Origin of the sequence: Variovorax paradoxus, from assembly GCF_000834655.1 — a bacterium.
In the GTDB taxonomy this organism is placed as follows: domain Bacteria; phylum Pseudomonadota; class Gammaproteobacteria; order Burkholderiales; family Burkholderiaceae_C; genus Variovorax; species Variovorax paradoxus_F.
This window is the reverse complement of record NZ_JXQQ01000012.1, coordinates 1-55911: the sequence shown is the minus strand read 5'-3', so window position 1 is coordinate 55911 and position 55911 is coordinate 1. Positions and strand designations below refer to the sequence as shown.

General features: G+C 66.8%; 52 protein-coding genes (1 of these 52 only partly in view). 24 read left to right on the top strand and 28 right to left on the bottom strand.

All coding sequences use genetic code 11. The features are described from left to right. On the bottom strand, positions 1-913 hold the 5' portion of the coding sequence (locus tag RT97_RS06665; protein ID WP_042578003.1) for an aromatic ring-hydroxylating dioxygenase subunit alpha. It extends 215 nt beyond the left edge of the window; 913 of the gene's 1128 nt are visible here — the first part of the coding sequence; it begins with the start codon at positions 911-913; the stop codon falls past the left edge of the window. A 349-nt stretch (positions 914-1262) separates the two neighbouring features. Between RT97_RS06665 and RT97_RS06660 the strand changes: the two genes are divergently transcribed. From RT97_RS06660 to RT97_RS06650, 3 genes are all read left to right on the top strand, one after another. After that, entirely contained in the window at positions 1263-2297 is a 1035-nt protein-coding gene (locus RT97_RS06660; protein WP_042578002.1) for an ABC transporter substrate-binding protein, read from the top strand. Further along, complete coding sequence (locus tag RT97_RS06655) at positions 2294-2824, top strand: nucleoside deaminase (RefSeq protein WP_042578001.1); 531 nt, start codon at positions 2294-2296, stop codon at positions 2822-2824. Before RT97_RS06660 ends, RT97_RS06655 begins: the two co-directional genes overlap by 4 nt. Positions 2825-2946: 122 nt before the next feature. Next, positions 2947-3777: an urease accessory protein UreD gene (locus tag RT97_RS06650; RefSeq protein WP_042578000.1), complete on the top strand. Its 831-nt coding sequence runs from the start codon at positions 2947-2949 to the stop codon at positions 3775-3777. 10 nt (positions 3778-3787) lie between these two features. On the opposite strand, the gene RT97_RS33080 is transcribed toward RT97_RS06650, so the two are convergent. From RT97_RS33080 to RT97_RS06635, 4 genes are all read right to left on the bottom strand, one after another. Beyond that, on the bottom strand, positions 3788-4306 hold the full coding sequence (locus RT97_RS33080; RefSeq protein WP_155403757.1) for a hypothetical protein: 519 nt from the start codon (positions 4304-4306) through the stop codon (positions 3788-3790). Next, the gene (locus tag RT97_RS06645) at positions 4303-6729 is read right to left on the bottom strand and encodes a M23 family metallopeptidase (RefSeq protein ID WP_042577999.1); all 2427 of its coding nucleotides are present in this window, start codon (positions 6727-6729) and stop codon (positions 4303-4305) included. The genes RT97_RS33080 and RT97_RS06645 overlap by 4 nt, the downstream gene beginning before the upstream one ends. 8 nt (positions 6730-6737) lie before the next feature. After that, positions 6738-9233 (bottom strand): type VI secretion system Vgr family protein, encoded by a 2496-nt coding sequence (locus tag RT97_RS06640; protein WP_080898212.1) that lies wholly within the window; start codon positions 9231-9233, stop codon positions 6738-6740. 107 nt (positions 9234-9340) lie between these two features. Beyond that, positions 9341-10219, bottom strand: coding sequence for a LysR substrate-binding domain-containing protein (locus RT97_RS06635; RefSeq protein ID WP_042577998.1), 879 nt, complete (start codon positions 10217-10219; stop codon positions 9341-9343). A gap of 106 nt (positions 10220-10325) precedes the next feature. Here RT97_RS06635 and RT97_RS06630 point away from each other — a divergent pair, with 106 nt between their 5' ends. The 4 genes from RT97_RS06630 to metC all read left to right on the top strand — a co-directional run bounded on the left by RT97_RS06630 (position 10326) and on the right by metC (position 14894). Beyond that, on the top strand, positions 10326-10916 hold the full coding sequence (locus RT97_RS06630; protein WP_042577997.1) for a cysteine dioxygenase family protein: 591 nt from the start codon (positions 10326-10328) through the stop codon (positions 10914-10916). 83 nt (positions 10917-10999) lie between these two features. Further along, positions 11000-12580: a rhodanese-like domain-containing protein gene (locus tag RT97_RS06625; protein WP_042577996.1), complete on the top strand. Its 1581-nt coding sequence runs from the start codon at positions 11000-11002 to the stop codon at positions 12578-12580. A 53-nt stretch (positions 12581-12633) separates the two neighbouring features. Beyond that, positions 12634-13644: a Bug family tripartite tricarboxylate transporter substrate binding protein gene (locus RT97_RS06620; RefSeq protein WP_042577995.1), complete on the top strand. Its 1011-nt coding sequence runs from the start codon at positions 12634-12636 to the stop codon at positions 13642-13644. A 41-nt stretch (positions 13645-13685) separates the two neighbouring features. After that, complete coding sequence (gene metC / locus RT97_RS06615; protein WP_042577994.1) at positions 13686-14894, top strand: cystathionine beta-lyase; 1209 nt, start codon at positions 13686-13688, stop codon at positions 14892-14894. Between the two features lie 146 nt (positions 14895-15040). Here the strand turns inward: metC and RT97_RS06610 are convergent, their stop codons facing one another. The 4 genes from RT97_RS06610 to RT97_RS06595 form a co-directional block, all read right to left on the bottom strand. Further along, positions 15041-15460, bottom strand: coding sequence for a sel1 repeat family protein (locus RT97_RS06610; RefSeq protein ID WP_042577993.1), 420 nt, complete (start codon positions 15458-15460; stop codon positions 15041-15043). Positions 15461-15580: 120 nt separating this feature from the next. Next, positions 15581-16852: a glutamate carboxypeptidase gene (locus tag RT97_RS06605; protein ID WP_042577992.1), complete on the bottom strand. Its 1272-nt coding sequence runs from the start codon at positions 16850-16852 to the stop codon at positions 15581-15583. A gap of 113 nt (positions 16853-16965) precedes the next feature. Further along, the gene (locus RT97_RS06600; RefSeq protein ID WP_013542989.1) at positions 16966-17172 is read right to left on the bottom strand and encodes a YbdD/YjiX family protein; all 207 of its coding nucleotides are present in this window, start codon (positions 17170-17172) and stop codon (positions 16966-16968) included. An 8-nt stretch (positions 17173-17180) separates the two neighbouring features. Beyond that, a complete protein-coding gene (locus RT97_RS06595) occupies positions 17181-19253 on the bottom strand; it encodes a carbon starvation CstA family protein (protein ID WP_042577991.1) in 2073 nt (690 codons plus the stop codon). Between the two features lie 185 nt (positions 19254-19438). On the opposite strand from RT97_RS06595, the gene kdsA reads away from it, so the two are divergent. Further along, positions 19439-20284: a 3-deoxy-8-phosphooctulonate synthase gene (gene kdsA, locus RT97_RS06590; protein ID WP_042578058.1), complete on the top strand. Its 846-nt coding sequence runs from the start codon at positions 19439-19441 to the stop codon at positions 20282-20284. Between the two features lie 16 nt (positions 20285-20300). Here kdsA and RT97_RS06585 read toward each other — a convergent pair whose 3' ends face one another. Further along, positions 20301-20822, bottom strand: coding sequence for a C40 family peptidase (locus tag RT97_RS06585; protein WP_080898211.1), 522 nt, complete (start codon positions 20820-20822; stop codon positions 20301-20303). Between the two features lie 79 nt (positions 20823-20901). After that, positions 20902-21336: a DUF3806 domain-containing protein gene (locus tag RT97_RS06580; protein WP_052810591.1), complete on the bottom strand. Its 435-nt coding sequence runs from the start codon at positions 21334-21336 to the stop codon at positions 20902-20904. Positions 21337-21392: 56 nt separating this feature from the next. Between RT97_RS06580 and RT97_RS06575 the strand changes: the two genes are divergently transcribed. From RT97_RS06575 to RT97_RS06560, 4 genes are all read left to right on the top strand, one after another. Further along, the gene (locus RT97_RS06575; RefSeq protein WP_042577990.1) at positions 21393-21953 is read left to right on the top strand and encodes a hypothetical protein; all 561 of its coding nucleotides are present in this window, start codon (positions 21393-21395) and stop codon (positions 21951-21953) included. Continuing rightward, a complete protein-coding gene (locus RT97_RS06570) occupies positions 21950-23152 on the top strand; it encodes a PrsW family intramembrane metalloprotease (protein WP_042577989.1) in 1203 nt (400 codons plus the stop codon). The genes RT97_RS06575 and RT97_RS06570 overlap by 4 nt, the downstream gene beginning before the upstream one ends. Positions 23153-23245: 93 nt before the next feature. Continuing rightward, a complete protein-coding gene (locus tag RT97_RS06565) occupies positions 23246-23857 on the top strand; it encodes a DUF4329 domain-containing protein (protein WP_042577988.1) in 612 nt (203 codons plus the stop codon). A 256-nt stretch (positions 23858-24113) separates the two neighbouring features. Next, entirely contained in the window at positions 24114-25400 is a 1287-nt protein-coding gene (locus RT97_RS06560) for a hypothetical protein (protein ID WP_155403756.1), read from the top strand. Between the two features lie 16 nt (positions 25401-25416). Here the strand turns inward: RT97_RS06560 and RT97_RS06555 are convergent, their stop codons facing one another. Beyond that, a complete protein-coding gene (locus tag RT97_RS06555) occupies positions 25417-26337 on the bottom strand; it encodes an AraC family transcriptional regulator (RefSeq protein ID WP_042577986.1) in 921 nt (306 codons plus the stop codon). A gap of 102 nt (positions 26338-26439) precedes the next feature. On the opposite strand from RT97_RS06555, the gene RT97_RS06550 reads away from it, so the two are divergent. The 4 genes from RT97_RS06550 (at position 26440) to RT97_RS06535 (ending at position 30158) form a co-directional block, all read left to right on the top strand. Further along, complete coding sequence (locus tag RT97_RS06550) at positions 26440-27183, top strand: SDR family oxidoreductase (RefSeq protein ID WP_042577985.1); 744 nt, start codon at positions 26440-26442, stop codon at positions 27181-27183. 173 nt (positions 27184-27356) lie between these two features. Then, on the top strand, positions 27357-28358 hold the full coding sequence (locus tag RT97_RS06545; protein ID WP_042577984.1) for a phosphotransferase enzyme family protein: 1002 nt from the start codon (positions 27357-27359) through the stop codon (positions 28356-28358). A 214-nt stretch (positions 28359-28572) separates the two neighbouring features. Beyond that, the gene (locus tag RT97_RS06540) at positions 28573-29580 is read left to right on the top strand and encodes a L,D-transpeptidase family protein (protein ID WP_172672168.1); all 1008 of its coding nucleotides are present in this window, start codon (positions 28573-28575) and stop codon (positions 29578-29580) included. A 2-nt stretch (positions 29581-29582) separates the two neighbouring features. After that, positions 29583-30158 (top strand): M23 family metallopeptidase, encoded by a 576-nt coding sequence (locus RT97_RS06535; RefSeq protein WP_052810590.1) that lies wholly within the window; start codon positions 29583-29585, stop codon positions 30156-30158. A gap of 16 nt (positions 30159-30174) precedes the next feature. Here RT97_RS06535 and RT97_RS06530 read toward each other — a convergent pair whose 3' ends face one another. Continuing rightward, on the bottom strand, positions 30175-31086 hold the full coding sequence (locus tag RT97_RS06530) for a LysR family transcriptional regulator (RefSeq protein WP_042577982.1): 912 nt from the start codon (positions 31084-31086) through the stop codon (positions 30175-30177). 107 nt (positions 31087-31193) lie between these two features. Here RT97_RS06530 and RT97_RS06525 point away from each other — a divergent pair, with 107 nt between their 5' ends. From RT97_RS06525 to map, 3 genes are all read left to right on the top strand, one after another. Then, positions 31194-31589, top strand: a complete 396-nt coding sequence (locus RT97_RS06525; protein ID WP_042577981.1) for a RidA family protein — start codon at positions 31194-31196, stop codon at positions 31587-31589. A 105-nt stretch (positions 31590-31694) separates the two neighbouring features. Continuing rightward, positions 31695-31952, top strand: coding sequence for a ParD-like family protein (locus RT97_RS06520; RefSeq protein WP_042577980.1), 258 nt, complete (start codon positions 31695-31697; stop codon positions 31950-31952). Continuing rightward, positions 31949-32743: a type I methionyl aminopeptidase gene (gene map, locus RT97_RS06515; protein WP_080898209.1), complete on the top strand. Its 795-nt coding sequence runs from the start codon at positions 31949-31951 to the stop codon at positions 32741-32743. The genes RT97_RS06520 and map overlap by 4 nt, the downstream gene beginning before the upstream one ends. Before the next feature lie 5 nt (positions 32744-32748). Here the strand turns inward: map and RT97_RS06510 are convergent, their stop codons facing one another. After that, positions 32749-33396: a hypothetical protein gene (locus RT97_RS06510; protein ID WP_042577979.1), complete on the bottom strand. Its 648-nt coding sequence runs from the start codon at positions 33394-33396 to the stop codon at positions 32749-32751. Between the two features lie 428 nt (positions 33397-33824). Between RT97_RS06510 and RT97_RS06505 the strand changes: the two genes are divergently transcribed. Next, positions 33825-35267: a serine hydrolase domain-containing protein gene (locus RT97_RS06505; RefSeq protein ID WP_301280750.1), complete on the top strand. Its 1443-nt coding sequence runs from the start codon at positions 33825-33827 to the stop codon at positions 35265-35267. Between the two features lie 100 nt (positions 35268-35367). Here RT97_RS06505 and RT97_RS06500 read toward each other — a convergent pair whose 3' ends face one another. Next, positions 35368-36471, bottom strand: coding sequence for an SMP-30/gluconolactonase/LRE family protein (locus tag RT97_RS06500; protein WP_042577977.1), 1104 nt, complete (start codon positions 36469-36471; stop codon positions 35368-35370). A gap of 103 nt (positions 36472-36574) precedes the next feature. On the opposite strand from RT97_RS06500, the gene RT97_RS06495 reads away from it, so the two are divergent. Further along, positions 36575-36865, top strand: coding sequence for an excalibur calcium-binding domain-containing protein (locus tag RT97_RS06495; RefSeq protein WP_042577976.1), 291 nt, complete (start codon positions 36575-36577; stop codon positions 36863-36865). A 12-nt stretch (positions 36866-36877) separates the two neighbouring features. Here RT97_RS06495 and RT97_RS06490 read toward each other — a convergent pair whose 3' ends face one another. Beyond that, positions 36878-37579, bottom strand: coding sequence for a helix-turn-helix transcriptional regulator (locus RT97_RS06490; RefSeq protein ID WP_042577975.1), 702 nt, complete (start codon positions 37577-37579; stop codon positions 36878-36880). A gap of 122 nt (positions 37580-37701) precedes the next feature. Here RT97_RS06490 and RT97_RS06485 point away from each other — a divergent pair, with 122 nt between their 5' ends. Further along, positions 37702-38127, top strand: coding sequence for a VOC family protein (locus RT97_RS06485; protein ID WP_042577974.1), 426 nt, complete (start codon positions 37702-37704; stop codon positions 38125-38127). A gap of 32 nt (positions 38128-38159) precedes the next feature. Here the strand turns inward: RT97_RS06485 and RT97_RS06480 are convergent, their stop codons facing one another. Continuing rightward, the gene (locus RT97_RS06480) at positions 38160-38813 is read right to left on the bottom strand and encodes a DUF938 domain-containing protein (RefSeq protein ID WP_042577973.1); all 654 of its coding nucleotides are present in this window, start codon (positions 38811-38813) and stop codon (positions 38160-38162) included. 570 nt (positions 38814-39383) lie between these two features. On the opposite strand from RT97_RS06480, the gene RT97_RS33075 reads away from it, so the two are divergent. Together RT97_RS33075 and RT97_RS06470 are read left to right on the top strand one after the other, a co-directional pair. Continuing rightward, positions 39384-39719, top strand: a complete 336-nt coding sequence (locus tag RT97_RS33075; protein WP_155403755.1) for a DUF6959 family protein — start codon at positions 39384-39386, stop codon at positions 39717-39719. Positions 39720-40266: 547 nt separating this feature from the next. After that, entirely contained in the window at positions 40267-40932 is a 666-nt protein-coding gene (locus RT97_RS06470) for a tRNA-uridine aminocarboxypropyltransferase (protein WP_042577971.1), read from the top strand. Between the two features lie 462 nt (positions 40933-41394). On the opposite strand, the gene RT97_RS06465 is transcribed toward RT97_RS06470, so the two are convergent. From RT97_RS06465 to RT97_RS06415, 11 genes are all read right to left on the bottom strand, one after another. Then, complete coding sequence (locus RT97_RS06465) at positions 41395-41640, bottom strand: hypothetical protein (protein WP_042577970.1); 246 nt, start codon at positions 41638-41640, stop codon at positions 41395-41397. Between the two features lie 440 nt (positions 41641-42080). Further along, the gene (locus tag RT97_RS06460) at positions 42081-42782 is read right to left on the bottom strand and encodes a response regulator transcription factor (RefSeq protein ID WP_042577969.1); all 702 of its coding nucleotides are present in this window, start codon (positions 42780-42782) and stop codon (positions 42081-42083) included. After that, a complete protein-coding gene (locus tag RT97_RS06455) occupies positions 42779-44149 on the bottom strand; it encodes a cache domain-containing protein (RefSeq protein WP_042577968.1) in 1371 nt (456 codons plus the stop codon). Before RT97_RS06455 ends, RT97_RS06460 begins: the two co-directional genes overlap by 4 nt. A 45-nt stretch (positions 44150-44194) precedes the next feature. Next, a complete protein-coding gene (locus RT97_RS06450; RefSeq protein WP_042577967.1) occupies positions 44195-45181 on the bottom strand; it encodes a hypothetical protein in 987 nt (328 codons plus the stop codon). Positions 45182-45203: 22 nt separating this feature from the next. Continuing rightward, the gene (locus RT97_RS06445; RefSeq protein WP_367379257.1) at positions 45204-46481 is read right to left on the bottom strand and encodes an MFS transporter; all 1278 of its coding nucleotides are present in this window, start codon (positions 46479-46481) and stop codon (positions 45204-45206) included. A gap of 128 nt (positions 46482-46609) precedes the next feature. Beyond that, entirely contained in the window at positions 46610-47548 is a 939-nt protein-coding gene (locus tag RT97_RS06440) for a VTT domain-containing protein (protein WP_042577966.1), read from the bottom strand. Between the two features lie 198 nt (positions 47549-47746). Next, a complete protein-coding gene (locus RT97_RS06435; RefSeq protein WP_080898208.1) occupies positions 47747-49132 on the bottom strand; it encodes a heavy metal sensor histidine kinase in 1386 nt (461 codons plus the stop codon). Further along, the gene (locus tag RT97_RS06430; RefSeq protein ID WP_042577965.1) at positions 49129-49848 is read right to left on the bottom strand and encodes a heavy metal response regulator transcription factor; all 720 of its coding nucleotides are present in this window, start codon (positions 49846-49848) and stop codon (positions 49129-49131) included. Before RT97_RS06430 ends, RT97_RS06435 begins: the two co-directional genes overlap by 4 nt. 29 nt (positions 49849-49877) lie before the next feature. Continuing rightward, complete coding sequence (locus tag RT97_RS06425; protein WP_042577964.1) at positions 49878-53054, bottom strand: multidrug efflux RND transporter permease subunit; 3177 nt, start codon at positions 53052-53054, stop codon at positions 49878-49880. Continuing rightward, complete coding sequence (locus RT97_RS06420; RefSeq protein ID WP_042577963.1) at positions 53051-54268, bottom strand: efflux RND transporter periplasmic adaptor subunit; 1218 nt, start codon at positions 54266-54268, stop codon at positions 53051-53053. Before RT97_RS06420 ends, RT97_RS06425 begins: the two co-directional genes overlap by 4 nt. A 4-nt stretch (positions 54269-54272) precedes the next feature. Continuing rightward, positions 54273-55763: an efflux transporter outer membrane subunit gene (locus tag RT97_RS06415; RefSeq protein WP_042577962.1), complete on the bottom strand. Its 1491-nt coding sequence runs from the start codon at positions 55761-55763 to the stop codon at positions 54273-54275. Positions 55764-55911: the final 148 nt, after the last annotated feature.

Sequence of the window (55911 nt, the reverse complement as noted above, 5' to 3'; positions counted from 1 at the left end):
GGTCGGTCGACTCGAGGATGTCCTTGTCCTCGCGCGTGATCTCCGCGTCGAAGTCGATCAGCATCTGCGCGGCGCAGTCGGCCTCGGTGTCGTTGCGGAACAGCCATTGGCACAGCTGCATGCGCCCGTCGTCGATCGGCGTGAAGCAATTGATGATGATGTGGCGCACGCCGCTCGGGTACTCGATGTCCAGGCGCCGCGAGAACGGCAGGAAGTAGGCGTTGCGCATGTGGCGCGTGGTGATCGCATCTGTCACGCCGCTGATCGCGTGGAATTTCACCGGATTGGTCGCCTCGATGACCGTCTCGGCGTAGAAGCCCGATTCGTTTTCCACCAGTTCGTATTTGCTCGGCTTCGGGCTCGCGGCCACGCCGAAGGTGGCGCGGTGCACGAAGCTGAAATGCGAGTTGTCGAACGAATTTTCGAGCGCGCGCATCGGGCTGGTCTGCCACTCTTCGTGGAACTGGAAGATCGTGCGGTAGGCCGCGTCGGTGAATTCAGGAATGTCGGGGATGTCGGCAATCGGCTCCTCCAGCGCCACCCACGCGTAGCCGTAACGCGCGGTGCAGCGGTAGGCGGTGGTGCGGTACTCGGGCGAGATCTTGCGGTCGGCCTCGTACTGCGGAATGCGGATCACCTGCCCGCTGCGGTCGTAGGTCCAGCCGTGGTAGCCGCACTGGATCGCTCCGGTGCCGCAGGCCTTGCCTTCGCCATCGACGCACCAGCCCTTGGAGAGCTTCGCGGTGCGGTGGCAGCAGCGATCGCGCAGCGCGGCGGGCTGGCCATCGGCGTCGATGAAGAGAACGATGTCTTCGCCCAGCAGCCTGAAGGGCTTCGGGCCATCGGCCAGATCTGTGAGCGGCATGACGGCATGCCAGAACTTGCGGAAGATGGGTTGTCGGGTAACGAGCATGCGTGGACTCCTTCTGTGTTGCGCGCGGGTACGTACGAACCTGAAAGAGCAATTTCCTGCCTGGATGCATGGGGCACCCTGCGGCTGAACGCTTCTACTCTGCGCAACCTGCCTTGCAAATTGCGCGCCCGGATTGTGGCGCGGCCCGTTGTCCGGTGCACGCCTTCCGCGCAAAGCCCGAGAAAAACGCCCAGGCGAAGCCCTTGGCATGCGTCGTGCATGGAATCCCGCAAGAGTAGAAGCGTTCAGCAGCGCACGCACCACGAAAGTGCGCCGCCCGGAAATTGCTCTTGAAGCGCCTTCTGCTCTTGTGCAGGGGATTCAAGACCACCGATTCCGAGGCCCCACCATGCAACGCCGATCCTTTCTCGCGGCCACCTCCGCCGCTGCAGCCGCCTTTGCCGCCCCCTCCGTCATGGCGCAGGGCGCCGGCAAGCTCACCCCGGTCAAGTTCACGCTCGACTTCCGCATCAACGGCCAGACCGCCCCCTTCTTCCTCGCGCACGCCAAGGGCTACTACCGGGACGAAGGCCTCGACGTGACCATCGACACCGGCGCCGGCTCGGTCGCGTCGATCACGCGCATTGCGAGCGGTGTCTACCAGATGGGCCTGGGCGACATCAGCTCCCTGGTCGAGTTCAATGCGCAGAACCCAGGCACGCCGATGGTGCAGGCCGTCTACCAGTACTACAACCGCGCGCCCTTCGTGATCATCGGCCGCAAGGATCGCGGCGTGACCGGCGACTTCAGGAGCCTGCAGGGCAAGAACGTCGCCGCGGCCGCCGTCGAATCGACCCGCCGCGCCTGGCCGATGGTCGCCCGCAAGCAGGGCATGCGCAACGACGCCTTCCTGTGGCAGACCACCGACTTCAGCGCGCGCGACAACGTGATGGTGCGCGGCGACGTCGATGCCGCCACCTACTTCCACGACTCGGCGATCTCGCTCTTCGCGCGCATGAAGCCCGAGGAGCTCTCGGTGCTGAAATACGCCGATGCGGGCGTCAACCTCTACGGCAACGCGATCCTCGCGAGCAGCAACCTCATCGCGCAGAACCCCAAGGTGGTCGCCGCCTTCCTGCGCGCGACCAACCGCGCCATCGTCGAGACCTTCGCCAACCCTGCGCCGAGCATCGCCGCCATGCGCCAGCGCGAGCCCATCCTGGACGAGAAGATCGAGCTTGAACGCTGGGGCGTCACGGCGCAATATGTGGGCGCGGCGGACACGCGAGCCCATGGCCTCGGCGACATCCGCAAGCTCACGCTCGAGCAGCAGGTCGACGAGGTGGCCGAGGTCTTCGCACTCAAGGTCAAGCCCCCGGCCGACGCCATCTTCAACACCTCGATGCTCCCATCGCGCAACGAACGCATGATTTCCAAGGCATGAACTTCAACAGCACCACCCACACCACCGCCTCGTTCCCCGAAGAAACCGCGCTCGACGAGCGCGACGGGCGGTATCTGCGCAAGGCCATCGGCTGGTCGCACCTCGCGCGCCGGCGCGGCAACCGGCCTTTCGGATCGATCATCGTCTCGGCCGACGGCGAGGTGCTGGCCGAGGCGTACAACAACACCGGCGAGACGGGCGACTGCACCGGTCACGCCGAGACGAACGCGATTCGCGCGCTGGCCGGCCGCGGCATCTCGCGCGAAGCCCTCGCGGGCGCCACGCTCTATGCCTCGGGCGAGCCCTGCGTGATGTGCGCGGGCGCGATCTTCTGGTCGAACATCGGGCGCGTGGTCTTCGGCATCGACGCCGAACGCCTGCGCCTGTTCCGCGGCGAGCGGCAGGACCAGCGCGATGCGGAGTTGTCGTGCCGCGACGTGTTCCGCGCGTCGCCGCATCCGATCGAATGCATCGGGCCGGCGTTGCTGGACGAATCCGCCGCGGCGCACGACGGGGCCTGGAAATAAAGCTCGCCCCCAGGCTGCGCGCACTTCGTGTCGCTTCGCCTTCCCCCTGCCGGGGGCGGCACCTGCGGCCGGCCGAGCCGGTTCCGCGGTACCCCCGAATGACCCACGACTAGACTTGCCGCATGCCCTGGCACGCCCGTCTCCACCTCGACTACCAACAAGAAGCCGACCGCACCGTCGCCCGTTTTCGTCACGACGGGCCGCTGCGCATCCTGCAGAGCCTGTACCCCGAGGGCGACGCGATCTGCCACAACGTGCTGGTGCATCCGCCGGGTGGTCTGGTCGGGGGAGACACGCTCGACATCGACATCGAGGCGGCGAATGGCAGCCACGGGCTGATCACCACCCCGGGTGCGTCGCGCTTCTACCGCTCCGAAGGTGAACTGGCCTTGCAGCGAACGCGCATCCGGCTTGCAAGGGGCGCGCGGCTCGAATGGCTGCCGCTGGAAGCGATCTGCTACAGCGGATGCCAGGCCGAGAACCGGCTGACGATCGAGGTCGAACCCGGTGCCGAGATGATCGGATGGGACGTGACGGCGCTCGGCCTGCCGAACGCGAACCAGCCGTTCGAGCGGGGCACCTACCTGCAGCACATCGAGGTGCCCGGGGTCTGGCTGGAACGGGGGCGCATCGATGCGGCGGACCGGCGGCTGCTGCAAAGTCCGCTGGGCTTCGGCGGACACAAGTGCATTGCGTCGCTGTTTTTCGTGTCGGGTTCGCCGGCCACGCGGGCGCGACGCGAAGCCTTGCTTGCGCAGGCGCGCGCGCTGCTCGAAGCGCACGGCCTGTTCGACAGCGCCGGTGCGACCAGCCCACATGCCGAAGTCGTCGTGTTGCGGGTGCTGGCGCCTGTGGTAGAGCCTGCGATGCAGTTGCTGCGGCAGGTTTGGCAGGCTTGGCGGGGAGAGTTGTGGGGATTGCCGGCAGCTGCGCCGCGGATCTGGTCGACCTGAGCGTGTCTCGCTAACGCATTGGCAACTTCAAGACCAAGTCGAGCAAGTTGTCAAAGACAGCGTTGCCGGCGCAAGGCCATTCCTCATGCTTTCTTCTGTCCACCTTCCACACCCCAATGAACTTGTTTCTTCCTTCGCGTACGGTGATTCCATAGGAAACCTCGCCGACGGTAAACAGCACCGAATCGACAACCGTGCTTTCTCCGTGTGGATTCAAATGCTCGCCTCGAAAGAAATCGACAGGACGCGTGCCTTCGAAGGATGGAAGCGTCAACTCAATAGAAGAAGGACGCCCATAGCGATATTCCAGTCCTGCTCCCGGATCGAACCCGCGAATGATCGACGGGCCACAAAGTGAGGCCACTTTTTTGCTGCCTTTGATTTGGCAAGAAAAATAGGTGACCTCGTCTGCTGCACAGTGAGATGGGCTGATGGCACCAGCCTCAGCGTTGCTCAAGAGGGGCATGCAGATCGCAATTGCGGCTGCATATCCTGCATAGCGACGGCGCGTTCGTTCCCGATAGGTCATGTACTTTCCTTTTGCCGCTCCAAGGCTTTGCTGTCGGCAGGAACTGGAGCGTCATTCAACAAGCTCCAGACATAGCCGAAGTATTCGACTCGATTCTCGAGGTGGGTCGTTCCGCCATTCACGGCACGCGTTACCAGCTCGATTGTTCCGGGAGCGGCGCCTGCGTCAGCGTGGCGACTGATGCTTGCGCCTCGGAAGGCTCCAGCATTGACCCAGTACTTCAACGCCACGTCGGCAGATATGAACGCATCCGCAGCCAACAATGCTGGGTTGGGGTCCGTGGTGTAGTTCCTCCCTCTATAGGCTTCATAGCCTGCATAGTTGACACGCCCCGTCAACTGGATGAGCCCTCGCCCCCTGAATCGCTGTCCGTCTCCGACCTGGATGTTGCCGAGTGACTGAGCTTTTGTTTGTACTTGAGCTGGCCTGAGAGCAGCATATTCGTTGCGGGTGTACGCAACACGCTGGCCGCCCACCCTGTGGTAGACCAATCCAAGCCGCCAGGCAACGCCACCACGGTCGTCGTGGTCGACGCCCGCTTCCGCCGGCGTGATGACTTCGTACATCGTGCGGAAATAGCGCTCGTTTCCTGTTTCTACGTTGTATTGCAGTGCGCCCGTTTCCTGAAAGCATTGACTCAAAAAGTGAGCTTTTCTTAACGCTGAATCCATCAGGCCGTACTTGCGAAAGGCCTTGTTGAGGGCGATATGCAAGCTGGGCGGCATCCCGTTTCCTTGTGTCGATCCATCGCGAAATCGCCGTATCGACTCCGCCCAACTCACACGGCTCGCAGCCGTTGATTTTCTTGGTAGCAGTTGCGCCATCTCTTTGAGCGCCAACCATCCACACCTGCGCATCGAACCCATGAACTCTCTCGGGTGAAATCGCCAGTCGGCTTGCTTGAATGCCTTGGGCAAGTCCTCAAAGGTGAGTCCATGCGCATGCTTAACGAAGCGATCCCATTTCTGGGCCCCAGTGGCATCGTCGTCGGTCGACTTGAAATCCTCGGTCTCCAGCCAGCCGTAGCGCGCCTCGACAGTTGCTCGATCCCATTCGCACGGGAACTTACAGATTGCGCGGCGCAATTTCTTCCGCACTTCAACCTCCCCCAGCCTCTTGGCCAACTCGACGCGTTCCATGCGCTGCTCGTTCTTCGGATCGGGATCGCGGATCAGCGTTTTCATATGCAGCGAGTCGCACCGCAGATCGGTGTTCGGGTCATCGTCGAAGCAGTTCCAGCCCATGACCGGCAGAAAGTCGGCATCGCTGAACTTGAAGGTGCCCTGTGCATTGAGATCTACCCAGACCTCTCCTGTGGGCGTTGCGATCTTGCGCCAATGGGCGGCGTTGGCGGGCAAAGGGTCAGGCCCCAGGTTGCGTCCGAAGCGCAGCAACTCGTACCAGCCGCTGGGGCTGCTTGCAGCCCGAGTTGACGCGTCCAGGGAACCGTGGCGGTCATTGCACACGGCATACAGGTCGTACTCAAAGCTCTGAGGCGCTGCATTCTTGACAGCGGCAGACGCATTGACGCCGCTGACGTAGTCGTACCGGCTGTCATTTCTGGATGCGCCAACAGGCGCACCGAATCTGTCGTAGCTGGTAAGCGTTGCTATGCCGTTCTCGCAAGCGAGTTGCACCCACTGCGGGTTCAACAGCGCGTGAGCAGCGGTGGCGCCAGCCGCGCCACCTGCACTATTCGCCATACGTAACTGGCCGATCGGTTGGCTCGCGCTTACTGGCGTACCTGCTGGCAAGTAGATGTAGACACTGCCGAACACGCTATCGGTACGCCCGTCGGCGACAGGCGCCGGCGGATCCAGCGGATCTACCCAGTTCGGCCCGCGCCGGGTCAGCTGCCGGAGATTCGCTTCGTCGCAGCAGATCTCGAAGTGGACCTGCCCCTCGTGCCCATAAATCTGGCCAGGCGTTCCCAGTTCATCCTTGCGATAAACAGCATCGCCGACTGCCCACGGGGCCTTCGTCTTCGGGCACTGCGCGATGCTGGCCAGGTGCATGCAGGCACTGTAGTAGACGACCTCGGTGACGGCGGTTCCTTCGGCACCGATCTCCGTCCTGTGTTCGACGACGACGAACCCGTCGCTGGTCCATGCTAGCGTGGGCGTATCGGCATGAAAAGGGTTGTAGTTGAGCGGGTGCTTGACGTCGTTGTTCGGCACCGTCGGTGCATGGACGAAGATCACTTTGCCGTCTGCGATTGCCCGAACGGGCAGATGGGTGCCACCGGAATGTGGCGCCTGGATGTGAATCCCGTTGTGCCACCCCAGCTTCAGGCTCAAGGGGAACGAGCCTTCCGGCGCGTTGGTGCTTGCCAGCCGCGATGCAGGCTGCGCCATCGCGGCGTCGAGCCATGCTTCTTCGGATTGCCCCGCGCGATCGGGCAGGAAGGGAGGACTGATGATCATGGCGATGTTCAGAGCGAGAAGGGATGGGCCGCGTCCTCGCGGGAAGAAAGGCGCAGCTCGGGGCGCGGAAATGCGGTCGGCTCGACAGGCCGGCTCATCGGCCCGATCAGCGAATGGCTGGCCGCGTGCTCCACCCACGTCCCCTCGGTACCGTGCTGGATGCCTTGCGCATTCCAGCGGCTGAAGCTGCCGCCGCCGTTGACGACCAGCTCCTCTTTTGCGGTGATGGTGATGCGGTTGGCGGCGTGGGTGATATCGAGCTTGGCCAACAGGTGGATGTTCTGCTGCAGCGCCTTGAGCTCGATGTTCGCGCCGGCCGCCACCAGCCGGATGCCGGCCTTGTACGAGAACATGCGGATGGCCTGCTTGACGCTGACCAGGAAACTCTTGCCCGCACTCACGCTGGTGTGGCCGCCGCTCGTCATCGCGTGATGCTCGCCGCTGGCCATGTGGGTGGACTGTGCCGTCGTGCTCTCGATGCCCGCCGGACTGGCCAGCACGAGATGCGGCTCGGCCAGTTCGGAAAAACGGCCCTCGGCCGGGTTGCCGCCCTGCCCTTTGATCGCGTCGTTCTGCGCTTTCAATGCCCGGGTCACCGCATCCTGGTCGCCTGTGGCGTGGGCTTCGGCCTGCTGGGCCGCCATCGACAGGCTCTCGTGCTGCTCGCGGCTTCCCGTGAGTCGCGCCAGCGTCTCGTCCATGGACTTGATGTGGCCGGAGGCATTGCCGCGCGTCTCGGTGGTGATGAGGAGCCCGTCCGCAGCCCTCACGACGCCATGCCCGTCGGTGCGCAGCTCGAAGCCCTCGCCGCGCGGGTCCTTGCGCCCCGCGTTGTCTTCGATGCGCGTGATGTGCCCGAGGCTCAGCTGGCTGTGCTGGTGATCGGACTTGAGCTGCACCTGGATCTTCGTGTCGGTGTCGTCCAGCACGAGGTGATTGCTGCGGCCCGCGGCGCTGTTTCCGCCTTCCTTGCTCAGCTCCCTCGACCTGAAACCCGAGAGCGCCGCCTGACCGGGCAGCGCCCACGGAGGCAGGTTCGACTGGTTGTGCACGCGCCCCGTGCACACCGGCAGGTCCGGATCGCCGCCGATGAAGTCGACGATGACTTCCTGCCCGATGCGCGGGATGTGCATGCCGCCCAACTGGTTGCCGGCCCATGGCGAACTCACGCGAATCCAGCAGGTGCTGTGCTGGTTCTTCTGGCCCAGCCGGTCCCAGGGAAATTGCACCTTGATGCGGCCGAGTTCGTCGGTCCAGAGGTTCTGGCCTTCGGGGCCCACGACAACGGCAACCTGGGGGCCACGCGTGAAGGGCTTCGAACGCGCGAGCGCCGGGCGAAGCACTTCGACGACGGGATGCGCCGTCAGGTCGACGCTGATGCGCCACTGCTGCTTTCTGTCTGCTGCCGCCTCCTTGCGCTGGCTGTCCTGCGCAACGTCCTCGATGAGAAAGCGGGTCTCCAGGACAAGGTACTCGGCGTTCGCGCTGTCCCTGGGATGCCTCGCAAGCCTGAACGTGCAACCGGCCGCCATGCCGCGCAGGTTGCCGCTGGCCTGCACCCTCGCCCCATGTGTGCGCAGTGCCTGCATGCGCAACAGGGCAAGCTGGCGGCCCTCGCCTTGCGGATCGTTGGCTGCATCCATGCCCGCGCGAGGCTGCGCGAAGTGGCTGCCGGCGGCAGCGTCGTGCCATTGGTAGACCTCCTGATCGGCCTGCCCGGTCGGGCGCGGGTCCTTGCGGCTCGTGCCGAGGTCGGCGCGGGGCCGCGTGTAGTCGCAGTCGCGGCTGGCGTACTGCCCGCTGGTGAGCCGGTGGCAGGGGACGACGCTGTGCAGGTATTCGGCATCGAGCTTCCAGCCGGGCGCGTGGTATTCAACCTCCCGGTACGCGGCGCTCTCGCTGGCGCCGTACGCGCCCATCGCATCGCAGAGGACCAGGCGGTGCTTTCCCTCTGAATGCGCGAAGTGGTAGCTGATGCCCCACTCCTCGCACAGGCGGCAGAAGAAATCGAAATCGCTTTCGTTGTACTGGGCCTGGTAGTCGCGCGAGGGGTACGTCTCCACCAGGCGCTTGTCGACGGGAAAGGCATAGTCGGCCAGCAGCGCGTCGAGGATCTGCACGACGTTCAGGTTCTGGAAGATCCTGCAGTCGGTGGACAAGGTGGCCAGGTGCAGCCAAGGCCGCAAGGTGAGCCTGTACTGCACATGCCGCCCCTCTTCGCCCCAGAAGGCCGCATCGGTGACGAGCGCGTTGATCTCGCGGGGTGGGCCCTCGTCCAGTTCGATGAGGCAGCCGATCTCGCGGCCGATGAAGTCGTCGAGGTTGAAATCGGCCGCGCCGCTGGCGCCGAGGTTCAGGTCGTCGGGCGTCTTGAGCAGCAGTTCGTATTCGAACAATGCATTGACGCATTCCCGGCCCGACAACCGCACGGGCTCGAGCGCCGGGCGGCCGAGGACAACGGGAATGGCGGGGCTCTGGATATGAAGGGTGCGAGAAGAAGGCATCGCGGCAGTGTTCCGGCCCGCGCCAGATAACACTGCGAACAATCGTCACGCCTGCGAGGCCTCCCGCCACGAAGTCGCCGAAAACAGGAGATATGTCATGGCGCGGCTCAAGCCGGGATGTCGGTGCGCGGCAGCCGCAGGTGCTTCTTCAGCGTCTCGAACACCTGCCGCGTCGCCGGGTTCACCACGTGGCTGCGCACGTACAGGTAATAAGCCAGGTCCGGCAGCCGCGGCATGCCGTCGCCCGCGCCCAGCACCCGCAGTCCTGCATCGAGTTGCTCGACGCCACGTGCCGTCACGCCGAGCCCCGCCCGCAATGCCGCCTTGATGCCGATGAGGCTCGACGAGGTGTAGCGCGGCGTCCACGCGACGCCTGCCGCGTCGAGCGCCTCGTGCCCGATGCGGCGGAAGATGCTCGGCCCGTCCGCCATGATGAGCGGCACCGGCTTCGTCGGGTCGTGCACATAGCCCGCGGCGCAGAGCCACACCGTGGGCGAGTTGCGCAGCACCACCCCCTCGAACTGCGACTGCGGATCGGCGCGGTTGGAGATGATCATGTCGACCTCGCCGCTCTTGAGCGAGGTCATCAGATAGGGGCTGCGGCCGATGTGGATGTCCAGCTGCAAAAGCGGCGACGTGCGCGCCACTTCGGTGAGCAACAGCGGCAGCATGGTCTCCGCCACGTCGTGCGGCGCGCCGATGCGCAGGTTGCCTTCGAGCTGCCCCTGCCGCAGGCTCCGCAGCGCCTCGTCGTTCAGCGCGAGCATGTGGTGCGCATAGCTCAGCAGCCGCTCGCCGTGCTCGGTCAGCCGCTTCTGGCGGCCCTGCTTGACGAAGAGCGGGTGGCCGATCTGCTCTTCCAGCCGCTGCATCTGCTGCGTGATCGCCGACTGCGTGCGCCCCAGGTGGACGGCGGCCGCCGCAAAGCTGTGGTGGCTGACGACGGCCGCGAAGGAGCGCAGCAGTTCAAGATCGAGCGTGGGCATACATTAATTTTATTGATGTGTTTCTTGCGCTGCCTGGATTGTGGCGTCACCCTCCCGTCACTACAGTGAATGCATACCGAACAGGCAACCCCACTGGAGAAACTGCATGAGCACCCCATCCGAGCAACGCCGCCAGGCAGTCGAGGCATCGATCGGCCAGATGAAGAAAGCCATCGCCGGCGCTGAACCGACCCGCGAAAAGCTCGATGCGGTGCTCGATTCGCTGCAAGGCCTGGCCGCCCACACCGAGTACTGGGGCGCCGCCGACTTTCCGCCGCCCGAAGCCGGCGAGCACCAGGCCCGCTACCTGATCGCCGAAGACCCCGACCAGAGCTACGCGCTCTACCTGAACGTGATGCGCCCGGGCAAGAAGATCGTGCCGCACAACCACACCACCTGGGCCTGCATCGCCGCCGTGGAAGGCACCGAGCACAACCGCGTGTACGCGCGCACCGACGACGGCGCCGTGCCGGGCGTCGGCAAGCTGGAGGAGACGGCGCTGGTCGTGGTGGCGCCGGGCAAGGGCATCGCGCTGATGCCCGAAGACATCCACTCGGTCGAGATCCAGGGCGAGCAGGTCATCCGCCACCTGCACATGTACGGCCGCGCGCTCGAGACGCTGAACGAGCGCACCGCGTACGACATGGCCGCGGGCACCTACCAGACGATGGGCATCGGCGTGCCGACGCGCCGCTGACCCGCCGCCCTCTTCGATCCACCTTCTTTTTCATGCGAGGCGCACGCCTTGCAGGACCTCGTTCGCCCCCAAGACTGGCCCCCATGACTTCCCACATCGACCCGAAGACCCTCAAATCCTGGCTGCACGACGGCGGCGAGATCGCGCTGCTCGACGTGCGCGAGCACGGCCAGTACGGCGAGGCGCACCTGTTCTACGGCATCCCGCTGCCCTTCAGCCGCCTAGAAGTCGATGCACCGCGCCTGGTGCCGCGCCGCGGCGTGCGCGTGGTGGCGTACGACAACGGCGAGGCTGGCGTGGCCGATCGCGCGGCCGGGCAGCTCGCCGCATTGGGCTACACCGACGTGCACGTGCTGCAAGGCGGCACCGCCGCCTGGAAAGCCGCGGGCTACGTGCTCTTCGCGGGCGTCAACCTGCCCTCCAAGACCTTCGGCGAACTGGCCGAGGAGACGTATCACACCCCCCGCGTCAGCGCCGACCAGTTGGCCGAAATGCTCGCGCGCAAGGACAAGGTCGTCGTGCTCGACGGCCGCCCGGTCAGCGAGTTCCACAAGATGAACATACCGGGCGCGACCTGCTGCCCCAATGGCGAGCTGGCCTATCGCGTGCGCCGGCTCGTGCCCGACACGACCACGCCGATCGTCATCAACTGCGCGGGCCGCACGCGCAGCATCATCGGCGCGCAGACGCTCATCAACCTCGGGCTGCCGAACCCGGTCTACGCGCTGGAGAACGGCACGCAGGGCTGGTACCTGAGCGACCACCAGCTGGGACACGGCGGCACGCAGCGCTACGCGGCCGACAGCGGCAACACCGACCTGCGCCTTGCGGCAAAGGCGCTCGCCGAACGCTTCGACGTGCCCACGGTGCCCGCCGAGACCGTGCAGCGATGGGCTGCGGAGACGAGCCGCACCCTCTTCCTTTGCGATGTGCGCACGCCCGAGGAGTTCGCCGCCGGCAGCCTCCCCGGTGCGCAGCACACGCCCGGCGGCCAGCTGATGCAGGCCGGCGACCAGTACTTCGGCGTGCGAGGCGCGAGGCTCGTGCTGTTCGACGACGACGGCGTGCGCGCGCCGACCGTCGCGAGCTGGCTGCGGCAGATGGGCCACGACGCGAGCGTGCTCGAAGGCGGGCTCGCGAGCGGCCTCGCGCTCGCACCCGCCGCCGCACCGGCCGCACCCGCGCTGGCGACCATCGATGCGAAGGCGCTGTCAGCGCGCCTCGCACAGGGCGACGTCGCGCTTGTCGACCTGCGCGGCAGCATGCAGTTTCGCGCCGGCCATATCCCGCAGGCCCGCTGGTCGATTCGCCCGCGCCTTGCCGCCGACGTGAAAGGCGAGACGCGACAGATCGTGCTCGTGGCCGACGACGCCGCGCTCGCCGCATGGGCCGCCGCGTCCGAACTTCCAGACCGCGCTGCGCTGCTGCTCGAAGGCGGCATGGCCGCATGGCGCGCTGCCGGCTTGCCGATCGAGGCAACGCCCGTGCTGCCCGCCGACGCCGACTGCATCGACTACCTCTTCTTCGTGCACGACCGCCACGACGGCAACAAGGAGGCCGCGCGCCGCTACCTCGCGTGGGAAACCGGCCTCGTCGCGCAGCTCGATGCACAGGAGCGCGCGGCCTTCAGGCTGCCCTCGGCCGCATCGGCATCGCACACCTAGCCACCGCTTTCCCCTCGCTCGTCGTTGTCCGTTCCTATCTCAGGAGTCCTGCCATGTCGTCTGCTTTCCGCGCTTCGCATTTCGCTCGTCTTGCCATGGCCGCCACGTGGCTCGCGGCGCTGGCCGTGCAGCCCGCATCGGCCGATCCGCTGCCCGCACGCAATGGCTTCCCTTCGCAGACGGTGAAATTCATCTCGCCCTTCCCGCCCGGCGGCGGCAACGATGCAACGGCGCGCCTGGTCACCACGCGCCTGCCCGAAATCATGGGACAGGCCGCGGTGGTCGACAACCGCGGCGGCGCGGGCGGCAACATCGGCGCCAAGACCGTGGCCGATTCCAAGCCCGACGGCTACACCGTGCTCACCTCGCAGGTGTCGATCATGGCGGTGAACCCCACGCTCTATGCCTCGGCCGGGTTCGATCCGGTGAAGAACTTCATCCCGATCACGCAGATCAACGCTGCGCCGCTCGCGCTCGTGGTCGATGCCAATTCGCCACTCAAGAGCTTTGCCGACCTTGCCAGCAAGGCCAAGGGAACGCCCGGCAAGGTGACCTACGCGACGCCTGGCAACGGCACGCTCTCGCACTTGGTGGGCGTCGTGCTCGCCAAGGACAACGGCATCGACATGACCCACGTGCCCTACAAGGGCGCAGGCCCAGCGCTCACCGACCTGCTCGGCGGGCAGGTCGACGTGCTCGTGACCTCGACCGCCTCTGTCGCGGGTCTCGTGCAGAACGGCAAGCTGCGCGTGCTCGCGGTGACCAGCCCGCGCCGCATCGGCGTGTTCGCCAAGTCGCCGACGCTCGAAGAGCTGGGCTACGCCGGCGCGCGCTTTGAAGATTGGTACGGCTTCTTCGCCCCGGCCGGCACGCCGCCCGAACGCGTGGCTTATCTCAACGAAGCCATCGTGCGCACGCTGCGCCTGCCCGAAGTGACCAAGCTGGTGAACGACGGCGGCAGCGAAGTCGTGGCCAATTCGTCGGAAGCCTTTGCCGCGCAACTGAAGCAGGACATCGACCGGTGGTCGCGCATCGTCAAACTCTCCGGCGCAAAGGCGGATTGACGCACCATAGAGGCCTGGCCCACGCTCGACAGAACACCACCATGTCCGACTCGCACAAAGAAGACCCAGCTGCACAGGCGCTCGACACGCGGCTCACGCGCACCGGCAAATCGCCGGCCTATTTCGGTGGCACGCCCGTCAACACGCCGCTGGTGCGCGCCAGCACCGTGCTGTTCGACAGCGTGGCCGCGATGCGCGACACCCGCGCGCGCCGCGGCGACGAGCGCGCCTTCAGCTACGGTGCGCGCGGCACGCCGACCACCTTCGCGCTCGAAGATGCGGTGAGCGAGCTCGAAGGCGCCTATCGCACGCGGCTCTTCCCGACGGGCCTTGCGGCCATCGGCATGGTGCTGCTGTCGTACCTGAAGCCGGGCGACCATGTGCTGATGTCCGACAGCGTGTACGAGCCGACGCGCAACCTCGTGCACTCGTTCCTCGCGCCCTACGGCATCCGCAGCAGCTTCTTCGCGGCGGATGGCAGCGGCATCGAGGCGCTTTTCGAGCCCGCCACGCGCCTGGTCTACGCCGAGTGCCCCGGCTCGCTGGTCTACGAGATGTGCGACCTGCCAAAGCTGGCCGAACTCGCGCACGCACGCGGCGCACTGCTCGCGGCCGACAACACCTGGGGTTCGGGCGTGCAGTACCGCCCCATCGAACTGGGCGCGGACATCTCCACGATGGCCGCGACCAAGTACCTCTCGGGCCACTCCGACGTGATGATGGGCACCGTCGCCACCACGCGCGAAGCCTGGCAGCCGCTCAACGAGCGCTGCGACGCCTTCGGCATGACCGTGAGTCCCGACGACGCCTGGCTGGTGCTGCGCGGCATGCGCACGCTCTCGGCGCGATTGCAGATGCACGAGCGGCATGCGCTCGAAGTCGCGCACTGGCTCCAGGCACGGCCCGAAGTGTCGACGGTGTTCTGCCCTGCGCTGCCGCAGCACCCGGGCCACGACCTCTGGAAGCGCGACTGCAACGGCACCAACGGGCTGATCTCGTTCGAGTTCAAGCAGGGCACCGAGAACGCGGCGGTCGAGCGCTTCGCCGATGCGCTGTCGCTGTTCGGCCGCGGCTCGTCATGGGGCGGTTACGAAAGCCTCGTGGCATGGACCAACATGCGCGCAGCGCGCAGCGTGACCGACTGGAGCGCGCGCGGCGCGGTCGTGCGCCTGCACATCGGCCTGGAAGCGCCGGCCGACCTGCAGCGCGATCTTGCGCACGGCTTCGCGGCAATGGCCGGCTCGCGTTGACGCTTCCGCGCCTCGTGTCCTGACATCGCCCCTGCGCGGTTCGCCGACGAGATGACCGGCTACCTGCACGGCGCGTCCAGGGCGCCTTGAAGCGCAGCGAGCGGGCCGCTCGTGCCTGCTCGCCCGCTGGCTCGCTTCACGTCACCTCAATCGCAAGCGACCACGCCCGCAGGCGCATTGCGCAATCGATTGAGAAACGTCAGCTGCACCTTCGCCGTTTCGCTCCCTTGCATCGCCGCCTGGCGCATCCACTGACGCGCCTCGCAGCGGTCGGCGCGCACCGACATGCCGTAGAGCACCGGCCCGGCGAGCAGCACCATGCCGAGCATTTCCTGCGCCTCGGCATCGCCCTGCGTGGCGGCTTCGCGCAGTTGCTGGAGCATCGTGCGGTAGTCGCGCGCGGTCTGGGCCTCGAGGGCGAGCTGGAAGCGCTGCGCCGCGTGCAGCTCGAGGCTGCGGTCCGGCGGGCTCGCCGCGGCGAACGCGGCCACGAAGCACAGCGCGCCCGAGAGAAAGAGACGCCAGCGCAGCGACCAGCCGGCGATCTGGTTGAGTTCGGAAGCCATCGACGTTCTCCACAGGTCATTGATGTGGATGCATCGTGGCGCCGAAGTCACCAAAAGAAAAACTGGAATTCACGCAGCCAGCCTCAGCCAATGCCTGAGGCTGCGCCGGCGCGCGAGCGATCAGTTCGCGCTCAGGTCCATCAGCATGCGCGAGAGCAGGTACACGCGCGGCACCACGCTCTCGACCTCGGCGTACTCCTCCGGCGTGTGGATGCCGCCACCCACGATGCCGAAGCCGTCGAGCACCGGCACGCCCACGCCCGCCACCAGGCTCGCGTCGGCCGCGCCGCCGCTGCTCTCGATGGTGAGCTTCTTGCCGATCTCGGCGTAGATGCCCTCGGCCATGGCGACCAGCTTGTCCGACGCGGGCGAACGCGGCATCGGCGGCAGGCCGCGCACCAGGCGCACGCGCACCTCGGTCTCGGGGATCAGCTTGTTCTGCGAGATGCGGATCAGGTCTTTCTCGACGCGGTCGAACTCGTCGGGCGTGGCCACGCGGACGTCGCCCTTGGCGCTGGCGCTCGCGGGAATCACGTTGGTCGCGCCGTTGGCCGTGAGCACCGTGAAGTTGACCGTCGTCTTCTTCGCGGCGTCCGCCGTCTTCGAGAGCTGCAGCACCTGGTGCGCCACTTCCATGGCGGCGTTGCGGCCGGTCTCGGGCGCAACGCCCGCATGCGCGGCCAGGCCCTTGACCTCGACGAGCGCGGTGGCCGAGCCCTTGCGCTCCACCACGAGGCCGTCGGCCGGGCGGCCCGGCTCCAGGTTCAGCGCCACGTCATGCTGCTTGGCCACACGCTCGATGAGCGCGGTGGTGCCCACCGAGCCCATCTCCTCGTTCGTGTCGATCAGGAAGGTGATCTGCCCGTAGTCCTTGAAGCCGATCTTCTGCAGCACCTTCAGCGCCTGCAGGCCGGCGACGACGCCGCCCTTGTTGTCCATCACGCCGGGGCCGTAGGCGCGGCCGTCCTTGATGTAGAACGGCTTGGCGGCGGCCGTGCCGTCCTTGAAGACGGTGTCGATGTGGGCCAGGATCAGGATTTTCTTCTTGCCCTGCCCCGTCAGCGTGGCGACGACGTTGGTGCCGGGGTGCGGATCGGCCGGAAAGGTCTCGATGCGCGCGCCGAGCTGGCGCAGTTCCTCGACGGCCATCTCGCGCACCTTGGCGAGCCCCTCGGTCACGGTCGAGCCGGAGTCGATGTTGACCATGCGCTCCAGCAGCTTGAGCGCCTCGTCCTTCTGCTGCGTGGCCGCGTCCAGCGCGCCCTGGTGCGGCTTCTGGGCCACGGCGTTGCCGGCCGCGGCGAGCAGTGCGCAGGCGAGCAGCACGCCCTGGCAGGCGGCGCGCAGCGGCGCGGGGTTCTTGACGGGGGATGGGCGCTTGGAAAAAGTCATTGGGTCCGTTCTCGGTTCGTTCACTGGATTGCCCAGCGCAAAAAAGCCTGCTCCTCGCAGGCGAAGCAGGCTATCACCCGCGTTCCGCGCGGGTCAAGCGAACGGCGTACGGACTAGCAGCAACGCCCCTTGCCTGCCCCGTACCGCGCCTCCAGCCGCTCGCGGAAGAAGGCCTCGTAGCTCATCGGCGGCCGGTCCGGGTGCGTGGCCGCCATGTGCGTGAGGTAGGCGTCGTAGTCGGGCAGGCCGACCATCAACCGCAGCGACTGCTTGAGCGAGCGGGCGAAGTAGCGGCCGGCTTCCGGCAATGCGAGGGCCATGGCCGTTCTCAGTGGGCCGCCGCAGCCGACGTGCCGGCGGGCTCGAACGGCGTCTCCTGCGTGGTCGGCCGGTTGGCCGCGCGCGCCGCGAGACACGCCTTGATGCTGTAGACCAGCACGCTGAGCACCACGAACATGAAGAGCGCGCACAGCGCTGCGTCGAGCCGGTCGTTGAAGACGATGCGCGACATCGCCTCGGGCGTCTTCGCCGGCGCCACGAGCACGCCGTTGGCCAGGCCTTCGGTGTACTTCGCCGCATGCGAGAGGAAGCCGATCTTCGGGTCGGCCGAGAAGATCTTCTGCCAGCCCGCCGTGAGCGTGCAGGCCAGCAGCCACGCGGCCGGCGCGATCGCCACCCACGCATAGCGCTCGCGCTTCATGCGGAACAGCACCACCACGCCGAGCAGCAGCGCCACCGCGGCGAGCATCTGGTTGGAGATGCCGAAGAGCGGCCACAGCGTGTTGATGCCGCCCAGCGGATCGACCACGCCCTGGTACAGGAAGTAGCCCCACGCCGCCACGCACAACGCCGTCGCCACGAGGTTGGCGGGCAGCGAATCGGTGCGCTTGAGCGCGGGCACGAAGCTGCCCAAAAGATCCTGCAGCATGAAGCGGCCCGCGCGCGTGCCGGCATCCACCGCCGTGAGGATGAACAGCGCCTCGAACAGGATCGCGAAGTGGTACCAGAAGGCCATCATGGCCTGCCCGCCGATCGCCTGGTGGAGGATGTGCGCCATGCCCACGGCCAGCGTCGGTGCGCCGCCTGCGCGGCCGAGGATGGTGGTTTCACCCACGTCCTTGGCGGTCTGCAGCAACATCTCGGGCGTGATCACGAAGCCCCAGCTCGACACCGTGGCCGCCACCTGCTGCGCTGTCGTGCCGACCAGTGCGCCGGGGCTGTTCATCGCGAAGTAGATGCCCGGCTCGATGCACGAGGCCGCCACCAGCGCCATCACCGCGACGAACGATTCGGCCAGCATGCCGCCGTAGCCGATGAAGCGCGCATGGCGCTCGTTGTCCAGCATCTTGGGCGTGGTGCCCGAGGAAATCAGCGCATGGAAGCCCGACACCGCGCCGCACGCGATCGTGATGAAGAGGAACGGGAACAGGCTGCCCGACCACACCGGGCCGTTGCCCTGCGCGAACTGCGTGATGGCCGGCATCTGCAGCGTCGGCATCACGAACACGATGCCTATGGCCAGCGCGATGATCGTGCCGATCTTCAGGAAGGTCGAGAGGTAGTCGCGCGGCGCGAGCAGCAGCCACACCGGCAGGCTCGCGGCGACGAAGCCGTAGCCCACCAGCATCCAGGTGAGCGCCTTGCCGTCGAAGGTGAAGAGCGGCGCCCATTCGGCGCTCTGGCTCACGGCCTGGCCGCCGAAGATGGCGAGCATCAGCAGCACGAAGCCGATCAGCGAGACCTCGCCGATGCGCCCCGGGCGAATGAACCGCAGGTAGATGCCCATGAAGAGCGCCACCGGAATCGTCGCGGCCACCGTGAAGGTGCCCCAAGGCGATTCGGCCAGCGCCTTCACCACGATCAACGCCAGCACCGCCAGGATGATGATCATGATCATGAAGGTGCCGAAGAGCGCGATCATCCCGGGCACCACGCCCATCTCCTGCTTGACCAGGTCGCCCAGCGAGCGGCCGTCGCGGCGCGTGGAAATGAAGAGAACGATGAAGTCCTGCACCGCGCCGGCGAACACCACGCCGGCCAGGATCCACAGGAGGCCGGGCAGGTAGCCCATCTGCGCCGCGAGCACCGGGCCCACCAGCGGACCCGCGCCCGCGATGGCTGCGAAGTGGTGGCCGAACAGCACGTTCTTGTCGGTCGGCACATAGTCCAGGCCGTCGTTGTGGCGGTGCGCGGGTGTCTTGCGGTTGCCGTCCAGGCCCAGCACCTTGTCGGCGATGAAGAGGCTGTAGTAGCGGTAGGCGATCAGGTAGGTGCAGATCGCGGCGGCCACCACCCACAGGGCGTTGACGCTTTCACCACGGGTCAGGGCGACGGTGCCGAGCGCGAACGCGCCGACCACGGCCACGACCAGCCACACCAGATGGCGGCGGATGCTGTGCATGCGGATGTCTCCTCGATATTGAACCCGAGGAGTCTTGCCGGACGGGGCCGCGTTGCCATCCGTCGGACCGCGTGGAAAGGCCGCGTGGCACTGCGTAATGGAAAACCCGAACGCCGCGTGGGCAAAGCCGGATCGTGCGCCGCGCGGCGCGCGAAAATGCCGTCGCCTATCCGGAGAATCCACCCATGTCCACCGTCACCATCCATCCCCATATCAATGTTCGCAACGACGGTGCCTTCGTGCTGTTCGGCGGCGTCAACGTGCTCGAGTCACGCGACCTGGCCCTGCGCACCGCGGCCGAGTTCGTTCGCGTCGCCGGCAAGCTGGGCATTCCCTATGTCTTCAAGGGCAGCTTCGACAAGGCCAATCGCTCGTCGATTCATTCGTACCGCGGCCCGGGCCTGGACGAGGGCCTCAAGATCCTGCAGGAGGTCAAGACCGAATTCGGCGTGCCGCTGCTGACCGACGTGCACGAGCCCTGGCAGGCGGCCCCGGTTGCCGAGGTGGTCGACGTGCTGCAGCTGCCGGCCTTCCTCGCGCGGCAGACCGACCTGGTGGTGGCGCTCGCCAAGACCGGCCGCGTCGTCAACATCAAGAAGCCGCAGTTCCTGAGCCCGTCGCAGGTGCTGAACATCGTCGAGAAATTCAAGGAAGCCGGCAACGAGCAGATCATCATGTGCGACCGGGGCACCTGCTTCGGCTACGACAACCTCGTGGTCGACATGCTGGGGTTCGGCGTCATGAAGAAGGTGACGCAAGACCTGCCGGTGATCTTCGACGTGACCCATTCGCTTCAACAGCGCGAGGCCGGCGCCGCCGCCTCCGGTGGCCGGCGGGAGCAACTGGTGGACCTGGCGCGTGCCGGCATGGCCATCGGCCTCGCCGGTCTTTTTCTCGAAGCCCATCCGGACCCGGCACAGGCCAAGTGCGACGGCCCGAGCGCGCTGCCGCTGGCGCAACTCGAACCGCTGCTGACGCAGCTCAAGGCGTTGGACGATCTGGTGAAGTCGTTCCCGGTATTGAATATCTAGCCGGGCGCGGAAGCGCTCACGGCCGCCGCGCCTGCGTCGGCTGGCGCGACCAATAGACGCCGTCGAGCCGGTCGAGCCGCACCTCGCCGCCGGTCGACGGCGCATGCACGAAGCGCCCGTCGCCGACGTAGATGCCCGCATGCGACGGCGTCGAGTTTCCGAAGATCACGAGGTCGCCCGAGCGGATCTCGGACATCGCCACCGGCCGGCCGAACGACGCCATGCGCGCCACCGTGCGCGGCGGCACCTGCCCGAGGCTGCTGCGGTACACATAGCCGATGAGCCCGCTGCAATCGAAGCCGCCCTCGGGCGTGTTGCCGCCATAGCGGTACGGCGTGCCCACGAGCCCCAGCGCATGGATCGTGATGCTGTTCGATTGCTCGGCGGTGAGCGGCGGGATGTTGGAGACGGCGGGCCGCTGCGGCGCGGGTGGGCTCGCGCAACCCACCATCAGCAGGAAGACGCCCATCGGCAGCAGGCGGTGCAGCGGCATGCGGGAGCGTTGCGAACGGGTCATCGGCACGGCGGTGTCAGGCATGTGGTGATGGCGGGTCTCGTTGACGTGCACGGACTTTACCGGCCTGACGGGATACGGCCTGGCCGCCCCGGTGCCTGCCTTAGACACCCGGGTAATGCTCCGCCAGAACCTCCCGCACCGTCTCCTGCAACCCCTTGAAGATCTCCGCCACGTCGACCTCCTCCCCATCCTCGATACGCTTTGAAAGCATCGTCATCGGAAATAGCAGCAGCGTCGTCTGCTTGTAGCGGATCGCAGGGTCCCTGCCGTATTCGTCTTCGACCATCCACCAGTCGTAGTTCTCCTGGGTTTCGATGAAGACCTTGCCGAAGGCCAGGCCCAGTGCCTGCAGCGAATACGTGGCCTCGGGCTCGACGATCTTCGAATCGACGACCTTCTGCAGTACCGCCAGATCGGCCATCGTTCCCGACAACACGAGGCCCGTCGCTTCGGACACCAGTTCCGCCGCATGCATCAACTGGTGCGCGATGGCATGAAGGTCGGCAGTGGTAGGAGCCTCGATCTTTTGTTCCATGGCGTGCGTACTTTCGACTCGATGGGGTGGCCGATATCGTATGGCACGATCGACGCATGCCCGAGCCGTCCCGTCGCATCCCGTACCGCACCTGGCCAGGCGCACTGGCGGTGCTCCTGGCCATCGCCGCCTACGTGGGCGGCCTCACCTTCTGGAACAACCGCACGCCCGGTGCGCGGCCCTTGCCCGCGGGGGAGACCGTGTCCGTCGGCCATGCCCGTTTCGAGCCCGCCAACGGATGGGAGATGGACGTGGCCCGCTCCAAGGCCGGCCGGTCGCTGATGCTCTTCAAGGGCGGCCACAAGTTCCTTGTCACCACCGGTCCCTGGGTGGGCGGACCCGACGGGCCGCTGGTGCGCCAGCAACGGCTCATGGAGCGCGGCCAGCATCTGGAGATCGAGGGCGACATCTCCGATTTCGTCACGCCATGGGGCCTGCAGGGCAAGACCTTCGCCTACTACGGATCGAAGCTCGCCGGCCGCTTCTGGCAGGTGGTTGACCTGCAGCGCAAGTTGCTCGTGCAGATCGATTTCTACGGCGCCAGCGACGGCCTGAACGAAGCGATGGCCGACGCCCGCAGCATGCTCGAGTCCATGGACCTGGAGGCCTCGCCATGAGCGCCGACGACACCCAGGTTCTCATCGGCCCCGAGCAGGACCGCGGCGAGTGGCCGGTGGGCACCGACTCGTTCTTCCAGCCGCAACGCGCGGCGTTCTGGCTGCTGGCGGCGTTGATCGTCAACGGGCTCTTCTACACGGTCAACATGTTCTCGATGGGGTTCCGCGTGGTCCCCGTCACCGCGTTGCTGGGGCTCCTGGTGTGGGGCGTGTACACGCTGATCTTTGTTCTGGTCTTTCGCACGCTCGACCTGCTCGAGCAGCACCCGCCCGAGGCCTTCGTGCTGGCCTTCGCATGGGGCGGCTTCGGCGCGGTGTACTTTGCCGCGCCGGCGAACATCGCCATCCAGGGCCTGTGCGCCAAGCTGGTGTCGCCGGACTTCGTGGCGGCCTGGGGGCCGGCCATCGCAGGGCCGATCACCGAGGAGTTCCTGAAGCTCGCCGGCGTCATCCTTCTGGTGCTGGTTGCGCGCAACCAGTTCCAGACGTATCTCTCGGTGCTGATCGTGGGCGCGATGGCGGGGCTGGGCTTCCAGGTGATCGAGAACCTCTCGTACACCGTCAACGCGTCGATGCACTTTCCGCTCGAGAACCAGGTGTATCCGGTGTTCCTGAATCTCTTCACGCGCGGGCTGCTGAGCGGCCTCTGGAGCCACGCGGCCTACACGACGATCGCGTCCTTCGGCGTTGCATGGTTCCTGCTGCACCCGGAGCGATCGAAGGCGATGCGCATCGCCGTGGCGTTCCTGTGCTTCGCGCTCGCGTGGGCCATGCATTTCATCTGGAACTCGCCCTGGCTGGAAGACCTCTTCGACGGCGGCTACGGCGAGATGGCCGTGATGCTGCTCGTCAAGGGCATCCCCGCGATGATCGCGGCCGGCCTCTTCTGGCGCGTCGCGGCGCGCGAGAACGGCGCCTACCTCCATGCGCTGGCGGCCTACTTCGTGCCCGAGCGCGAGCTGATCCGCGACGACGAGTGGATGCGCCTGGGCGCACCGCTGCAGCGCTACAAGGTCCGCCGCCAGATGGGCTGGACCTTCGGCCTCCGGGCCCGATGGCTGAAGACGCAACTGCAGCGCGAGCAACTGCGGCTGGTGCGCAAGGCGATGACGTACGGGCGCGGCGCGCAGACACTTCGGCACGAGGTGGCGATCAGGCGGCTGCGCGCGGAGCTGGAGCCGCTCATCCGGCAACCTTAGGCGCGATGCCGCGGCCCGTTGCCCGCGGCTCGCCACCCGCCATATCCAATCCGGCAGATGGCACATCGGCGTCGCCCTCGGCAGACTCGAGGGATGGCCAGTCCCACCTTCGCCCCACCGCCCTTTCCCGAGCCCGACCAGCCCTTCGACACGCCCGAAGAGGCAGCCCGCGCCGCGCTGCAGGCGTTGCTGGTGCAGTCGATCGGCAACCGCAACGAATTCGGCGGCGTCATCTGCAAGTTCAACAACAAGTTCCACGTCGCGCCGTACTTCGTGGGCGAGCGCAACAGCGTGAGCCCGGGGCTGCGGCTGCGCAACAAGGGCTGCATGCCGGTCGGGGCCGAAGCGGTGGCCGTCGCCTACTTCCACACGCATCCCAACGTCATGGGCGCCGGCATGACGATGCAGCCCGATGTGTTTTCGGACGAGGACATCGGCGTGGCGAACGGCTCGGAAGTCGATGCCTACATCGGCAGCGTCTCGGGCCTCTTCTTGAAGTTCGAGCGCTCGACGCAGAAGACCTACATCGCCGGCGAGTGCCTGCGCAACGCCGACACGGGGCCGGTGCCGGACTGGAAGAAGATCAAGCGCAAGCTCAACCTGAAGTACGAGTTCCTCTCCCCGTCCGCGCCGGAAAAAGCCGTGGTGAAGCCCAAGCCGCGCGTGCCTGACCGCAAGGGGCCGACGATGGCTCCGCTGCGGTAAGAAAGGCCTTGGGTCCAATTCCCGGGCCCCGTCGAAGCGGCCAGCGTCGAATCCCCACCAACCGTTTTCCGCTCGGCGTCACCCCACTGGCACAAACACCAGGGGCGGTGCGCGAGTGCTTTTTTTTCATCGGCCTCGGGCAGAATACCCCGCGCCTGCGAGCAGGTGAAATCGCCTCGGCGCGCGCAGTCATCAAAACGAAAAGATTCAACAACGTGGGGTGTGAGGGATGAAAGCACTTACTTGCAGGACTGCCTTGGCATTGCTTCTGGCTGCAGCGCTCGTGTCTTGCGGCGGTGGGGGTGGCGGCAGCGGCGGCGGAGGCACCAGTGGTTTGCCGGTCGGGCAATCGCTGTCGTCGCCGCAGGCGGCGAACAAGGACGCGGCGGAAGATCCGACTGGTGTTCAAGGGCTGAGCGCCGGGCCGGCGGATTCTTCGGGAGGAATTGCGGCGTTGCAGGCGCAAGGCGTGGATGTCGCTTCCGCGCTCGCCGGGCGGGCCGCCAGCGAGGGCGTCTCGGTGTACAGGACGCTCGACACCAGCGCCTTCGGAATGCCTCGCACCATGGTCTACGACTCGGTTCATGGCGACATCTACGCCTCGTATCCGACCACCTACGAATCGGTCGGGCTGAGTGCCATCGTGCGGTTCCGCAGCAACGGCATGGGCTGGACAAGCACCTCGCTCTCCCTGCCCGGCCTGCAGGACATCGCGCTTGCGCCCGATGCCAGCGTGCTGGCTGCAACGGATGGCAGCAACCACGTGCACCTGATCGACCTGGCAACCTTCAGCGTGAAGAGCACCCATCTCGCGCCCTTTGGCATTGGCGACCAGGGCAGCAACACCGAAGTGGCCATCGCATTCACCGGCGACGGCCGGCTGTGGATGCCATCGGGCGCCGGCTACAACTGGCACAACCTGGGATTCTTCGAGCCGCGCACACAGACCTTCGGAACCGTCGCCTGCTCCATGTGCTACGGAGGGCCGTACTTCGCGGTGTCGGGCGATGGGTCCAGGTTGATGGTGACCCAGACCGCGGGCCTCAGCCCGATGCCGCCGATGCTCTACATGGACGGGGGCGACGGCGTGCTGCGGACGAATCCCATCGGGCTCGAGTTCTTCTACTGGATGACGAGCCTGAGCGACGACGGCAACCGCTTCCTGTTCAGCGGCTCCGCGGTCTATGACCGCGCATTCGGCACCGTGGGTAACCTGCCTCAGGTGAATGACCTGCGAACAGCCCGCCTCTCGCCGGATGGGCGCCGCGCCTACACGCTGAACTACGTCGTCGAGCCTGGATCCTCGGCGCTGCCGGTCGTCCGGGCCTTCGACACGACCGCGCCGGCAGGCACGAATATCAACCTGCCTCCGGTCGGGAGTTTCACGCTGGCCGACTTCCCCGCCTGCCAGGCGTCTACCTACCCCAAGTACTCCTGCTACAGGCCCAGGATGCAGGTGAGCAAGGACGGCACGACCTTGATGATCCTGGGCGACAAGAAGCTGATCGTTGCGACCATCCCCAAGGCGCTGCGTCGCTATTGACGATGGCGATGGGCGGCTACGCGACGCCGGCTAATGCCCCCCGCGCGTACCGCCCCGGCGATTGCCCCACATGCCGGCTGAACGCCGTGCTGAACGTGCTGGCCGAACCATAACCCACGCGTTCGGCGACTTCCGCTATGCCGAAGTCGTTGCGCGCGAGCAGGTCTTTCGCGACCGCCATGCGCCAGGCCAGCAGGTACTCCATCGGCGGCAGCCCCACGGCGCGCGAGAAGCGCTCGAAAAACGCCGACCGCGAGAGTGCAGCCTTCTTCGCGAGCTCGGCCACCGTCCACGGTTGCGCAGGGTCGCCGTGCAGGTGGCGTAGTGCGATCGACAGGCGCGCATCCGCCAATCCGCGCAGCAGCCCCGGGGGTGCGCCTTCGCCGGGTGTCGAGCGCAGCGCTTCGATCAGAAGCAGTTCGACGAGCCTTTCGAGCACCAACTCGCGCCCTGATTTCGCATCGAGCGATTCTTCCCTCACGAGCTGCACCAGCACCGAAAGCCGCCCCACGTCGCGCACATGCAGCAGCGTCGGGAGCAGCGACGCCAGCAGCGAGGCATCCGGCGAATCGAAGGCGAAGTAACCGCCGAGCATGCGCACGTCAGGCGGGCCGTCGCGGCGGCCGTGTCGGATGTCGTCGACCGGTGCAGGCGCGAGCGTGGGGTCCACGAAGACCGGCGCCGCCGGCACGTCCGGTGTGGCGCCCGACATCGTGAACCCGGGCGTGAAGGGCATGAGCACGAAGTCGCCGGCCGAGAGCGTCAGGGGCTCCTGCCCATCCACCGCAAGGACGCATTCGCCCTCGAGCATGGTGCAGAAGCTCGGCTCGCCGAACGCCGAGTAGCGCACGGCCCACGCGCCGGCGCCGCTGATGACCTTCGAGTACACCGCGCGCGGCCGGAGCAGCGAGACGACCTCTGCGAGTGGATCGGTCATGCCGGACTCCTGCAAACAAATGACAGACTGATGATTATAGAAAGTCCTGCCTGTCGCCGATATCGTGACGCACCTTCAACCCAATCACCAAAGGAAATCCGAATGAAGACCGTCCTGATCACCGGCTGCTCGTCTGGCTACGGCCTGGAAACTGCGCGCCACTTTCATTCCCAAGGCTGGCACGTCCTCGCGACCATGCGCACGCCGCGTACCGACCTGCTGCCCCGCTCCGAGCGCCTGAGGGTGCTGCCGCTCGACGTGACCCAGCCCGAGAGCATCGCCGCAGCGCTCGAAGCCGCCGGGCCCATCGACGTGCTCGTGAACAACGCGGGCCTGGGCCTCTTCGGCGCGTTCGAGGCAACGCCGATGGCCACCGTGCGCGAGATCTTCGAGACGAACACCTTCGGCACGATGGCCATGACCCAGGCGGTGCTGCCGCAGTTCCGGCTTCGCAAATCGGGGCTGGTGATCAACGTGACATCGACGGTCACGCTCGCGCCCATGCCGCTCGTGGCGGCGTACACCGCGAGCAAGACGGCGATCGAAGGTTTCACCGAGTCGCTCGCATTCGAGCTCGAACCCTTCGGCGTTCGCGTGAAGCTCGTGGAGCCGGGCTACGGGCCGGGCACGCGCTTCACGGAGAACGGGGCTGAGCGCATGCAGGGCCTGATTCCCGAGGCGTATGCGCCGCTGGCACAGTCCATCTTCGCGACGCTGGGCAGCCCGGCGGCCGTGACCACCGCCTCGGACGTGGCCGAGGCCGTGTGGCGCGCCGCGAACGACAGCGCCTCGACGCTGCGGTATCCGGCGGGTGCCGATGCACTCGCGCTCGCCAGGGGGCGTTGAGCGCATCGAGCGCGCCCGGGATCTGCCGGCGGGGCGCAAGCGCCAGGGCGCGCCGCGCCTCGCCCAGCACGCCCAGCACGCCCAGAACGCCCTGAACCACGCCGCGCCCCGCGCGCACGCTGAAGCCCCGGGGGACGGCTGCGCATAATCGCGCTCTTTCTCAGGGAAGACGGATGCACATCGAAGTCGCGCAATCCACACCGACAGCTGCCGGCATCGCGATGCTCGTGGAACGCCACTACGACATGGGCAAGGTCGTCGACAGCGAGTTCCTTCGGCGCAGCTTCAACCAGGTCTACCGGCTGCGCTTTGCGGATGGGCGGCGCGTGGTGGCCAGGCTGTGCGCCGAGCGGCCGCGGGGCGCGCCCAATGTATTCTTCGAAGCGGCCGCACTCGCGCATTGGGCCCGGCAGGGATGCGCCGTGTCCCGCTGCCTGCCCGCTGCGAGCGGCGAGGTCGCCATACAAGTCGCGCTGCCCGAGGGGCCGAGGGCGCTGATGCTGTTCGAGTTCCTGGACGGCGAGTTCACCGGCGATTCGAACGAAGACATCGGCGCCTTCGCGCGCGGCCTGGCGGCCCTGCACATCGCGGGCCGCACCTACGATGGCCCCGCCAGCGCCTACCGCCTGGACCTGGACTACCTGCTGTTGCGCCCGCTGCAGGAGTTGCTGCACGCCACCACCATGACCGCCGAGCTGCGCCCGCACTTCGAGTCCCTCGCCCGACGCCTTCACGACGACATCCTGTCCATGGGCGAACTCAGCAGCGTGCTGTGCCATGGCGATGCCCATGGCGGCAACAACTTCGTCGTCGGCAATGCGCAGGGCCAGCGCGAGGCGGTGTTCTTCGACTTCGACGAGTCCGGTCCCGGCTACCTCGCGTACGAACTGGCGGTGTATCCGTGGAGCCTGCATCCCCGCACGGACGATGGCGTGTTCAGCGACAAGGCCAAGGGACAGTGGCGCCACTTCATCAACGCCTATCGCCAGACGCGGCCCGTGGCCGATGCCGATCTCTTCGCCATCGAACGCTTCATGGCGGTGCGGCAGTTCTGGCTGCTGGGGGAATACGCAGGGCGGGTTCCCGTATGGGGTTCGCAGGCCATGCCCACCGACTACCTGCGCCGGCAGGTGACGATGCTGCAGAAGTGGGAGACGCTGGAGCTGCCGGCCTGAGCCTGTGCGCAATCGCGCAATCGCGCAATCGCGCAGTCGCGCAGTCGCGCAGTCGCGTAGTCGCGCAAAGGCCGGGCGCGCGTCGCACACGCAATGACTGCCGCAGACTACAGCGCACCCCTGCCCGAACCCGTAGCGTGCTGGCTTTACCAGGGAACGCAACATGCCGACAAGCCTGCCAAGCCATCCGACCGGCGCATCCCGCCGCGCCTTCATGACGGCATCCATCGCCGCATGCGCAACCGCGGCGCCATGGTCCGCGTGGGCAGCCGGATCGTCCGCGAAGAAGAAGCCGCGCGAGCAGGATGATTCCTCCGACCTGGACAAGCTGAATGCCGCGAGCAGCACGCCCGTGCTCGCGCAAGGCTCAAGAGGTCCGGCTGTCGTGCGCGCGCAGATCCTGCTGGACCGCGTGTGGTTCTCCCCCGGCGAGATCGACGGCGGCTTCGGCGCCAACATGCGGCGCGTGGTGTCGGCCTACCAGGAGGCCAATGGCCTGAAGACCACCGGCAAGGTCGATGCCGCGACCTGGGATGTGCTCACCAAGGACGCAGCCCCCTTGTTCGAGACCTACACGATCACCGAGAAGGACGTGGCCGGCCCCTTCACGCCGACGCCTCGCGACATGGCCGAGCGCGCGAAGCTCAAGTCGCTCGACTACGAGAACCTGAAGGAAGCGTTGTCCGAGCGGCATCACATGGCGCCGCGCCTCCTTTCGGACCTGAACAAGGGCTCGGCCTTCAAGGCCGGCGATTCGATCATCGTGGTCAGCGCCACGACCACCGCCGACGCGCGCGTGGTCGCCTCGGCCAAGTCGATCCGCATCGACAAGGCGGACCACATGCTCTTCGTGCTCGATGCCAACGCAAAGCCGCTCGCGGGTTTCCCGATCAGCATCGGCGGGCCGCTCGATCCGTTGCCCTTGGGCAAGATGAAGATCACCAACGAGGTGAAGAATCCCACCTTCACATACAACCCCGCGCTCCTGAAGAAGGGCGTGCCCGCCGATGCGCAGAAGGTCGATGTCGCGGCGGGGCCCAACAACCCGGTGGGCAACATCTGGATGGGCCTCTCGAAGCCGCACTGGGGCATCCACGGCACGCCGGCGCCGGAGCGCGTGGGGCATGACGAGACGAACGGCTGCATCCACCTGACCAACTGGAACGCGGCGCGGCTTTCGCAACTGGCCAAGGCCGGGTTCGCCGTCGAGGTTCAAGCGTAGGCATGGGCGCAGGCGTGGCGACTTTCGGCACCCGCGCGCTTGCGGCGTGCGCATCGGGGCTCTTTTTCTGTCTCGCGGCGCTGGGTGGCGCGTCGGCGCAGGTCGCGGCGGTTCCTGCGCCTGCCGATGGCATGGCCGTGCTCGCAGAGCGAGCCATCGCCATGCCGATCGACGGGGTGAAGGGGGCTGCACTGCAAGACACCTTCACCGACCGGCGCACCGGCGGCTCACATGAAGCGCTCGACATTCCCGCGCCGCGCGGCACGCCCGTGCATGCGGTGGACGACGGCAAGCTGGTCAAGCTCTTCACCAGCGTGCCCGGCGGGCTCACCGTCTATCAGTTCGACCCGACGGGTCGGCTGGCGTACTACTACGCCCACCTCGACCGCTACGCGGACAACCTGCAAGAGGGCATGACGCTGCGAAGGGGCGACGTCGTGGGCTACGTCGGCACCACCGGCAACGCGCCGCCCAACGTGCCGCACCTGCACTTCGCGGTGTTCCTGCTCGATGCGGACAAGCGCTGGTGGAAGGGCACGGCAATCAATCCCTATCCGGCATTGCGGCCGCTGCGTTAGCCCACGCGCGACCTGCTCATCGGGTCGAGGTGCCCAGTTCGTCAACCATCAGGTCGATGAAGCGCCTGACACGCGGCTCCAGCAGGCGCCGCGTCGGGTAGAGCGCGAGGATCTTCACGTCCCCCGCGTCGAGGCCGGGCAGCACCTGCCGCAGGCGGCCCGCAGCCAGGTCATCGGCCACCAGGAAGTCCGGAAGGAGCGCGATGCCCAGCCCCGCGACGGCGGCATCGCGCAGGGCCTCGCCGCTGTCCAGCCGCAGGCGGCTGCGGCCCTGGGCCTTGATCCACGCGCCGTCGTCGTCGCGAAAGCGCCAGCTTTGTCTTTGATTGCGGCTGCTGAAGAACAGGCAGTCGTGCGCGGCGAGCGCATCGATGTCCTGCGGCTCTCCACGCGCGGCGATGTAGGCGGGCGATGCGCACAGCGCAGCCTTGTATTTGGCCACCACGCGGGAAACGAGCCCCGTGTCGGCGCTGGCCTCCTGCGCGCCGATGCGCACGGCGAGATCGAAGCCGTCCTCGACGATGTCCGCCACGCGATCGGTGAAGCTCACCTCGGCCTGCAGCTCAGGCCAGGCCGCGAGGTATTTCTGCAGCAGCGGCAGCACCACGAGCCGGCCGAAGGCATCGGGCACGGTGAGGCGCAGCACGCCGCGCGGCGTGCCGCTGCGGCCCGCCACGCTCGCCTCGGCCTCGTCGACCGCCGAGAGGATCTGCAGGCCGCGCTCGTGGAACACCCGGCCTTCATCGGTGAGGCTCAACGTGCGCGTCGTGCGGTTCAAGAGGCGCACGCCGAGCCGGTCTTCCAGCCGGCTCACGGCCTTGCCCGCGGCCGAGCGGGTGAGCCCCATGGCCTGGCCGCCGGCGATGAAGCTGCCTTCGTCGACGACGGCCAGGAAGACCAGGATCTCGTTCAGGTTCGCACGCAGCATGGTTCGTGGTGGTCGATGTGGAAAGTTCTTCGCGTCTGTGTAGAAGCCGCTTCGCCAATGGCGTGCCTACAGTCGTTCATCACTCTCCAGAACAGAAAGAAACGCCTATGAAACAGCAGCCCGCCCTCTACAGCCACGGCGTGCCATGGGAAGAAGCCTTCGGCGTCGGCCAAGGGTACAGCGTGAACGGCACCATCTACATCTCGGGCCAGTTCTCTCACGACATGCAGGGCGCATTCGTCGGCGAGGGCGACATCGCCGCGCAGACCCGGCAGACGCTGGACAACCTCGACCGCGTGCTCGCGGGGTTCCATGTGACGAAGACGAATCTCGCCGAGCTCGTGGTCTACGTGACCGACCCGCAAGCGCACACGGAGTCGCTGGTGCCGGTGTTCAAGGCGTACATGGGAACGCATCGGCCGGCGGTGACGCTGGTCGGCGTGACTGCATTGGCGTTTCCGCACCAACTGATCGAAATCAAGGCGGTGGCACATACCGATTGATTGGGGGGAGCGCTCTGCGGGGCCTCGTCGGTCCCTATCTACCCGGCCCGCGGCAGGCCATACGCAACGTATACAATGCATATACGTTTCATATAGAGGTAGCCCATGGGCATCGTCAAGATTTCGGACCTGATGCACGAGAACCTTCGCGTGGCGGGCAACGCCCTCAGCAGGTCCATCAATTCGCAGGCAGAGCACTGGATGCGGGTTGGCATGCTGACCGAGATGCACCCGGAGCTGGACTACCGCGAAGTCTGCCAACTGCTGATCCAGGCCGAACTCTCGGGGGGCCTGGACATCACCGCGGCGGCCACCGCTCCCGCCGGCAAACCCCGCTCGTTCTCGAACGGAAAACATCAGTGACCCGCGGCGACGTTCCCATCAAGTCCGCGGAAGAACTCGCGATGTCGCGGCGGGCCGGCCAGCTCGCCGCCGAGGTTCTCGCCATGATCGAGCCCCACGTCGTGCCGGGGGTGAGCACCGAAGCGCTCGACCGGATCTGCCACGAGTACATCGTGAACGTGCAGGGCGCCATTCCGGCCAACGTGGGGTACGAGGGGTACCCGAAGACCATCCTCACCTCGGTCAACCAGGTGGTCTGCCACGGCATCCCCTCGGCCGACAAGATCCTGAAGAAGGGCGACATCATCAACATCGATGTTGCCGTCATCAAGGACGGCTGGTTCGGCGACACCAGCCGCATGTTCTTCGTGGGCGCCCCGAGCGTGCTGGCGCGGCGGCTGGTGGAAGCGACCTACGAAGCCATGCTCGCCGGTATCCGCGAGGTCAGGCCCGGCGCGAGGCTGGGCGATGTCGGCCATGCCATCCAGTCGGTCGCCCAGCGCGAGCACTTCAGCGTGGTGCGCGAATACTGCGGGCACGGCATCGGCCAGATCTACCACGACGAGCCGCAAGTGCTGCACTACGGACAGCGCGGGCAAGGCCTCACGCTGGAGCCGGGGATGGTCTTCACCATCGAGCCGATGCTCAACGCGGGCAAGCGCGACACCCGGCAAATGCCCGACGGCTGGACCGTCGTGACCAAGGACCGATCGCTCTCCGCCCAGTGGGAACACATGGTGGCCGTCACGCCCGAGGGATACGAAGTGCTCACGGCATGGCCGGGGGGCACGGGCGCCTACCCGCCGGTCTGAAGCGCCTACAACGCGAGCCACTCCCAACGCTTGTAGGCCCACTCGTATTTTCCGCACGCATAGGACACCAGCGTATCCACGGCCGCATCGGCGCTCAGGGGTTCGGCGCTGTGATAGTGCGCCCCCGTGGTCACCAGCTGGTGCTCCAGATGAAAGCCCTTGGCATCGGCGTACACCTGCATGTACGTTCCACCGCGCAGTTCGATGACGGCGAAGGCGGATGCCTCGTCCTTCAGCAATGGGACCCAGTGCCGGATGTTGGCTTCGGTCGCCGGCTCCGCCACACCGAAATCAGGACAGTCCAGCATCGGCGTCTGGTACTCCGCGCCGATGTCGAAAACCATGTGCTCCTGGGCGGCCGACGCGCCGTTCCTGAAGACGGCGATGAAGAAGCAATCGCGAATGTCCAGCGGCACATGCACCAGCAGCGCATCGTTCGCCTTGGCGCGACGGGCAAAGACCTGCGCGAGCTCGGGCGTCGCCCAGTCCTTGAGCCGCAGCGGCTCGCGAAGGCTGTGCGCCAACGCCACCGCACTGCGCTTGACTGCATCGCTTGCAGCGTGCTCCTCGGTGCCGCCCTGCAGCAGGTCGAGGTATTCGTGGAGCTGGATGAGCCTCGAAGGAAGAAGCTTGGGCTTGCGAGAAAAGAACATGGGATGTGGCTCTCTTGAAGCCACGATTCTGGCCGACCAAGGCGTAGAGCGAATTCGGCAGAGCCTTTCCGCAAGCGAATGGGCGCGCGCAGACAACGAGTGGCACGCAAAGAGGTCGTGACGACGGCCGAAGCACACGGCGCAGGCTCTCCAATGAAAACCTTGGAGCTACATCGCCTCCCTTTGCTCAAAAAAAATCCGTTGCATTTGCATACGCACTGGGCGGTCTTCACCCACAATGCCGCCGGTGCCGAGGTCTGCACATCGCAGCCCTCCCCCGCGACGACCAAGGAACTCCGCCCATGAAGTGCTCGCTGCGCCATTCCTTCTTTTCAACCGCCGCGGCCCTTGGGCTGGCGGTGGCCCTGGCCTCTTGCGGAGGTGGGGGCGGCGGAGGTGGGGGTGGCGGAGGCATCGGCATCATTCCCGTGACGCCGCCTCCCACGGCAGAGCAACTGCCGGCGCGCGAAGCCCTCATCGCCCGTGCGCGCGCACTCGAGATCGATACGCCCTACGTGCCGCCGCCCGGCAATCCGCTGGAGCACCACACCTCTGGTTATGCCAAGTCGATGTGCTCCGCCGTCTTCATCACCGGCATCGATCCCGAGGTGGCCGCCGAGACGCTCGGCTACTTCGTCGGCCCCTACGACCAGCGCAAGAACGTCGGCAAGCCCGTCGTCGACCGCGCGAAGAAAGAGGTTCGCATCTCCATTCCCAACGGCCCGACGCTGGTGGCGCGGTACTTCGGCTCACAGGGTTGCGTCACGCTGCCACCGGGCAGGGACGATGTCTTCTTCAAGCCGGTGCCGGTCAAGAGCGCGCTCCCCGACCCCTCGACGCTGCCCTGGCCGATGGGCGACGTGCTGCCGGGCGGACCACTGCCAGCCGAGGTCGATGCAGCCAAGGTGGCCCAGGCCATCGAGACCGCTTTCGTCGTGCCGGATGCGTACACGTCGGCCTTCGTGGTCACGCACAAGGGACGCATCATTGCCGAGCACTACATGAACGGCATCGGTCCGACCACGCCGCTCGAGTCGTGGTCGATGGGCAAGAGCGTCGTCGCCACGATGATGGGGGTTCTGATACGGCAAGGCGCCTACACGCTCGACCAGCCGGCGCCGATTCCCGAATGGCAGGGTGCGGGCGACGGGCGCAAGCAGATCCGCATCTCCGACATCCTGCGCATGTCCAGCGGACTGCGCATCAAGGCGCCGGACGATCCGGACTTCAACCCCAACGGCACCTACCCCGACCACGTCTACTACTACACCGGCCGCATCGACGCGTTCAACTACGCGGCGACCCGGCCGCAGCAGTGGCCCGCCGGCGCGGTCGGCCGCTATCGCAACACCGACCCGGTACTGGCCAACTACCTGGTGCGCCTTGCGGTCGAGAAGCGGGGAGAAGACTATTACTCGTTTCCGCAGCGCGAGATCTTCGACAAGATCGGCATCCGCTCGATGACGATCGAGACCGACCCCTACGGCAACTTTCTCACGCAAGGCTACGACTTCATGTCGGCACGCGACTGGGCGCGCCTGGGCAATCTCTACCTGCAGGACGGCGTGTGGAACGGCGAGCGCGTCCTTCCCGAAGGCTTCGTCAAGTTCGTGAGCAGCGTCGCACCGGCCTGGGCGGCCGACAAGCGCCCGATCTACGGCGGCTTCTTCTGGATCAATGGCACGGGCACCCTTGCGGCCCCCACGGCCGCCTACTACATGCTCGGCGCAGGCGGGCAGTACGTGGTGGTGATCCCGTCGCACGATCTCGTCGTCGTGCGGCTGGGCCACTCGAAGGGCGAACGGTACTCGACGCCCACCCTGAACGGCGCGCTCTCTCTGCTGACAGTGGCCGTTCCCAGCGTGCGTTGACACCGACACGGAGCGGGCCGCCGCAGCGAAAGGTGTCCTCTGGCTCAGCGACCTCGCCCTGCTGTTCGCGCGCCTTCGGCCCAAGGGCGCGCGACCGCCGCTAGCGTTTCAGCCAGCCCAGCCCCTTCGCATGCAGGCTCTGCACATAGAGCCGCTCACGCGTCTCGGTCACGGCGGTCGTCTCGGGGTAGGCGCCCGTCGCGTCCTGCAGGCTCGCGAGCACCTTGCCGTCTTCGCTGAACGCCACCACGTGGCCGTAGGCCTTGGGCACCGGCCACAGCGCGCGAGGCAGGCGCATCGTCAAGCTGCGCAGGAACGGCTTGCCGGCGAGCTTGTCGATGGTCGGGTTGCGCGGCTTCACCAGGCCCACCCAGATCTTGCCATCGAGCCCGCGCATGAGGTTGTCGGGGTAGCCGGGCAGGTTGTCGAGCAGCACCGCGGCCTGCGGACTGTTGCCGGCAGCCACGTCGAGATTGCTGGCGTCGATGCCGATCTTCCAGACCCGGTACTTGCCGGTCTCGGCGACGAAGAGGCTCTTCTCGTCGGCGCTCAATGCGATGCCGTTCGCGAACGCCAGGCCGCGCGCGACCACGCGCGTCGTCTTGGTGGCCGGGTCGTAGGCCAGCACGCGGCCCGTGGCGGATTGCTCGAGGATGTCGAGCACGCTCGCCTCGAAGGTGCCGCCCCATTCGGCCGGCGAGAACCGCGTCGATGCATCGGTGAAATACATCGTGCCGCTGCGCGCCACCACCACGCCGTCGGCATAGCGGATCGGCTGGCCGTCGACCTGGTTGGTGAGCACGGTGATCTGCTTCGAAGGGCTCACCGACAACAGCCCCTTGATGGCGTCGGCCGCGATGAGATTGCCGCTCGCATCGAAGTCGAAACCGAGCACGCGCCCACCCGTGTTGACGAACACTTCCTGCGCGGTGCCGTCGAGCTTCATGCGAAGGATGTTGCCGCTCAGCACCGTGGTGTAGAGCTTGCCGTCGGGGCCGATGGCGATGTGCTCGGGGCCCTCCTCGCGGCCAAGGTCGATCATGTTGAGCTGGGCCAGATGGTCATTCACCGCGAAGGCGCCGGTGTAGCCGGGGTCGGCGGGAGCGGACCACACGACGGGCTTGACGGGGACGGGCCAGAGGGCGAGGTAGGCGATGGCTGCGAGCAGCAGGAGGCCGAGCAGGGCGAGGGTTTTCTTCAGCATGTGTCTGTTCTTCTTCGCTCTTGGAAGGAGGTGCGATTCTGGCTGTTTTCGCGGGGCTCAAGTAAGCTCGCGCACACACGCCCGGAGGCGGAGGAGACCGAACATGATGCGACTGCTCGTGATTGCGCTTTTGGCTTTCGGCGCCTGGAAAGGCTATGAGCACTACCAGGCGAAAAAACTTTCGGCCGTGCAAGGCGAGCAGCCGGCGGCGCTCAATTTCTCCAGCAAGCCCAGCGCTGCGCCTTCAACGGCGAGTTTCTCTTGCGATGGGCGCAAGTACTGCTCCCAGATGACCTCGTGCGCGGAGGCCACCTACTTTCTGAAGAATTGCCCCGGCGTGAAGATGGATGGGAACAACGACGGTGTGCCTTGCGAGCAGCAATGGTGTCGTTGAATCGAACAGGCCCTACCGCTCCGCCAACTCGGCCAGATACTGCCGCAGCAACGCAACCCGCTGCGGCCTGAAGCTGGCCCCCGTGGCCTGCACCTCCTGAATGCGCTCGGCGCGGAACATCCGGAAATCCTCGCGCAGGCAGCACCACGAAAGCACCACGAGCATCTTGTCGAGATACACGATCGCGAGCGGCCAGATCTTTCTTTCGGTGGCTTCGCCCTTCCTGTCGGCGTAGCGGATCAGCAGGGCTTCTTCGCGCCAGCAACCCTCGCGGATGACGCGCATGTCGGGAATGTGGGGCAGTGGCGGATAGCGCTGCTCGCCGTCGTCGAAGCGATGCACCTTGGAGACGGCATGAAGGATGTGCTGCTGGCTCGTCGACGGCAGCGTCGCCGCCACCTTGGCCAGCACGCCGGCGGCCGCCTTGGCCAGTGCCGGGTCGCCCATGTGCCGCACCTCGGCCAGGCCCAGCGCGAGCGCCTCGATCTCGATGCGGCTGAAGGCCTGCGGCGGAAGCGTGCCGTCTTCGATGAGGCAATAGCCGTAGCCGCGCTCCCCGCCGATGTCGGCACCGGCCGTGCGCAGGCTCTCGATGTCGCGGTAGATCGAGCGTACCGACACGCCCGTCTCCGCTGCCAGCACGGCGGCGGTGACGGGCGCGGGCAGCGTGCGCAGCGCCTGGAGCAGGCGGAAAAGACGATCGGGGCGGGCCATGGATTGCGGAGTTGGCGTCGGGGCGGGCGGGGTCAGCAACTGCCAGGAATTGGCAGGTGTGCTGGCTAGAGTAACAGCAGCAATTTCGCTAACCGTCATCCAAGAGAAAGAGAAAGCCAGCCATGTCAGTCAAAGCAGTGACCCATATCAATCTTCAAGGCAACGCCCGAGAGGCACTTGCGTTTTATCAATCCGTCTTCGGTGGGCAGATGCAGGTCGTCACGTACAAGGACATGGGGCACGTGCAAGACCCGGCCGATGCCGACCGCGTGGTGTGGGGCCAGGTCGCGGCCGACAGCGGGTTCTGCGTGATGGCGTTCGACGTGCCGGTGGGCACGCCGTGGAACCAGGGCGACAAGGCGTTCTACGTTTCGGTGCGCGGCGAGACGGCGCAAGAGATCGCTTCGTTGTGGGAGAAGCTGGCCGAGGGCTCGACGGTGCTGCAGCCGATTGCCGCTTCGCAGTGGTCCGCGCTGTACGGGATGTTGAAGGACCGGTTCGGGGTGGTGTGGGTGCTGGACGTGGCCGCGCAGTACAACCCGGCCTGAGCGGATCTTTTTTTCCTTTTGATCCTTCGGCTTTAGAAGCCGAACACCAGCAGCAGGTTGTTCGCGGGCATCGCATGCCGCTCGCGCAACGCGAGGCCTGCGCGGCGCGCCTCCGCCGCCACGTCGTCCAGGCGGCGGATGCCCCAAGCGGCATTGCGGGCGCGCAGGTCTTCGTCGAACGCCGTGTTGCTTGTCGCGGTCGGCACATCGACTTCGAGGTAAGGCCCGTAGGTGATCAGCAACCCGCCAGAGCGCAGATGCCGCGCGGCGCCTTGCATCAGGGCGGCGCATGTGGGCCACGGCGCGATGTGCAGCATGTTGGCGCAGTAGATGGCGTCGAACTTTTGTTCTTCGCCCTCGCCTCCTTCTCTTCCTACATCTTCCTTAGCGAACGCGTGGCCCTGCGACGGCCATTGAGGCGACATCACGTCCAGGAGGAGCGGTGGGCGGAGATTGGGGAGTGCGGCTTCTGCGACTCGGGCTGCGAGGGCGGGGAGCGTGCGGGGGTCTGCGTCGGTGGGTTGCCAGGTCCATTGGGGCATGGAGGTGGCGAAGAAGGCGGCGTGCTGGCCGGTGCCGGAAGCGATTTCCAGGACGGTGCCTTGCCCGCCGATGATGCGGGTCAGTGCATCGAGGATCGGCTGTTTGTTGCGGTCGGCGGCTGGGCTGTAGGGAAGGTCGGGCATTTGAAGAGAAAGCATCTAGCTGGAGTACCCGCGCGATGGCGGCGGCGCACTTCTTTTTTCAATCGCCACGGTCACATGCGCGTGAATCTTACAAGGCACCGAAGCACGAGGCGCGTGGCTTTCGACCTGAAGTACAAGACGGTCTTGCGGGCTATTTACCGGCTACGCAAGAGGCCGCTTCAGGCCGGCTGCTGATTTTTGGTGCCATGTGGTGAATGGGTACTATCGGCCAGAACCGGTCAGTCCGATCCCCCCGCAAATTCAACACCGCAATGGAACATTCTGACGAAGTAGTCATAGCCGACTTGCAGCGTGGCGGCATAGCGTGGAGACGGTACTTCGTGCTGAACGGACTGCTACCGTGCTACGAGAACGAGGCCGGTCAACTCATGGCACACATCATTGAGGACGATTCCCTCGCTCGGGCCACAAAGGACTTTCTCGTCCGTCAAGGCCAAGTAAGAACCTTGCCCACTAAGTCGTAGAACGGCCACAACCGGTCGCTCGCCGTGTTGGCACATTGCCGCCCAGGAGCGGACATTTTTTGCAACATAGATAAAGGAACTCCCGATGGTGAAGGTCGAACTTGCGGTTTACTCTGACGCTTCGAATCAAGCTGTTGTTCAAACGCCAGGTCGTAGGTTTCCCGGCTCTGTAATTCAAGGAGATTCACTGTCAATTCTTTGTGCGGACGCTCGGCAACTTTCTCAGTGGATTGAGGCGAATAGCGATGCGAACGACGATGTGCGTTGGCTGGCCCAAGGGCTGCAAGAGGCGCTGCTCTCCCGCCTGCTTCACTATCAGTCAACACTGAAGGAAAGCGGAATTGATTTGCCGTATATGAGAATCGCTGCGCCTTCTGATCTAGTTGTCCTGGTCGAACAGGACGCTGCCAGCGATCAATGAAGCGGGCCGACGGTACGATGTTCGTGTACGGACAATTGCAAACCTCCGACTACCAACGCAATTGCTATGCCTCGACCACTTTCTGCAGCACGCGAGCGCGAGTTTCAAGAACTCTATGCTTTCGTCGACTTCTACTCCACGCAGGTCACAAAACCTGTCGCAAATTCACCGAAGATGGCGGACGTTTGCATCGACATCATCGAGAAGTATGGAAGGTCGAAAGCGCTTGAAGGCTTGCGCATGGCGACCAATGACATTCTCGAAGAACTAGGCCGCATTCCGTCAGAACAAGTCGAGTCTCTCGACGAAGCCTTTCGCAGGGTTGGGTTGGTCTCCTTGTCAGAGCTTCGGCGTAGGTACTCGTCTTCATTCAAACGAATCGTCAAAGTCCTAGCGGTTGAACGTCGGCAAAGGAGGACGTCCACCGTCTGCTTCGGGCCCAATGCGGTCCTCTGACATTGTCCAAACCTGCCTGTCATCGCGTCAAAGCTAATCGCCATCTCCTTCCACGCATTGTCTAGCCAGGCACGCTGAAAAAAATCCAGCCATGTCCGCCGCTTTAGTCCCACGCCCCCAGTGCACCGCGTGCCTGCGCCCGCTCAGCGCCTGCATTTGCCGCTGGATCGCGCCCACCGCCCACACGGTGGAGGTACTGGTGCTACAGCACCCGCTGGAGATACACCAGGCCAAAGGCAGTGCCCGCCTGCTGCACCTCAGCTTGGCGCACTGCCGCTTGGTGGTGGGTGAATCATTTGCGGTGCCGGTCTGGCCGGTGGACGGCAAGCACACGCTGCTGCTGTACCCGGACAGTCTGCAAGATACCGCCCCGGACCTGCGGGTCCCACCCCCGCCACCGCCCGAGTGGCCGCAGGCCCCATCGCGCCTGCGCCTGGTCGTGCTGGACGGCACCTGGCGCAAAAGCCGAAAGATGCTCTACCAAAGCCCGCCACTGCAACAGTTGCCCCGATTGGCCCTGCGCAACCTGCCGCCTTCTCACTACCGTGTCCGCAAAGCCCATGGGCCCGATCAACTGTCCACGCTGGAGGCGACCTGCTACGCGTTGGGCCAACTGGAAGGCGGTGCGGCGCGGTTCCAGCCCTTGTTGGATGCCTTCGACGGGTTTGTAGAGCACTTGGCGCAGGCTGGCGGACAGCGAAACGCGCAAACTGGCGAGCCCTGCCCTCGAGCAAGGTTGCGAGGTTCATTCAAGTGACCAGCTAAATGGCAGGTTTTGGCCGTCAGGCGACTTGGCATGAAGGCTGGAAATGCAGTCTCCATAAAACTCCTCCGTATCCCAGTCATCTTGCAACGCCTCGAGGTAGTGCCTCTGTAAACCTGCTCCGCTCGCCCGTCATTGCTGTCCACAGCCCGGTGGGATGACCGCTCGAACCCTTGTTGCACGTTCGGCCAGCGGAGCGCATGCATGCACAGCTCAACAAACTCCGTCGGGGAGTCCCCGCCCCTATGAAGGAAGGCTTCCTCGAAGTCCGCTCGACGGTCTGAGTTGGCCTTGATGATTTCAAGTGCGTCGCTTGTGAACGGGAGCACATCAGGCGCATTCCCGTTGCCTCGATTTCTGCGTTCGCCGCCTCCGCAGGTCGCGAACGTCATAGCGAGCCCCGTTCAAAATCCAAGGTGGGCGCCAAGCCGGAATGAACATTGGCGCCCCGAGCCCTTACCCGATCGGCCCCACCTCCTGATACAGCGCCCTCGCCTCCTGCGCGAGATCAGAAGCAAGCCATACCAGGTTCTCCCGATGCGCGGGCCCCACCTCTTCGAACCACCCATTGTCGGAGCCATAACAGCACCACAGCAGCGTGTGCAGTTGCTCCAGCTTGTTCTCAAGTAGATCCGATGCAGTTTGTGCGGATGTGTTGGGAGAGTCCTGCCCGGGGCCCCGGGACATAATTCGATCAGCCATGTGGTGTGCTTTCGTTAAAAGGTTGTGCACGTCATTTGGTTAGACGGTCACGGTGTTCGCGCACCGTGGCCGTCGCCTTTTGTGCCTCACGTTCGCATCGCTGCTCATCGCCGCGACAGCCCGCCGTGAAGCGAAGCGGTTCATCTGCTCATTGGTCTCTTTGGTCGATGGTGTTGATTTGTGCTGCCTTCGTCGCCCACGAGGTGGGCCGCCGGGTCACAAGGGCATTCACTGTAGAGAACCCCAGCCCCGCGCAGCAAAAAAATCTGCCGAGTAGTTCTCGAATTGGGCAGCTATTCACGGCGCAAAAGCGGCAATACACAAAGCCCTGACAGTGAGCTTCTGCAGTTCACTTTTCGCAGCATCGGCGGCAGCAAAAGACGGCGCGTCCGCCACAGGCAATCAGCCAGCCGCGATCGATCGACCAACCAACCAGCCAATCACCCCTGCCCGAACTCCCGCGCATGCTCCACCGCGTACTTGATGAGCTCCGCCTGCCCTTCGATGCCCAGCCGCCGCTTGATGCTCTGGCGGTGCGCCTCCACCGTGCGCACGCTCAGGCCCAGGTCGCGTGCAATCTGCTTGCTCGATTCGCCCCGGCCAAGCGCGGTGAGGATCTCGCTCTCGCGCGGCGTGAGCAGCGGGCGCGGCGCCTGGTTGCGAAAGAGCTTCTTCGAGACGGCCGGACTGAGGAACGTGCCGCCCGCCGACACCGCCTCGATGGCGGCCACGATCTCGGCCGCGGGCGCGTCCTTCAGCACGTAGCCGCGCGCGCCCACCTGCATGGCCTTCTGCACGTACTCGGGGTTGTCGTACATGCTGAGCATCACGATGTGCGGCGCGGGATGCGATGGCGCTTGGGGTTGATCGCGTTGCAGCACCAGCGCGGCAAGGTCGATGCCGTTCATGTCCTTCATGCCGACATCGACCAGCATGAGGTCGCACCGCAGCGTGTCCAGGAGCGCGAGCGCCTCGGCGCCGCTGCCGGCCTCGCCGACGATCTCCAGGTTGGGCATGGCGCCCAGGCGCGCGCGCAGGCCGTCGCGCACGAGCGGGTGGTCGTCCACGATGAAGAGGCGGATGGGCCCGGGTGGCTGCTGTGTGGGCGGCTGCGCTGGGGGTGGTGCTGCTGCTGTCGTCATTCGGATTCGGGCCTCGCGCTGCGGGCCGGCACCTCGGCCACGATGGATGTATGGCCGCGTCCCGAGCGCATCGCCAGGCGCCCGCCGATGGCCTCGATGCGCTCGCGCATGTTGCGCAGGCCAATGCCGTGGCGCGGGTCGAGCTGCATCGCCTCGACGTCGAAGCCCACGCCGTCGTCGCTCACCTCCAGGCGCACGGCGTCGTCGGTAAAGCCCAGCGAGATGTGCACGCGGTGCGCCTCGGCGTGCTTGCGCACGTTGGTGAGCGCCTCTTGCGTCACGCGAAAGAGCGCGGTCTTGGCCTCTTGCGACAGCTCGAAGGGCTCGCCCTCGACCATGATGGAAGCATCGATGCTGCCCTCTTCGCCGAACTCCTCGCCCAGGCGCTCCAGCGCGGCAGGGAGGCCGAGCGTGTCGAGCAGCGCGGGGCGCAGGCGGTGCGAGATGCGGCGCACTTCGGTGAGCGAATCATTCAGGCGCTGCAGCGCCTTGCCGAGCGCGGGCGGCGCGGCGTGGTGGTCGCGGCCGAGCGCATCGACGGCCGATTCGATCAGGAGCTTGGCCGACACCAGCGTCTGGCTGGTGCCGTCGTGCAGCTCGCGCGCGAGGTGGCCGCGCTCTTCTTCCTGCGACTGCACCACGCGGCGCGCCAGGAGCCGCAGCTTGGCTTCGGCCACGCGGTGTTCGCTCAGGTTCAGGAAGAGGCCCGCCGCGCTCACCACGCCCAGGCACAGCGCCGCGATGCCGGCAATCCACAGCAGCGTGGCGGTGACGTTGGCGTTCATCTGCTTGTCGAGCGCGTCCATGGTCGATTCGATGTCGTCCAGGTACAGGCCGGTGCCGACCATCCAGTTCCAGCGCGGCAGCGCCGTGACGTAGCCGAGCTTGGGCGCCATCTGCGCGCTGGAGGGCTTGCGCCATTCGTATTCGACGTAGGCGCCGCCGTTGTCCTTCGCGCCCTTGATGAGGTCCTGGATGGTGAAGCGCCCCTTCGAATCGCGCATGCCCCAGAGGTTCTGGCCGACCAGCTCGGGCTGGCGCGAATGCATGAGGGAGTTGCCTTCCAGGTCGTACACGAAGAAGTAGCCGTCGTCGCCGTAGTCGAGCGCGGCCAGGCGGCGCAGCGCCTCGTTGCGGGTGGCGTCGTCGTCCAGGCCCGAGTCGTACAGCGGGCGCAGGTTGCTCACGGCCAGCTCGACGTAGCTGCGCAGTTCGCTACGGCGCTGGGCCATGTAGCTGCGCTCGATGAGCGCGCGCTCGCGCTGCGCGAGGTCGTGCTCCTGGTGACGCACCGCGAGGGCCACGAGCACCAGTGCGACGAGCAGCGGGGCCACGGCCAGCGCGACGATCTTGGTGCGGAGGTTCATCGGGGGCGAAGCCTACCACCGGGGCCCGGCCGCGGGCGCTCCGGCTCAGCGTTCGAGGTGGGCCCGCGGCAGCACGCCACGCTCGCGCAGGGCTTCGAGCAGCGCCTCCTGGTCGGCACCGCCTTCGAGCAACAGGTCCAGGTTTTTCCCCGCCTTCGGCCGTATGGCCAGGAAGTCGAATTCGTAGCCGAGGCCACTGGCATGGCGATGGCTGGCGCGGGCGTCCCGCAGGTCGGAATGCCATGCGCCGTCGATGCTGCGCAGCCGCGTGCCGTCGAGTTCGAAGGCGCGCACCCGCGATTGCGACAGGATGCCGATCTGCGCAAAGGGAAAGGCCCAGACCAGCCACGCGATCATCGGCATCAGCACGCAGAGCGCCACCACGGTCTTCAGGAAGCCGACGTCGGGGGCGTACACGACCAACGCCACGCCCGCAGCGGCGGCGAGCGCATACCCCGCCACGATCCACGCGACAAAGCATCGCCAGCAGAAAACGATGGCGCGGCTTTGCAGGATGCCCGCAGGCATCGACCCCGCATCGCTCTTCAGCGCGAGGTAATGGTTGATGACCGGCGCCAGTTCATCGACGGGCGCCGTGAGCATCAGCTTGGCGAAGGGGCGGGTGTGAACGACCAGGTAGTTGTCGCTGTCGGGAATGCCTTCGATGGCCAGCACGTCGATCCAGCCCACATGGCCGAGCCCTTGCACCGACAGGCCGTTCTCGCCGATGTCGACCTGGGCGCTCCCGCTGAACGCCTTCGGCCGGCGCTTGACCGAGGCGAGCCAGCGCTCTTCGACCCAGATCCATGCAGCGGCAACGACGAGCAGGCCGACCATCCACACGGCAATGAGCACCAGCAGCGCGACGGTGCTCAGCACGGCGCGCCAACCGGTGGCGTCTTCGTCGAAGAGCCATGCGGTTCCCATCACCATGAGGAAGGAGTAGGCCGTGCAGAGCACCACGATCGCCCCGATGCCGCGGGCGTCCATCTGGGTGACGGGGATCGTTCGCGAGAAGACCGGTGAAGTCATGGCGTGCCGGCAGCAGCTACGCTTATCCGCCGACCACGGCGGGCAGGGGCCGGCGACGGAATTCGGTGAGGTACAGCAGCAACGCCAGCGACACGAACCCGCCGCCCAGCAGGCACAGCCCGGTCCAGCCATGGAACGCATACACCGCCGCCGCAATGCCCGAAGCGACGGCCGCGCAGATGAAGATGAACGTCATGAACAGGCCGTTGAGCCGGCCGCGCAGCTCGGGCGCGAGCATGAAGAGGCTGCGGAAATTCAGCACCTGGCACAGCTGCACCGCCCCATCGAGCAGGATGCCCGCCGCGACCAGCCCGGCCAGCGAATGGAAGTGCATCGACACGGCGCCGAGCACGAACGAGAGCAGCGCGACGACGATGGCCGCGCCCGTCGCGGGCCGCGTCAGCCCGCGGTCGGCCAGGCGGCCGGCCACTGGCGCGAGCAAGGCGCCCGCCGCACCCGCGAGTGCGAAGAGGCCGATGCCGCGTTGCCCCATGCCGAACTCGTGCACCAGCGCCAGCGGCACGGCGGTCCAGAAGGCCTGGAAAGCCGCGAACATCATTCCCTGGTACCAGCCGCGCCGGCGCAGGAGCGGCGTGTTCCACACGATGCCGGGCAGCGACGCCATGGTTCGCGCATAGCCGACCGACGCGTGCGGCCTGCGCTCGGGCAGCACGCGCCACAGCACGGCGATGAGCGTGGCCATCAGCACGGCCGAGATCCAGAAGAGCGCGCGCCAGCCGAGGCTCGCGGCCACCATGCTGGCGAAGGGGCGCGACAGCATGATCCCGCCCAGGAGGCCCGCCATGATGTTGCCGACCACCTTGCCACGCGTGGCCTCGGGCGCCAGGTGCGAGGCAAAGGGCAGCAGCACCTGCGCCGCGACCGCGCAGGCACCGACCACGAACGAAGCCGCCAGGAAAGTGGCGGCCGAGTTCGAGAGCGCGATGCCCACGAGCCCGGCGACCGCGCCGAACAGCGCGCCGATGACCAGCCGGCGGTTCTCGACGACGTCGGCCAGCGGCACCAGCAGCAGCAGGCCCGCGCCGTAGCCGAGCTGGGTCAACGTCATGATCAGGCCGGCCAGGCCGGCGTGAAGATCGAGCGCGTCGGAGATCGGGCCGATCAGCGGTTGGGCGTAGTAGATGTTGGCCACGCACAGGCCGCAGGCCACGGCGAAGACGAAGGTGAGCGCCGGGGTCAGCGTGGGGGCGGAGCCGGCGCCGCCATGGCTGGCACGGTGGGCCTTGTCGGCCCGGGCGATGGTCGCCGCGGTGGGGGTGGGAGCGTCGGGGAGTGGCACTGGAGGCCTCGGTAACTGGGCGAGCGGAGAGAACGGAAAGAGGGGGGTGCCAAGGGTTAACCCGGGCCCGGGGCACCTTAGCACGCGAGTTCGATTCCTGCAGGCGCAGGCTCAAACGTCGTGGGCCGTCAGTGAAGGCTGGTGGGCCGGCCCGCGGCCACCCAGGCGTCGAGCCCGCCGGTGAGCGGCAAGGCGCGCCGCGCCCCGCGCGCCAGCAGCACGCGCGCGGCCTGCGCGGCCGACACCTCGTTAGGGCAGTTGCAGTACAGCACCACGTCGCGGTTCGGATCGATCGCGAGGTCCAGGTGCCGGTGCTGCAGCGCCTTGAGCGTGTAGGGCAGCGCACCCGGAATGCGGCGCGGATCGACCTGCACGCCGGCCTTGCCGCGCACGTCGATGATGAGCGGAGGCGCGTCGCCGCTCAGCATGTCGTGCAGCTCGTCCACCGAGATGCGCGGCATGCCGGTCAGGCGCATGAACGCGCGGCGGCGCCAGTAGCGCACGGCCAGGATCACCAGCAGCAGCACCGCGACCGCGGCGGTGGCGATGCCGCCGGCCTGGGCCAGCACGGCGAGCACTTCCTGGATCTGGTCGCGGAAGACCCAGCCGAGGCCGAGGAACAGGCCCGTCCAGATGAGTGCGGCGCCCACGTCGAAGCCGATGAAGCGGCGCACCGACATGCCCAGCGCGCCGGCCATCGGCGGTGCCACCACCGACACGCCCGGCACGAACTTGGCCGCCACGAGCGACATGCCGCCCCAGTCGGTGATGAGCGATTCGCCGCGCCGCACGCACGAGTCGGGCGACAGCGTGATGCGGCACAGGAGGCGCATGAAGCGGTAGCCGAAACGGCGGCCCGCGTAGAACCATGCGCCGTCGCCCAGCAGGTTGGCGACGACCGCGGCGAGCACCACGCCGACGACCGACACATCGCCCGCCGCCAGCAGCGCGCCCGTGACCACCAGCACCGCGGCGGCCGGCACCGGCAGGCCCAGGCGTGCGGCAAAGCTGGCGACGAACACCACCAGGATCGCGTTCTGCACCAGCAGCGACATCAGCTGTGCCATGCCAGCCTTTCGGTCGATGCGCGAAGCAATTGCGGGGTGGGAGCGGGGTTCATGCGAACCCCGATTGTCCGGCATGGCCCAAGAACGTATCGCCCGACGGGCATTCCCGGGATACCGCGGAACCGGCCCTGCCGGGCCGCTGGTATCGACCCCGGTGAGGGGGTTGGCGGCCACGCGAAGAGGGCAAGCCTGGGGGAGTCAGCGTGCAACGCTGAAAGCGAAGGTGTTCACCCCGCCTTCGCTCGAAGCGCTGACCTGCCCGCCATGCATGCTGGCCACAGCCTTCACGATGGCCAGGCCCAGGCCGTGGCCGTGGTGCTCGCCGCTGTCGTTGCGCGAAGCGTCCACGCGGTAGAAGCGATCGAACAGGTGCTGCAGGTGCAGCTCGCCGATGGCCGCGCCGGGGTTCGACACGGCGATCCATGTCGCCTCGGGTTCCTCCCGCAGCGTGACGGTGATCTGCGCGCCCGGCTGCGAGTGCTCGATGGCGTTCTGCAGCAGGTTCGACATGGCGCGGCGGAACAGCGCGCTCTCCAGCCGCGCCTCGGCCTGCACGTCGCCCGCGATGCCGACCTGCGAGCCGCTCTCGTCGAGCACGAACTCGAAGAAGTCGATGGTCTTGCGCACCTCCTCTGCCACGGGCGTGAGCACGAGGCCGGTGGCCACCTCGCCGCGGTCGGCCCGCGCGAGAAAGAGCATGTCGTTGACGATGGAGCGCAGCCGCTCCAGGTCTTCGAGGTTGGCCTGCAGCACCTCCTCGAAATCGCCCGCGCTGCGCTGGCGCGAGAGCGCGACCTGCGTGCTGCCGATGAGGTTGGCCAGCGGCGTGCGCAGCTCGTGCGCCACGTCGGCGTTGAAGGCCTCCAGCTGGCCGTACGCCTCTTCGAGCCGGGCGAGCGCGCCGTTGAAGGCCTCGGCGAGCGCCGAGAGTTCGACCGGCAGCGCCGTGGTCTGCAGGCGCTGCGACAGCGTCTTGGGCCGAAGCGCCTGCGCCTCGCCCGACAGGCGCTCCAGCGGCCGCAGCCCGAGGCGCGCGATCCAGTAGCCCGCGAGCGCCACCACCAGCACGCCGCCCAGCCCGAGCGCGAGCAGCGCGGTCAGGAAGGTCTCGCGGGTGCGCTCGTAGGGCTCCGAGTTGCGCCCCACGATGAGCCGCACCGCCGGCCGGCTCTCGAACGGCGGTATGTGGACCGACAGCGTGCGGAACGGCCGCTCCTGCCCCGGCAAGACGATGTCGGTGCTGCGGCCGTTGGCCTCGCGGGTGAGGCCGTCGATTTCGGCGAGGCCCTTGCCGTACTGGAAGCGCGGGTCGTCGCTCAGCACCCAGAAGCGCACGCTGCCGTCCTCGGGCGTGAGCGCGTCCATGCGGGCCTGCACGCGCGACCAGCGCTCGGGCGTGCCGATGGCCTGGATCCAGAACTGCAGGCTCTTGACGGTGGTGTCGAGCTCCTCGTACTGGTGGCGCTCCAGCTCGCGCGCGAGCACGCCGTGCAGCGCGGCGCCGATGAGCGCGAAGGTGGCGAGCGCCGCCACCGCGAACATCGCCACCAGCCGCGCGGCGATGGAGCCCTTGGCGAGCTTCACGGGGCGCCGCCCTCCCCTTGCGCTTCGCTCTCGCCGCCTGCCGGGGCGTCTCGCAGTTCCATCACGTAGCCCATGCCGCGGATGGTGTGCAGCACCTTGGGGCTGAAGGGCGCATCGATCTTGTCGCGCAGCCGCTTGATGGCCACCTCGACCACGTTGGTGTTGCTGTCGAAGTTCATGTCCCACACCAGCTCGGCGATGGCGGTCTTGGAAAGGATTTCGCCCTGGCGGCGCGCCAGCACCGCGAGCAGCGCGAACTCCTTGGCTGTGAGGTCGATGCGCGTCGTGCCTCGAAACGCCTTGCGCGCGAGCAGGTCGATCTGCAGGTTGGCGATGCGCATTTGCACGGGCTCCTGCTTGCGCCCGCGGCGGTTGAGCGCCTGCAGGCGGGCGAGCAGTTCGAGGAACGAGAAGGGCTTGATGAGGTAGTCGTCCGCGCCTTCGTGCAGGCCCTTGATGCGGTCTTCGACGCGGTCGCGCGCGGTGAGCATGATGACCGGCGTTTCCTTGACGGCGCGCAGCGCCCGCAGCACCGCGAAGCCGTCCTGCCCCGGCAGCATGACGTCCAGCACGATCACGTCGTATTCGTGCGTGAGCGCCAGGTGCTGGCCGTCGATGCCGTTGTGCGCCATGTCGACGGTGCAGCCCTGCTCGGTCAGCCCCTTGGAGAGGTAGTCCGCGGTTCTCAGCTCGTCTTCGACAATCAGGATCTTCATGTGCTTGTCTCGCTCCATGTGGCGGGCACTCAGCCGTGCGCTTCGGCCACCGGCGGGGTCTCTTGCCCCTTGGCTTCCGCCTTGCGGGCCTTGCGCGCTTCCTTGCGGCGCAGGTACCAGTAGTGGGCGCGGTCCAGGTACAGGTAGACCACCGGCGTGGTGAACAGCGTGAGTGCCTGCGAGAGTATCAGCCCGCCGACCATCGCGTAGCCCAGCGGCCGGCGCAGCTCCGAGCCCGAGCCGTGGCCCAGCATCAGCGGCAGGCCCGAGAGCAGCGCGCACATCGTCGTCATCATGATCGGGCGGAAGCGCAACAGGCACGCCTGGTAGATCGCCTCCTGCGGCGCCATGCCCTGCTCGCGCTCGGCCTTGAGCGCGAAGTCGATCATCATGATCCCGTTCTTCTTCACGATGCCGATGAGCAGGATGATGCCGATGAGCGCGATCACGCTGAGGTCGTAGCCCCCCGCCATGAGGATCAGCAGCGCCCCCACCCCGGCCGAGGGCAGCGTCGAGAGAATCGTGAGCGGGTGGATGTAGCTCTCGTACAGGAGGCCCAGCACGATGTACACCGCCACCAGCGCCGCGGCAATGAGGTAGGGCTGCGACGAGAGCGAGTCCTGGAAGGCCTGCGCCGTGCCCTGGAACGAACCGCTGAGCGATTGCGGCAGGCCCATGTCGGCCTGCGCCTTGTTGATGGCATTCACCGCATCGCCCAGCGCATGGCCCGGCGCAAGGTTGAACGAGATCGTCACCGCCGGGAACTGGCCCTGGTGGCTGATCGAGAGGTACGCGGTCCTGCTGGTGTCCACCTTCACGAAGGTCGACAGCGGCACCTGCTGGCCGGTGAGCGGCGAGGTGAGGTAGAGCTTGCTGAAGAGTGCCGGGTCCTGCTGCAGCGCGGGCGTGACCTCCAGCACCACGTGGTAGCTGTTGAGCTGGGTGAAGTACTGCGCCACCTGCCGCTGGCCGATCGCGTCGTAGAGCGTCGCGTCGATGGTCGCGGGCGAAATGCCGAAGCTCGATGCCCGGTCGCGGTCGATCGTGAGCACGGCCGATGCGGCGGCGTTCTGCTGGTCCGAGGCGAGGTCGGTGATCTCGGGCAGCTCCCTGAACCGCGCGAGCAGCTTGGGCGCCCAGGTGTTGAGTTCGTCCAGGTTGGCGTCGGTCACCGTGTACTGGTATTGCGTGCGCGACGACCGGCCGCCCACGCGGATGTCCTGCCCGGCCTGCAGGAACAGGTTCACTCCCTGCACCTTGGCCAGCTGCGGGCGCAGCCGCGTGATGATCTCGTCGGCGGTCGCGCTGCGGCCCTCGTCCTTGGGTTTCAGGCTGATGAAGAAGTTGCCGGTGTTGTAGGTCGACGAACTTCCGTTCATGCCGAAGCCGGTCACGTCGGGGTCCTTGCGCACCACGTTGGCCAGCTCGAGCATGCGGGCGTTCATCGAGGCGAACGAGGCGTCCTGCGCCGACTCGGCAAAGCCCGAGATGAAGCCCGTGTCCTGCTGCGGGAAGAAGCCCTTGGGAATGACCATGAACAGGAAGCCCGTGGCCGCCACCGTGGCGATGAAGACCATCAGCGTGATGAACTGGTGATCGAGCACCACGTGCAGCCCGCGCTTGTAGCCATTGAGCATGGCGTCGAAGCCGCGCTCGAACAGCTGGTAGAGCCGGCCGTGCTGGCGGGCGTGCTCGTTCTTCAAGAAGCGCGAGCACAGCATCGGCGTGAGCGTGAGCGAGATGACCACCGACACCACGATGGTGAGCGTGACCGTCACCGCGAACTCGCGGAACAGCCGCCCCACGATGCCGCCCATGAGCAGCAGCGGAATGAACACCGCGATGAGCGACACCGAGATCGAGATGATCGTGAAGCCGATTTCGCCCGCGCCCTTGTACGCGGCCTCCAGCGGCGACATGCCCTCTTCCACGTAGCGGTAGATGTTCTCCAGCATCACGATGGCGTCGTCCACCACGAAGCCGACCGCGATGGTGAGCGCCATGAGCGAGAGGTTGTCCAGGCTGTACCCCAGCAGGTACATCACCGCCACCGTGCCCAGGAGCGCGAGCGGCACCGTCACGCTCGGAATCAGCGTGGCCGGCACGTTGCGCAGGAACACGAAGATCACGGCCACCACCAGCGCGATGGTCAGGAGCAGCGTGAACTCCACGTCCTTCACCGAGGCGCGGATGGTCTGGGTGCGGTCGATGATCGCGTTGACCTCGACCGTCGGCGGAATCGACGCCTTCAGGCGCGGCATCGCGGCGTTGATGCGGTCCACCGTCTCGATCACGTTGGCGCCGGGCTGCTTGGTGATGGCCAGCACGATGGAGCGGCCGTTCTGCACGGTGCTGCCCTCGGGCGCCGCGGCGCCGGCATAGGCCCAGCCGGCAATCTTCGCGTTCTCGGGGCCGTCGACCGCCACGCCGATGTCGCGCACGCGGATCGGCGCGCCGTTGCGGTAGGCCAGCAGCACGTCGTTCCAAGGCTGGGCCTTGAGCAGCTGGTCGTTGGTGTAGACGGTGAAGCTCTGGTTCGGCCCGTCGATCGTGCCCTTGGGCGCGTTCACCGTGGCCGACGCGAGCACGGTGCGCACGTCCTCCAGGCTGAGGCCCAGCCCGGCCATCTTGGTCGGGTCGAGCTGCACGCGCACCGCGGGCTTCTGCGCACCGCCGATGTTCACCAGGCCCACGCCCGCGATCTGCGAGATCTGCTGCGCGAGGATGTTGTCGGCGTAGTCGTTCACCTCGGTGAGCGGCAGCGTCTTCGATTGCACCGAGAGGATCAGGATCGGCGAGTCGGCCGGGTTCACCTTGCGGAACGTCGGCGGGCTCGGCAGGTTGGCCGGCAGCTGGCCGGTGGAGGCGTTGATGGCCGCCTGCACGTCGAGCGCGGCGGCATCGATGCTGCGGTCCAGGTCGAACTGCAGCGTGATCTGCGTGGAGCCCAGGCCGCTGGTCGAGGTCATCTGCGACAGGCCGGCAATGAGCGAGAACTGCCGCTCCAGCGGCTGCGCCACGTTGGACGCCATGGTCTCCGGGCTCGCGCCCGGCAGGTTGGCCGAGACCTGGATCGTCGGAAAGTCGACCTGCGGCAGCGGCGCCACCGGCAGCAGCGGAAATACCGCCGCACCGACCAGCAGGATGGCGAGCGCCAGCAGCGTGGTGCCGATCGGGCGCTTGATGAAGGCGGCGGAAATGCTCAATTGCCGCTCCCGCTGGGGGTCGTGCCGCTGGTGGTGGAGGCGGCGGCCGCCTTCCTGGCGGGCGGCGGCTCCACGATGCTGGAGCCGGGCTTGAGCTTGTACTGCCCATCGACCACCACGCGCTGGCCGGCTGCGAGGCCCTTGTCGATCACGGCCACGCCGTCGGCGATCTGCAGCACATGCACCGGCACGTTGCTGACCTTGTTCTCTGCATCGACCACCCAGATGTAGGTGCTGTCCTGGCCGCGCTGCACGGCGGCGGCGGGCACGGTGAGCGAATCGGGCCGGCGGTCCAGGTCCAGCCGCACGTTGACGTACTGGCCGGGCCACAGCGTGTGCTGCGGGTTGGCGAAGCTGCCCTTGAGCTGCACCGTGCCGTTGGTGGTGTCGATCTGGTTGTTCAGCAGGATGAGCTTGCCGGCGCCCAGCATCTGGTTGCCGGCGCGGTCGTAGGCCACCACCGCGAGCGGCTGGTTGCTCTGCTGCTGCACGCGGTTGATGTCCTGTACCGCCTCTTCGGGCAGCGTGAACTGCACCGCGATCGGGTCGATCTGGTTGATGACGACCAGGCCGGTGGCGTCGGCCGCATGCACGATGTTGCCCGGGTCCACCAGCCGCGCGCCGACGCGGCCGTTCATCGGCGAGACGATGCGGGTGAAGCTCAGTTGCACCTCGGCGTACTGCACCTGCGCGGCGTCGGTCTGCACGGTGGCGGCGAGCTGGTTGACGAGGGCCTTCTGCGTATCGACCTGCTGCTGCGTGGCGGCGTCCTGCGCGATCAACGTGGTGTAGCGCTTCAGGTCCGCGCGCGCGTTGGCCAGTTGCGCCTCGTCCTTCGCCTTGGTCGCCTGCGCCTGCGCGAGCTGCGCCTGCAGCGTGCGCGGGTCCAGCTGCGCGAGCAGTTGGCCGGCCTTCACGTCCTGCCCTTCGGTGAAGCCGACCTTGTCGAGCTGCCCGTCGATGCGCGCCTTGACGGTGACCGTGGCCATCGAGGCGACGGTGCCGATGCCCGAGCGGTAGACCTGCACGTTCTGCGGCGTGACGCGCGCGGTCGTCACCTGCACGGGAGGTGTTTTCGGTGCCTCGGGCTTGGCGCCGAAGGCGTTGTTGTGGTTGAGCGCCCAGGCGCCGCCGCCCAGCACGATCACGAGCGTGGCGGCCGCGACCCAGGTCGAGCGGCGCTGAAGAGGAGCTTGGGTTGTGGTCGTCGTCATGGCATCAATTTCCGGAAGTCGTTTCAGCAGCGGCAGCACTCCAGCCGCCGCCGGTGGCCGCGATCAGCGAGACGCTGGCCGCAAGCTGGCGGCCGAGCACCTGCGCGGCGGTGCGCTGGTTGGTGAGCGAAAGCTGCTGCGCCGTGACCACGCTCAGGTACGTGGCGGTGCCGGCGCGGTATTGGCTCAGCGCCAGGCGCTCTGCGAGTTGCGAGGCCTGCACGGCCTGCGCCTGCAGCGTGGATTCGCGGTCGAGCACGCGCAGCGCCGCGAGGTTGTCCTCGACCTGCTGGAAGCCGCCGAGCACGGTCTGCTTGTATTGAGCGACCGAGGCGTCGTAGGCAGCCACGGCCTGGTCGGTGTGGGCCTTGCGCAGGCCCCCGTCGAACACCGTCTGCGCGAGCGCGGCGCCGAGCGACCACACGCGGCTCGGCGTGTTGAAGAGCGAGGCGAGATTGCCGGCGCTGAAGCCGCCGCTGGCGCTCAGCACGATCTGCGGGTAATACGCGGCCTTGGCCACGCCGATGTTGGCGTTGGCCGCCTGCACGCGGCGCTCGGCGCCCGCGATGTCGGGGCGGCGCTCGAGCAGTTCCGAAGGCAGGCCCGCGGGCGTGACCGGGAGCTGCACGCGCAGCGCGGCGGTGGACGAGAGCGAGGCGGGTGTCGCCTGTGCGGACGAAGCGAGCGGCGCGAGCGTGAACGATGCGGGCGCCTGCCCCGTCAGCACCGCGACGGCATGTTCGAGCTGGCTGCGCTGCGCTTCGAGATCGACGGCCTGCGCTTCGGCGGTCTTGAGCTGGCTCTCCGCGAGCGCCACGTCGGAGCGCAGCACCGTGCCTGCGGCGTACTGGTGCTGCGTGAGTTCGAGCGCCCGGGCGTAGGCCGCGGTGGTGCTGGCATACAGGTCGCGCTGCAGGTCGATGACGCGGATCTGCAGGTAGTCCTGCGCGAGCGTGGTCTGGATGCTCAGGCGCGCGCCGGCCAGGTCGTCGGCACTGGCCTGTGCGTCGGCATTGCCGGCCTCGACCGAGCGGCGCACGGCGCCCCAGAGGTCGGGCTCCCAGCTGGCCGCGAGGCCCAGCGTGTCGGTGCTGGCGCGCTTGATGGCGCCGGTGCTGTTGGTCTGGGCGCGGGTGGCGCCTGCGTCGAGGCCCACGGTCGGAAAGAAGCCCGCATGCGCCGCGGCTGCTATCGCCTGCGCCTCGCGGTACTGGGCTTCGGCGACGCGGATGTTCTGGTTGGCGGCGTTGGCCTGCACGACCAGCGCGTTCAGCGTGGTGTCGCCGTAGGCCTCCCACCAGGGGTGGCCGGCGTCGATCAGCTGCGGCGTGGCGGTCTTCCAAGGGCCGGCTTCCTTGTAGGCGACCGGCAGGTCCATGGAAGGCCGCACGTAGTCGGGGCCGACGGCGCAACCGGCGAGCAGCAGTGCGGCGAGGGCAACGGCTGTCGGTGCAAGCGCCCTGCGCGATGGGGAGTGGACAAGGGAGAGAACCATGGTGGGTTCACTCTAAGAACCCGGTTCCAACCCTTCGCTGTCGGTTAACTGACAGTTCTGACAGTTTCGGTTTCGCTCCCTCCCCTTCCGGGGGAGGGCTGGGGTGGGGGCTCGCGGCCTGTCAAACATCAGCAGCGGCTGTTCAAAG

Bases quoted from the DNA above. Each gene is read 5' to 3' on its own strand.
- RT97_RS06660 (WP_042578002.1), top strand. From the start codon at position 1,263: ATGCAACGCCGATCCTTTCTCGCGGCCACCTCCGCCGCTGCAGCCGCC.
- metC (WP_042577994.1), top strand. From the start codon at position 13,686: ATGTCCGACTCGCACAAAGAAGACCCAGCTGCACAGGCGCTCGACACG.
- RT97_RS06530 (WP_042577982.1), bottom strand. From the start codon at position 31,086: ATGCTGCGTGCGAACCTGAACGAGATCCTGGTCTTCCTGGCCGTCGTC.
- RT97_RS06600 (WP_013542989.1), bottom strand. From the start codon at position 17,172: ATGGCCCTCGCATTGCCGGAAGCCGGCCGCTACTTCGCCCGCTCGCTC.
- RT97_RS06595 (WP_042577991.1), bottom strand. From the start codon at position 19,253: ATGCACAGCATCCGCCGCCATCTGGTGTGGCTGGTCGTGGCCGTGGTC.
- RT97_RS06630 (WP_042577997.1), top strand. From the start codon at position 10,326: ATGAGCACCCCATCCGAGCAACGCCGCCAGGCAGTCGAGGCATCGATC.
- RT97_RS06415 (WP_042577962.1), bottom strand. From the start codon at position 55,763: ATGGTTCTCTCCCTTGTCCACTCCCCATCGCGCAGGGCGCTTGCACCG.
- RT97_RS06460 (WP_042577969.1), bottom strand. From the start codon at position 42,782: ATGACGACAGCAGCAGCACCACCCCCAGCGCAGCCGCCCACACAGCAG.
- kdsA (WP_042578058.1), top strand. From the start codon at position 19,439: ATGTCCACCGTCACCATCCATCCCCATATCAATGTTCGCAACGACGGT.
- RT97_RS06490 (WP_042577975.1), bottom strand. From the start codon at position 37,579: ATGGCCCGCCCCGATCGTCTTTTCCGCCTGCTCCAGGCGCTGCGCACG.
- RT97_RS06535 (WP_052810590.1), top strand. From the start codon at position 29,583: ATGGGCGCAGGCGTGGCGACTTTCGGCACCCGCGCGCTTGCGGCGTGC.
- RT97_RS06570 (WP_042577989.1), top strand. From the start codon at position 21,950: ATGAGCGCCGACGACACCCAGGTTCTCATCGGCCCCGAGCAGGACCGC.
- RT97_RS06575 (WP_042577990.1), top strand. From the start codon at position 21,393: ATGCCCGAGCCGTCCCGTCGCATCCCGTACCGCACCTGGCCAGGCGCA.
- RT97_RS06500 (WP_042577977.1), bottom strand. From the start codon at position 36,471: ATGCTGAAGAAAACCCTCGCCCTGCTCGGCCTCCTGCTGCTCGCAGCC.
- RT97_RS06465 (WP_042577970.1), bottom strand. From the start codon at position 41,640: ATGGCTGATCGAATTATGTCCCGGGGCCCCGGGCAGGACTCTCCCAAC.
- RT97_RS06555 (WP_042577986.1), bottom strand. From the start codon at position 26,337: ATGACCGATCCACTCGCAGAGGTCGTCTCGCTGCTCCGGCCGCGCGCG.
- RT97_RS06485 (WP_042577974.1), top strand. From the start codon at position 37,702: ATGTCAGTCAAAGCAGTGACCCATATCAATCTTCAAGGCAACGCCCGA.
- RT97_RS06495 (WP_042577976.1), top strand. From the start codon at position 36,575: ATGATGCGACTGCTCGTGATTGCGCTTTTGGCTTTCGGCGCCTGGAAA.
- RT97_RS06470 (WP_042577971.1), top strand. From the start codon at position 40,267: ATGTCCGCCGCTTTAGTCCCACGCCCCCAGTGCACCGCGTGCCTGCGC.
- RT97_RS06565 (WP_042577988.1), top strand. From the start codon at position 23,246: ATGGCCAGTCCCACCTTCGCCCCACCGCCCTTTCCCGAGCCCGACCAG.
- RT97_RS06455 (WP_042577968.1), bottom strand. From the start codon at position 44,149: ATGAACCTCCGCACCAAGATCGTCGCGCTGGCCGTGGCCCCGCTGCTC.
- RT97_RS06640 (WP_080898212.1), bottom strand. From the start codon at position 9,233: ATGCCTTCTTCTCGCACCCTTCATATCCAGAGCCCCGCCATTCCCGTT.
- RT97_RS06525 (WP_042577981.1), top strand. From the start codon at position 31,194: ATGAAACAGCAGCCCGCCCTCTACAGCCACGGCGTGCCATGGGAAGAA.
- RT97_RS06480 (WP_042577973.1), bottom strand. From the start codon at position 38,813: ATGCCCGACCTTCCCTACAGCCCAGCCGCCGACCGCAACAAACAGCCG.
- RT97_RS06655 (WP_042578001.1), top strand. From the start codon at position 2,294: ATGAACTTCAACAGCACCACCCACACCACCGCCTCGTTCCCCGAAGAA.
- RT97_RS06450 (WP_042577967.1), bottom strand. From the start codon at position 45,181: ATGACTTCACCGGTCTTCTCGCGAACGATCCCCGTCACCCAGATGGAC.
- RT97_RS06430 (WP_042577965.1), bottom strand. From the start codon at position 49,848: ATGAAGATCCTGATTGTCGAAGACGAGCTGAGAACCGCGGACTACCTC.
- RT97_RS06635 (WP_042577998.1), bottom strand. From the start codon at position 10,219: ATGCCCACGCTCGATCTTGAACTGCTGCGCTCCTTCGCGGCCGTCGTC.
- RT97_RS06645 (WP_042577999.1), bottom strand. From the start codon at position 6,729: ATGATCATCAGTCCTCCCTTCCTGCCCGATCGCGCGGGGCAATCCGAA.
- RT97_RS06605 (WP_042577992.1), bottom strand. From the start codon at position 16,852: ATGACTTTTTCCAAGCGCCCATCCCCCGTCAAGAACCCCGCGCCGCTG.
- RT97_RS06520 (WP_042577980.1), top strand. From the start codon at position 31,695: ATGGGCATCGTCAAGATTTCGGACCTGATGCACGAGAACCTTCGCGTG.
- RT97_RS33075 (WP_155403755.1), top strand. From the start codon at position 39,384: ATGGTGAAGGTCGAACTTGCGGTTTACTCTGACGCTTCGAATCAAGCT.
- RT97_RS06540 (WP_172672168.1), top strand. From the start codon at position 28,573: ATGACGGCATCCATCGCCGCATGCGCAACCGCGGCGCCATGGTCCGCG.
- RT97_RS06580 (WP_052810591.1), bottom strand. From the start codon at position 21,336: ATGGAACAAAAGATCGAGGCTCCTACCACTGCCGACCTTCATGCCATC.
- RT97_RS06625 (WP_042577996.1), top strand. From the start codon at position 11,000: ATGACTTCCCACATCGACCCGAAGACCCTCAAATCCTGGCTGCACGAC.
- RT97_RS06545 (WP_042577984.1), top strand. From the start codon at position 27,357: ATGCACATCGAAGTCGCGCAATCCACACCGACAGCTGCCGGCATCGCG.
- RT97_RS06585 (WP_080898211.1), bottom strand. From the start codon at position 20,822: ATGCCTGACACCGCCGTGCCGATGACCCGTTCGCAACGCTCCCGCATG.
- RT97_RS06650 (WP_042578000.1), top strand. From the start codon at position 2,947: ATGCCCTGGCACGCCCGTCTCCACCTCGACTACCAACAAGAAGCCGAC.
- RT97_RS06550 (WP_042577985.1), top strand. From the start codon at position 26,440: ATGAAGACCGTCCTGATCACCGGCTGCTCGTCTGGCTACGGCCTGGAA.
- RT97_RS06610 (WP_042577993.1), bottom strand. From the start codon at position 15,460: ATGGCTTCCGAACTCAACCAGATCGCCGGCTGGTCGCTGCGCTGGCGT.
- RT97_RS06420 (WP_042577963.1), bottom strand. From the start codon at position 54,268: ATGACGACGACCACAACCCAAGCTCCTCTTCAGCGCCGCTCGACCTGG.
- RT97_RS33080 (WP_155403757.1), bottom strand. From the start codon at position 4,306: ATGACCTATCGGGAACGAACGCGCCGTCGCTATGCAGGATATGCAGCC.
- RT97_RS06510 (WP_042577979.1), bottom strand. From the start codon at position 33,396: ATGTTCTTTTCTCGCAAGCCCAAGCTTCTTCCTTCGAGGCTCATCCAG.
- RT97_RS06440 (WP_042577966.1), bottom strand. From the start codon at position 47,548: ATGGCACAGCTGATGTCGCTGCTGGTGCAGAACGCGATCCTGGTGGTG.
- RT97_RS06620 (WP_042577995.1), top strand. From the start codon at position 12,634: ATGTCGTCTGCTTTCCGCGCTTCGCATTTCGCTCGTCTTGCCATGGCC.